Origin of the sequence: Thermonema sp. (assembly GCF_026003375.1) — a bacterium.
GTDB lineage: Bacteria > Bacteroidota > Bacteroidia > Cytophagales > Thermonemataceae > Thermonema > Thermonema rossianum.
Genome location: NZ_BPHD01000002.1, coordinates 962501 through 1008875, shown reverse-complemented (window position 1 = coordinate 1008875; position 46375 = coordinate 962501). Strand labels below are relative to the sequence as shown.

The 46375-nt window shown below is 48.1% G+C and carries 38 protein-coding genes and 1 tRNA gene (1 of these 39 only partly in view); 20 read left to right on the top strand and 19 right to left on the bottom strand.

Annotation, left to right across the window (positions count from 1 at the left end; all coding sequences use genetic code 11):
* Positions 1 to 233 precede the first annotated feature (233 nt).
* The 4 genes from nth to QVE43_RS09540 are packed head-to-tail and all read left to right on the top strand — an operon-like array spanning position 234 to position 5746.
* Positions 234 to 899, top strand: a complete 666-nt coding sequence (nth, locus tag QVE43_RS09555) for an endonuclease III (protein WP_288006487.1) — start codon at positions 234 to 236, stop codon at positions 897 to 899.
* 12 nt (positions 900 to 911) lie between these two features.
* Positions 912 to 4979 (top strand): DUF445 family protein, encoded by a 4068-nt coding sequence (locus QVE43_RS09550; RefSeq protein ID WP_288006485.1) that lies wholly within the window; start codon positions 912 to 914, stop codon positions 4977 to 4979.
* A gap of 40 nt (positions 4980 to 5019) precedes the next feature.
* Entirely contained in the window at positions 5020 to 5412 is a 393-nt protein-coding gene (locus QVE43_RS09545; protein ID WP_288006483.1) for a hypothetical protein, read from the top strand.
* Positions 5387 to 5746, top strand: coding sequence for a hypothetical protein (locus QVE43_RS09540; protein WP_071837492.1), 360 nt, complete (start codon positions 5387 to 5389; stop codon positions 5744 to 5746). Before QVE43_RS09545 ends, QVE43_RS09540 begins: the two co-directional genes overlap by 26 nt.
* Positions 5747 to 5759: 13 nt before the next feature.
* On the opposite strand, the gene QVE43_RS09535 is transcribed toward QVE43_RS09540, so the two are convergent.
* Complete coding sequence (locus QVE43_RS09535) at positions 5760 to 6509, bottom strand: alpha/beta hydrolase-fold protein (RefSeq protein ID WP_288006481.1); 750 nt, start codon at positions 6507 to 6509, stop codon at positions 5760 to 5762.
* 82 nt (positions 6510 to 6591) lie between these two features.
* On the bottom strand, positions 6592 to 7803 hold the full coding sequence (locus QVE43_RS09530; protein ID WP_288006479.1) for a DUF1343 domain-containing protein: 1212 nt from the start codon (positions 7801 to 7803) through the stop codon (positions 6592 to 6594).
* A 24-nt stretch (positions 7804 to 7827) separates the two neighbouring features.
* Between QVE43_RS09530 and QVE43_RS09525 the strand changes: the two genes are divergently transcribed.
* Positions 7828 to 9072, top strand: coding sequence for an ABC transporter permease (locus tag QVE43_RS09525; RefSeq protein ID WP_288006478.1), 1245 nt, complete (start codon positions 7828 to 7830; stop codon positions 9070 to 9072).
* A gap of 14 nt (positions 9073 to 9086) precedes the next feature.
* Here QVE43_RS09525 and QVE43_RS09520 read toward each other — a convergent pair whose 3' ends face one another.
* Genes QVE43_RS09520 through QVE43_RS09510 form a run of 3 tightly spaced genes read right to left on the bottom strand, consistent with a single transcriptional unit; the run spans position 9087 to position 10405 of the window.
* Positions 9087 to 9818, bottom strand: a complete 732-nt coding sequence (locus QVE43_RS09520) for an RluA family pseudouridine synthase (protein ID WP_288006477.1) — start codon at positions 9816 to 9818, stop codon at positions 9087 to 9089.
* A gap of 24 nt (positions 9819 to 9842) precedes the next feature.
* Positions 9843 to 10046: a hypothetical protein gene (locus QVE43_RS09515; RefSeq protein WP_157630134.1), complete on the bottom strand. Its 204-nt coding sequence runs from the start codon at positions 10044 to 10046 to the stop codon at positions 9843 to 9845.
* Between the two features lie 35 nt (positions 10047 to 10081).
* Positions 10082 to 10405: a tetratricopeptide repeat protein gene (locus QVE43_RS09510; protein WP_288006474.1), complete on the bottom strand. Its 324-nt coding sequence runs from the start codon at positions 10403 to 10405 to the stop codon at positions 10082 to 10084.
* Between the two features lie 85 nt (positions 10406 to 10490).
* Between QVE43_RS09510 and QVE43_RS09505 the strand changes: the two genes are divergently transcribed.
* The 3 genes from QVE43_RS09505 (at position 10491) to QVE43_RS09495 (ending at position 12990) form a co-directional block, all read left to right on the top strand.
* Positions 10491 to 11228, top strand: a complete 738-nt coding sequence (locus QVE43_RS09505) for an electron transfer flavoprotein subunit beta/FixA family protein (RefSeq protein WP_038032173.1) — start codon at positions 10491 to 10493, stop codon at positions 11226 to 11228.
* A gap of 38 nt (positions 11229 to 11266) precedes the next feature.
* Positions 11267 to 12244, top strand: coding sequence for an electron transfer flavoprotein subunit alpha/FixB family protein (locus QVE43_RS09500; RefSeq protein ID WP_288006471.1), 978 nt, complete (start codon positions 11267 to 11269; stop codon positions 12242 to 12244).
* A gap of 158 nt (positions 12245 to 12402) precedes the next feature.
* Entirely contained in the window at positions 12403 to 12990 is a 588-nt protein-coding gene (locus QVE43_RS09495; protein ID WP_038032169.1) for a bifunctional nuclease family protein, read from the top strand.
* On the opposite strand, the gene xerD is transcribed toward QVE43_RS09495, so the two are convergent.
* The 3 genes from xerD to QVE43_RS09480 all read right to left on the bottom strand — a co-directional run bounded on the left by xerD (position 12987) and on the right by QVE43_RS09480 (position 16179).
* Complete coding sequence (xerD, locus tag QVE43_RS09490) at positions 12987 to 13946, bottom strand: site-specific tyrosine recombinase XerD (protein ID WP_288006468.1); 960 nt, start codon at positions 13944 to 13946, stop codon at positions 12987 to 12989. The genes QVE43_RS09495 and xerD overlap by 4 nt on opposite strands.
* Entirely contained in the window at positions 13943 to 14134 is a 192-nt protein-coding gene (locus QVE43_RS09485; protein WP_288006466.1) for a hypothetical protein, read from the bottom strand. Before QVE43_RS09485 ends, xerD begins: the two co-directional genes overlap by 4 nt.
* 80 nt (positions 14135 to 14214) lie before the next feature.
* On the bottom strand, positions 14215 to 16179 hold the full coding sequence (locus tag QVE43_RS09480; protein WP_288006463.1) for an OmpA family protein: 1965 nt from the start codon (positions 16177 to 16179) through the stop codon (positions 14215 to 14217).
* A gap of 198 nt (positions 16180 to 16377) precedes the next feature.
* Between QVE43_RS09480 and lon the strand changes: the two genes are divergently transcribed.
* The 3 genes from lon to porQ all read left to right on the top strand — a co-directional run bounded on the left by lon (position 16378) and on the right by porQ (position 20403).
* Entirely contained in the window at positions 16378 to 18771 is a 2394-nt protein-coding gene (gene lon, locus QVE43_RS09475) for an endopeptidase La (protein ID WP_288006460.1), read from the top strand.
* A gap of 115 nt (positions 18772 to 18886) precedes the next feature.
* Positions 18887 to 19438 (top strand): YfiR family protein, encoded by a 552-nt coding sequence (locus QVE43_RS09470; protein ID WP_038032163.1) that lies wholly within the window; start codon positions 18887 to 18889, stop codon positions 19436 to 19438.
* Positions 19435 to 20403: a type IX secretion system protein PorQ gene (porQ, locus tag QVE43_RS09465; RefSeq protein ID WP_288006456.1), complete on the top strand. Its 969-nt coding sequence runs from the start codon at positions 19435 to 19437 to the stop codon at positions 20401 to 20403. Before QVE43_RS09470 ends, porQ begins: the two co-directional genes overlap by 4 nt.
* A 66-nt stretch (positions 20404 to 20469) precedes the next feature.
* Here porQ and ald read toward each other — a convergent pair whose 3' ends face one another.
* Both ald and QVE43_RS09455 read right to left on the bottom strand, forming a co-directional pair.
* Entirely contained in the window at positions 20470 to 21585 is a 1116-nt protein-coding gene (gene ald / locus QVE43_RS09460) for an alanine dehydrogenase (RefSeq protein ID WP_038032159.1), read from the bottom strand.
* Between the two features lie 165 nt (positions 21586 to 21750).
* The gene (locus QVE43_RS09455) at positions 21751 to 23646 is read right to left on the bottom strand and encodes a lipopolysaccharide assembly protein LapB (RefSeq protein ID WP_038032158.1); all 1896 of its coding nucleotides are present in this window, start codon (positions 23644 to 23646) and stop codon (positions 21751 to 21753) included.
* Between the two features lie 125 nt (positions 23647 to 23771).
* Between QVE43_RS09455 and QVE43_RS09450 the strand changes: the two genes are divergently transcribed.
* Entirely contained in the window at positions 23772 to 23993 is a 222-nt protein-coding gene (locus QVE43_RS09450) for a PspC domain-containing protein (RefSeq protein WP_288006452.1), read from the top strand.
* On the opposite strand, the gene QVE43_RS09445 is transcribed toward QVE43_RS09450, so the two are convergent.
* From QVE43_RS09445 to QVE43_RS09430, 4 genes are read right to left on the bottom strand one after another with little or no spacing between them, the layout of a single operon-like run.
* On the bottom strand, positions 23943 to 25019 hold the full coding sequence (locus QVE43_RS09445) for a glycosyltransferase family 2 protein (protein ID WP_288006449.1): 1077 nt from the start codon (positions 25017 to 25019) through the stop codon (positions 23943 to 23945). The genes QVE43_RS09450 and QVE43_RS09445 overlap by 51 nt on opposite strands.
* A 6-nt stretch (positions 25020 to 25025) precedes the next feature.
* Positions 25026 to 25355 carry a YbaB/EbfC family nucleoid-associated protein gene (locus QVE43_RS09440; protein WP_288006446.1) on the bottom strand — a complete coding sequence of 110 codons (330 nt, stop codon included), beginning with the start codon at positions 25353 to 25355 and terminating at the stop codon, positions 25026 to 25028.
* A gap of 59 nt (positions 25356 to 25414) precedes the next feature.
* Entirely contained in the window at positions 25415 to 27472 is a 2058-nt protein-coding gene (locus QVE43_RS09435) for a SpoIIE family protein phosphatase (RefSeq protein ID WP_288006443.1), read from the bottom strand.
* Positions 27473 to 27476: 4 nt separating this feature from the next.
* The gene (locus QVE43_RS09430; protein WP_288006440.1) at positions 27477 to 28397 is read right to left on the bottom strand and encodes a ribose-phosphate pyrophosphokinase; all 921 of its coding nucleotides are present in this window, start codon (positions 28395 to 28397) and stop codon (positions 27477 to 27479) included.
* Between the two features lie 431 nt (positions 28398 to 28828).
* Between QVE43_RS09430 and QVE43_RS09425 the strand changes: the two genes are divergently transcribed.
* On the top strand, positions 28829 to 29419 hold the full coding sequence (locus tag QVE43_RS09425; protein WP_288006437.1) for a GNAT family N-acetyltransferase: 591 nt from the start codon (positions 28829 to 28831) through the stop codon (positions 29417 to 29419).
* Here QVE43_RS09425 and QVE43_RS09420 read toward each other — a convergent pair.
* The gene (locus tag QVE43_RS09420) at positions 29416 to 31605 is read right to left on the bottom strand and encodes a glutamine synthetase III (protein ID WP_288006434.1); all 2190 of its coding nucleotides are present in this window, start codon (positions 31603 to 31605) and stop codon (positions 29416 to 29418) included. The two genes, QVE43_RS09425 and QVE43_RS09420, sit on opposite strands and share 4 nt — an antisense overlap.
* Positions 31606 to 31817: 212 nt before the next feature.
* Between QVE43_RS09420 and ruvC the strand changes: the two genes are divergently transcribed.
* From ruvC to pyk, 4 genes are all read left to right on the top strand, one after another.
* Positions 31818 to 32375 (top strand): crossover junction endodeoxyribonuclease RuvC, encoded by a 558-nt coding sequence (gene ruvC, locus QVE43_RS09415; protein ID WP_288006431.1) that lies wholly within the window; start codon positions 31818 to 31820, stop codon positions 32373 to 32375.
* A gap of 91 nt (positions 32376 to 32466) precedes the next feature.
* Positions 32467 to 34221 carry an aspartate--tRNA ligase gene (gene aspS / locus QVE43_RS09410; protein WP_288006428.1) on the top strand — a complete coding sequence of 585 codons (1755 nt, stop codon included), beginning with the start codon at positions 32467 to 32469 and terminating at the stop codon, positions 34219 to 34221.
* A 126-nt stretch (positions 34222 to 34347) separates the two neighbouring features.
* A tRNA-Thr gene (locus QVE43_RS09405) sits at positions 34348 to 34420 on the top strand.
* Positions 34421 to 34565: 145 nt separating this feature from the next.
* On the top strand, positions 34566 to 36011 hold the full coding sequence (gene pyk, locus QVE43_RS09400) for a pyruvate kinase (protein WP_288006425.1): 1446 nt from the start codon (positions 34566 to 34568) through the stop codon (positions 36009 to 36011).
* Between the two features lie 193 nt (positions 36012 to 36204).
* On the opposite strand, the gene QVE43_RS09395 is transcribed toward pyk, so the two are convergent.
* The 3 genes from QVE43_RS09395 to QVE43_RS09385 all read right to left on the bottom strand — a co-directional run bounded on the left by QVE43_RS09395 (position 36205) and on the right by QVE43_RS09385 (position 42572).
* Complete coding sequence (locus QVE43_RS09395) at positions 36205 to 37428, bottom strand: hypothetical protein (protein ID WP_288006422.1); 1224 nt, start codon at positions 37426 to 37428, stop codon at positions 36205 to 36207.
* 168 nt (positions 37429 to 37596) lie between these two features.
* Positions 37597 to 40212: an ATP-dependent chaperone ClpB gene (clpB, locus tag QVE43_RS09390; protein WP_288006419.1), complete on the bottom strand. Its 2616-nt coding sequence runs from the start codon at positions 40210 to 40212 to the stop codon at positions 37597 to 37599.
* 224 nt (positions 40213 to 40436) lie between these two features.
* Positions 40437 to 42572 (bottom strand): prolyl oligopeptidase family protein, encoded by a 2136-nt coding sequence (locus QVE43_RS09385; protein WP_288006417.1) that lies wholly within the window; start codon positions 42570 to 42572, stop codon positions 40437 to 40439.
* 92 nt (positions 42573 to 42664) lie between these two features.
* Here QVE43_RS09385 and QVE43_RS09380 point away from each other — a divergent pair, with 92 nt between their 5' ends.
* Positions 42665 to 43144: a hypothetical protein gene (locus tag QVE43_RS09380; protein ID WP_038032145.1), complete on the top strand. Its 480-nt coding sequence runs from the start codon at positions 42665 to 42667 to the stop codon at positions 43142 to 43144.
* A 70-nt stretch (positions 43145 to 43214) separates the two neighbouring features.
* Positions 43215 to 43943, top strand: a complete 729-nt coding sequence (locus tag QVE43_RS09375; protein WP_038032189.1) for an ABC transporter permease — start codon at positions 43215 to 43217, stop codon at positions 43941 to 43943.
* Here QVE43_RS09375 and QVE43_RS09370 read toward each other — a convergent pair.
* Positions 43916 to 45778 carry an ABC transporter ATP-binding protein gene (locus tag QVE43_RS09370; protein ID WP_288006414.1) on the bottom strand — a complete coding sequence of 621 codons (1863 nt, stop codon included), beginning with the start codon at positions 45776 to 45778 and terminating at the stop codon, positions 43916 to 43918. The two genes, QVE43_RS09375 and QVE43_RS09370, sit on opposite strands and share 28 nt — an antisense overlap.
* A gap of 175 nt (positions 45779 to 45953) precedes the next feature.
* On the opposite strand from QVE43_RS09370, the gene QVE43_RS09365 reads away from it, so the two are divergent.
* Positions 45954 to 46375 carry the start of a TerC family protein gene (locus QVE43_RS09365; protein WP_288006411.1) on the top strand. 427 nt of this gene lie beyond the right edge of the window, so only the first 422 of its 849 coding nucleotides appear in the window; the start codon lies at positions 45954 to 45956; its stop codon lies beyond the right edge, outside the window.

Genomic DNA, 46375 nt, shown 5'->3' with positions numbered 1-46375 from the left:
TCGGCATACAAAAACTTTTTGATGATGGGGAAAATATTTTCGGTACTTACTTGAATTTGTCCTTGCTCTTTTATTGCTGCCATAGTGCTGTCCTCCTTTTGGTTTTTGCCTTTGTTGCAAGCAAAGGGCATTCCATACAGAAAGCACTGACAATCTGTCATATCTGCCCCACAGCTTGATTATTTTGTATATTTTGGCTTATTGTTTTCAAATGAGCACAAAACATCGACCCCATGAAGCGTGAAGAGCGATATCAAAAGATATTGGAATACTTTCAGAAAACGCAGCCCGATGCACAAACCGAATTACGCTATGAAACCCCCTATCAGCTGTTGGTTGCCGTGATTTTGAGTGCCCAATGCACCGACGAGCGGGTCAATCAGGTAACCCCTGCCCTTTTTGAGCGTTACCCTACGCCTCAGGACTTGGCCAATGCCAAGGTGGAAGAGGTGTATGAGTTGATTAAAAGCATTTCCTACCCCAACAACAAAGCCAAACATTTGGTAGGCATGGCAAAGATGCTGGTAGAGCAATATGGTGGCGAAGTGCCCGACACGATGGAAGCGCTCGTAAAGCTGCCCGGTGTAGGACGCAAAACCGCCAATGTGATTTTGTCGGTCATTTACGACCAACCTGCCATGGCGGTTGATACCCACGTGTTCCGTGTTTCGAAGCGCCTCGGCTTGGTAGAAGAAAGTGCCAAAACCCCTTTGGAAGTAGAGCAAGAACTGGTCAAACACATACCTAAAGAGCTGGTAGCCCGTGCCCATCATTGGCTTATCTTGCATGGACGCTACGTGTGCTTGGCCCGGAAACCCAAGTGTGATGCCTGCGGCTTGCGCGCCTACTGCCTCTACTATGAGCAGCAAGTGGCGCCTTTTGAAAATAAATTGAAGTAAACATTTTTTGTCATGGCCGTTCATTGGTTCAGTCTTCTGTCTAAAAGCATTACAGGCGGTATTGTTGGTTACTACACTAACGACCTGGCCATAGATATGCTTTTCCGCAAACGCTTTGGTCTGGGGGGCATCGTGCTCAAAACACATCATGAGTTTGTGGAAAACATCAGCCGGCTGGTAGAAGAAGACATCATCACCCATCATGCAATAGGGGCTGCGTTCGACACACCGCAATTTCGCGCCGAACTGCAAAAGACGGTCGAGCAGCTTTTGACGGAAGAAATACCGGCATGGATTGCCCACACGCCACGCTTAAACGAAGTGCCTGACTTGGCTATTGCCGTTGAGCATATACTCTTCGACCTGGAACCTGCCATTGAGCTGGCTTTAAAGCGTATTTTTCCTGCGGTCAGCCGCCATTTAGAGTTACCTACGCTCATCAGCGAAAGACAAGTGAAGCATGTGGGGGGGCAACTGGCCGGTATCCTGCGCCGCATTTTAGCCAAACATGAAACCGATACCGAGTGGCTGCATTACGTGTTCACATCATCGCCCAACGGCATTTTGCATGCCCCTCTTGAACAGGTCATTCAAAAGGATATTGTTGCCGAATGGATAGCTATCCTGCGCCAGCCTTTGTTGTTTGTGCCGGCTGAGTTGCGCTATAATTTTTCTACCCCCTTGCGCGATAGCTTACAAAGTGCCGTACACACTCTGTTGCCCCCTAAAACCGTAGAGATACTGGTTTACCGCCTGGGCGAAGAGCGTCTTTCCGATTACATCAGCGAAGCAGAATTTGCCGGCATGTTTCATGTGTTTCGTGAGAAAGTACGCGGCCTGCTGCAAGAGCCCGCCGGCAAGCGCATCCTCGAAACCTTCCTGAAGCTTCTCTACGAACAGCTGCTCAAGGTAGATACCACACTCTTCGAGCTGCTGGATAAAAACATGGGAGCCCACTTCAAAGACTTTTTGCTGCAGCGCCTGCCCGGTGTGCTTGAAAAGCTCATTGCTTTTATTCAAAACGAAAAGCATTTGATTGATGAGCTGATCGACGAAACGTTTCGCCGGAATACACAAACGCTATTACAAGAGTGGCTCATCGACCTGTTCGTAGGCAGCGTAAGTGCCGAAACCAAAGTGGTCGATAAAATCATCCATTACCTCGAAACCTACGACGCCCAAACACTTGCTCAAGAAGGTGCCAACTACTTGCTGGATTATTTGCAAAAAAACAGCATAGGCAGCATAGTAGCCCATATTCCCAAACACCGTTTTGTGGAAGTGCTGTTGCCTTCCATACAAAAGGGAATCACAGACGAAATAGACAAACTCAAAGCAAAGCAGCTGTATGTTTACTTGAATGAGCCTTTGCGCAAATGGCTGCCACTGAAAAAACTTGCCCCCCAAATAAGCCGCCGGATGAGCGAAAGCCTGCCGCAGCAGATATACACTTTCTTAACCGATGAAAAATTCGAACCGGCATGGCAAAAGTTGATAGAACGCCTGTCTGTCAATCAACTATTAGGGAAGCCGCTCATTGAAATACTCGATGAGCATCAGCAAGGGCAACTCATACAAGACCTGGCACGCTGGTGGTACAAAAGTATTCACTCGCCACAGCTTGCTTTCGACATAGAACAAGCCTTGTATGCCGAAGTAAAAAAACGCAACCTTGAAACGCTCATTCCCACACAGCAATGGCTGCAATGGCTTCCTTCGCTTAGCCGCCAAGCCACTGCCCTCTTGCGCACGGAATATGAAAAAATAGCCGGACAGCCATTGTTGCCTTTTTATAATCGTATTCAGAAGAACGAGAAAGTTGTAGATACCCTTACGGAACGCACCAAGCAAGTGCTTGTCAACAATGCCGAGGTCTTGTTAAAAGGGCGCATAGAAGAGCTGGTGCGCAATAACCTTAGCAAGCTGCCCCCCGAGCGCATACGCGATATGGTGGAAGAGTTTATGGGCAAGGAAGTCAAGCCCATCACGCGTTTGGGGGCACTGCTGGGCGGCATCGCCGGTGCCGGCTTATATGCCTTGCCTGCCCTGCCCGGTTGGGGCGCCAACCTGGCGCTGTCGGGGGCTGCCTATGGCATCACCGGCTACGGTACCAACTGGCTTGCTTTGAAAATGATATTCCGCCCCTACCGTCCCTATTACATAGGTAAGCAGCGCTTGCCATTTACGCCCGGTGTCATTGCCAAGAACCAAGCCCGCTTTGCCGAAAATATGGGGCGTTTTGTAGGCGAACAGCTGCTCAACCAAGACAAGCTGGTAGAACGCTTCCGTGAAAACCGCACGCAATTGGAAGAAAAGGTTGTTCAATTGATTCAAAAAGATGACTACCGCCTGCTAACCCAATTGATAGAAGAGAACCGCCCACAGCTCAGCCAATGGCTCAGCGAAAGCAGCTTGCAGCTGATAGACCAACATTTTGGCGTATTGGTGCGCCCTTTGATTAAGGACACCACCGAGCGCCTGGGCAATACCACACTAAAAGAGTTTGATACAAGCGCCATACGCAGCAATATTTTAGAGTATTTACAAAGTGAACGCTTTACCGAACGCCTTGGCCGCTTGGCAATACGCCGCCTGGAACAGATAGGACACTGGAGCGAAGATGATTTCAAACGCCTGTACACTTACCTGTTTCCAATATTTGCACAGCAGTTCAACCATTTTATCAACAGCCGGCAGCTGCATGAGTTCCTGTTTAACTGCTGGCAGGCATGGCACCAAAAGCACCAATCGGCAAGCCTGCATGAAATCATTCAAAGCTTTCCTGATAAAGACTGGTTGCCCACTGTCAGCAAACAACTGATTCAAACATGGATGCAAACGCCCCGCCTGGCGAAGCGCGTAACAGACATACTACACGCCCGCCTGCAGAAAGAAATAAGCCCCGAACGCCCCATAGAAAGCCTGCTTGGCGGACGCCTGATGGTAGAAGTCGAACACTTGCTTGAGCATACACTGCAAGACTTTATGCAGAAAGCCATCCGCTGGATGCAAGAAAACAAAAGCCGCCTTGCCGAAGATATCTATGCCAAAGCCAAAGAAGAAAACGGCATGGCAGTGCTTTACAAGCGCACAATTAAAGATACCGTTTACGAGCTGGCCGATGATATTATCCCTGCTTACCTGGAGAGTCGCCTGCCGGTCTTCCGGCAGCTGTTACGCCAAGAAATACACCAAATAGGCAAGCTGCCCATCGGCGAATTGAATACGGGCATTGAACACAAGCGTTTATCGGAAACGGTGCATAGCTTTTTGCACAACCAAGAGTTTCTTTACATAGCCGGCGAAATAGGCAGCCTCTCCGTGGTGGAAGTGAGCAAGCGCATCCGCTTATCTGAACTTGTGCAAGAAACCTCAATTGAGCAAATCACCAAATGGCAAGCCATTTTTCAATGGCTTACGCCACCGCTCACCATTGACGACAAACAGCAGGCAACACTGATGCAAGACTTTCAATGGATAAGCCGCCTGCTCTACCGGCTCTACGGGCGTGAAAGCCTCTCTGTTTGGATGGAACGCCTGCGTATCGACAAAACGCTGCCGGCTCTTTTGGTGCCGCTGATTCGGCATCCACGCATTCAGAAGCAGCAGAAGCTTTGGGTAGATGAGTTTTTTGCCGTATCGAAAAATAAGCCTCTTAAAGACCTGCTTGATACTGAACAGCTGCGCATCGATGCCCAAAATACACTGCACAAGCTTTGGCATACGGAAGAGTTCAAACATACATTGCAAGAGAGTCTTACAAGCATTTACGATAGCCTGCTGGAAAAACTGATAAGCAACTTGCCACTGGAAACCAAAGCTTTTCTGGTGAAAAACCTGACACACTATGCCATGAACAGCCTGGAGGTGCACCTGCCGGCTTTGCTTCAAAGCATCAACCTGCGCGGCATTGTAGTAGAAGAAATCAAGTCCATGAATCCGAAAGAGATAGAAAAACTGTTCCAAAGCTTTGCCGGACGCTACTTCCGTGAACTTATCAACTACGGCTTTAGTTTTGGTATTGTCTTCGGCTTGCTGCTGGATGGCATCCTGCAAACCGGTCTTTCCCTTAGTCATTGAAAACTACTAACTTTGCAAACGATTCTAAAAAAGAACAAGCATGCACAACGATCCGGAATTACAAATACAAGGCAAATATTTAGGTACCATCACCAAAGACTTTGCAAAAATTAGCCACTTGCTCAAAGAAGCAGCCTATCAGATGAAAAAGCGGAGGATTTCCAATTATCCCATCTTCCCCATATGCAAAGAAGAGCTGAAGATAGGCAGGCTGCTGCTCGATAAAAGAGAAATTAACAGCGAGTGGAATTTTTATATTTCTTATGCCGAAATCTTCCGCCAACAGGGGCTTATTACGGATGAGCATTTTACCGACTTCGAGCAGGTGTATAAGCCCATAGACGAGTATTGCTGCCTTTTTGTGGTGGATAAAGAGTTTATGAACTTCGTCTTCTTGCCCTATCCTCATGACGAAGAAGAGCCACTGGCTTAAGCCGCCTTATATTGTCGTGTGCCCTTGGTTGCTTGCCAAGGGCTACTGCGCCATGGCTTTGTATCCGTTTGTTCTATTGAAACAAGCCCACTTGCGCCATGACCGGCGTCTTATGCTGCATGAACGCATCCACCTGCGTCAACAATTAGAGCTGCTTATTTTTCCTTTTTATATCGTTTACTTGCTGCATTACTTGCTGCTGCTGTGGCGCTTTCGTAACCATTGGCAAGCCTACCGCCATATTTGCTTTGAGCGCGAAGCCTACGCCCACGAGCACAACCCTGCTTACCTGACACAGCGCCCGTTGTGGGCATGGCGCAAATACTGGACATAAATTTTTGGGGGTATCAAAGCAGCGACTCCAGAAAATCCAAAATAGGCTTCACCTCGCTGTCCCAATAGGTATAATCATGGCCGGCAAGCGGAAAATGACACTCTACTGTAAGTTGAGGGTACACCTTACGCAACACTTCACATAAGTGTTGCGACTGTGCCGGTGGCACTACTTTGTCTTTCCGCCCATGCCCTATGTACACCGGGGTGCGCCATTCCAAAATACGGTGAATGACGTTATCTACCGTTTTCCAACGCTCTGCAAACTGTTGATAACTGCCATAATAGCCGCGCATCAGATTATCGGAAGGCATTTTGGTTTGGTCATAGTCGCCCGAAAGCAGGGCGGCACCTTTCCAAAAGCCGGGCATATCTAAACACAAAAGGGCAGCACCGCGAGCCCCGGTCGAAAGCCCCACCACAAAATTGTTTTGCCCCGGCTTCAGCAAGCCAAAACGTGCCCTTACTTCCTCGATGACCTGCTCCCGCAACCATGGACGCGTGGGGTACTGCCGCCAATCGGGACGTGTTTCGGGAAACAGCTGTTCGGCATATACGCTCTTGCCCATTTCGGGCATCACTAAAGCAAAGCCACGCTGCAGGGCTTGCGTGCACATGCTCGAGCGCTCGCACCAATCGGTGCGCGAAAAGTTCCAACCGGGCAGCAGTAAAATACAGCCTTTGGGCGGCTGCCCCGGCAGCCATACATCTACTTTATGCCCGGCAATTTCCAACGTGTGTTTTTGAATTGAATCCTTCGACATGCTTTCACTGCTTTTCATAAAATCGTCTTCTCTTGTGGCAGTCATGCCACAGAGTAAAATACAAACCAACGGCAAGCAAAGCTTAATCATAAATTACATATTTTGCCCGTAACTGCTTGTATTTTTCCAAGTCTTTCGCCCACTGTCTTCTGATTTCCGCGGCACTCTTACCGGCTTCTATTTGCTTGCGCACTTGGTCTGTGCCACAAAGCGTATCGAAGTAACGGTTGAAAAACTGCTGCTTGTCGGGAAAACGATTGTAAAAATCGATGATATACTCAATGGCAAGATAAGCGGGCGGTGCCTGCTTTCGCAAATCAAGCCCATAGCATGTTTTTCCTTCATAAAGCGGGTGTTTGGCGCCCATATTAGGGTGTGGCGTAAAGCGGAATGAGCCCATGCCGGGATGCGGATAACCTACCACCTGAAAGGGAAAATCCGTGCCACGTCCGACACTCATGGCCGTACCTTCGAAAAGGCAAAGGGTCGGATACCAACGAATGGCATGATAGTTTGGCAAGTTGGGCGAAGGGCGCACCGGCGGCTCATAGCGCATACTATGTTTGTAGTTTTCCATCTTTACTACCGTGAGCTTGCAGCTGTCAGCCGCCTGTATCCATCTTTCACCTGCAATCATCTGTGCCAACTCGCCCACCGTAAGCCCGTGCACAACAGGAATGGGATGCATGCCTACAAAAGAGCGAAATTGGGGGTCTAAAACAGGTCCGTCGATGTAGTCGCCATTTGGGTTGGGGCGGTCTAAAATGATAATTTCTTTTCCTTGCTCTGCGCAGGCCTCCATCACATAATGCATGGTGCTGATGTAAGTATAAAAGCGTGCACCTACATCCTGCATGTCGAACACCACCACATCAATATCTTGCAGGTGCCCGGGACGGGGCTTTTTGTTTTTCCCGTACAACGAAACAATGGGAATGAGTGTTTGCTTGTCGCGTTCATTTTGCACATGCTCGCCGGCGTCGGCTGTACCTCGAAAACCATGCTCGGGCGCAAATATTTTTTCCACCTGTATGCCCCTGCTCAAAAGGGTATCTACCAAGTGTATATGTCCCACCATGGAAGTGTGGTTCACCACAAGGGCTACTTTCTTGCCTTTAAGCAAAGACAAATAGACTTCCATGCGTTCAGCGCCCAAGCGTAATTGGCTTTGCACCGCTGTGTCCTTTGCCGTAAGACGCTGCCCATGCCCTTCATAACGGCAGGAAGTCAAGCAAAGGCTCAAAACCATCAGGTATTTGAGAGAGAAAGGAAAGATGTGTATTTTTGGCAACATCGACAGCTATAAATTTTTTTATTTGTGCTTCCTTCTATACGAACGATTCAATGGGCACGTTGGGTCGCTTCCCGTTTACAGCAGCGCGCGGCTGACCGTCATGCATTCAGCCGCACTGCCACACGTATTGCCACAGCCACATTGGCAACGGGCATTGCCATTGCTTTGCTTTCTTTTGCTGTGTTGCTGGGATTCAAATCGCAAATACAGCAAAAGCTATTTGCTTTTCACGGCCACGCCCGCATCATCAAATTTAGCAATAATCGTTCATTCGAGCCACCACCACTCGACACACGCCGCCCCTGTTTCGATACCATCAGGCAACTGCCCGGCATACACCATACGCAACGGTATATAGAGAAGGCAGCCGTTTTGCGTGCCAACGATGAAGTGTTGGGGGTGGTGCTCAAAGGCATCGGTCAAGATTTTGACAGCACCTATTTTGCCCCGAACTTGATTGCCGGAAGGCTGCCGGCACGGCATGGTTCCAAAGAAGCGCTTGAAGTGGTGGTCAGTGAATATATAGCCAATACGCTGCGTGTGCAAACCGGCGACACCTTGTTGGTAGCATTCATACAACAGCCCCCACGCTTCCGTAAAATGGTCATTGTAGGCATCTACGATACCGGCCTGAGCCTCTTTGATGAGCATTTTCTGCTTACAGACATACGATTGCTTCAAAAGCTCAATGGCTGGGATGCCCACACGGTCACCGGCGTGGAGGTGTTCCTTAAAGACTTTGACACCTTCCCCCGGCTCTTCCCTCTCATTGACGAACTATTGGATATGGACCTCTATCTGGAGACTGCCCAAAGCAAGCATTTCGACATGTTCGACTGGCTGATATTGCTCGACAACAACGTGTGGGTGTTGCTGGGCATCATCGTGGCAGTCATTGGCTTCAATCTCATCTCCGTGTTGTTTATTCTCATCGTAGAACGCACCTCCATGATTGGCTTACTCAAAGCCATGGGTGCCGGCAACCGGCAAATCAAAAGCATTTTCGTATGGCAAGGCTTACGCATTGCCCTGGCCGGCTTGGCATGGGGCAACCTGTTGGGTATAGGGCTGGCTACGGTACAGTATTTTTTCCGGCTGATGCCCCTTGACCGCAAACACTACTTCATGGATTACGTGCCCATTCAATGGAACTGGCTCTCCATCGTAGGGGTAAACATAGGGGCATTGGTTATTGTATTCTTGCTGCTATGGCTTGCCGCCGGCGTCATTGCCCGCATCCGCCCCATCAAAGCCATCCGCTTCGACTGAAGCAGGCCGGCGGGCTATGAGTTCCACCGTTCAAGATGCTTCACCAATACAGCGAAATCTTTGGGGTAAGGGGCTTCTATTTCCACCGGGCTGTCGTCCATATTCCGGAAGGCTATTTTATGGGCATGCAGAGCAAAGCGCTGAATGACAGGCAACTCTTCGCTGTCTTTCTTTAAATTATAACGGTGTTTCAGCTGGGATAAATACAACCATTGCCCGCCATAAGTTTCGTCACATACGATGGGGGCGCCAATGCTTGCCAAGTGAATACGTATCTGGTGCAAGCGCCCGGTAACGGGGAAGCACTGCACCAAGGTATAGTCACGGTAATTACGCAAGGTATTGAATACCGTAATGGCCGGCTTGCCTTGTGCCCAATCGATGCGCACAATTCCTTTTTGCGGCTTTGGAAATATGGGCAGATTGACTACGTGATTTTCAAACGAGTGCACCCCTTCGGCCACAGCGTGATATTCTTTTTTTACCTCGCGGTGCTCGAACTGTATGGCCAAATGGCGATAGGCTTCGGGGTGTTTGGCTATCACCAATGCTCCGGATGTTTCTTTATCTAAACGATGGCACAACTGCGCGCCTTCGTGATAATCGCGGGCTAAAGACAAAACACTCACTTTCCTGTCAACGCCAAAACGCTCGTCTAAGCTCGATAAAAACGGTGGTTTATTGATAACTATATAATGCTCGTCTTCGAAAAGAATCATCTCCTCTATACGGAAGAACTTTCCCATTGTCGTTTGATTTGTTTTTTTAAATTACTCTACTTCCTCGTAATCGACATACTCGCCGCCGTCGAATGACCGCTTTTTGGGCGGCACGTAGTCTATTCTTATGTCTTCTTTGCGCCTGCCGGCTGAAAAATCTTTGCTATGATAACCTATGAAAAACTGTACAGCCACCTTGCCTGTCCAATACAGCAGGTAGCCAATGCCAAAAAGAATGATGAGAAGTTTAAGCACAGCTTCCGGATTTAAGTTCCACAAAACTAAAAACTTTACTCTTCTTCTAACAAGAAAGTCCGGAAAGCCGTTTGCAATTCGGTCAAAAGTTTGGATTCACCTGCCTGCCGGCATACCTCTATGCCTTCTTCAAATATGGCACGTGCCTGTGCCAATTGCCCCAGGTCCCAATACAGATGCGCCAACGCATAATAGGTGGGTGCGTAATGCGGAAAACGCTGCCGCAGCTGCTCCAAATAAGCCAATGCTTCTTGGGGGGCTGCTTGCTGATATTCCATCGCCAAAGCATAATACAAGAAGGGGTCGTCCGGCGACTCTGCCAACATTTCTTTCAATTTTCTTATACGTTCGTCATGCATACTATTTTTATATTTAAGCTATATTCCGTAACTTCACGGCTACACAAGGAGTTATGCAGCACAAACAAACATAAAACACAAACCTATGAAAATATTAGTGTGTATTACGCATGTTCCGGACACCACCACCAAAATTAAATTCACTCCGGACAACAAGCAACTCGACAAAAACGGCGTGCAGTTTGTGATTGGTCCTTACGATGATTATGCACTTTCGCGTGCCATAGACCTCAAAAACGAACTGGGCGCTTCGGTGACCATCCTGAACGTAGGAACAGCCGAAACCGAGCCTACCATCCGCAAAGCATTGGCTTTGGGTGCCGATGATGCCATCCGCATCGATGCCGAACCTACCGATTCTTACTTTGTGGCTCAGCAGATTGCAGCCGTTGCCAAGCAAAACAACTATGACCTGATTTTGATGGGGCGCGAGTCTATCGACTTCAACGGCGGCGTAGTGCACGGCATCGTAGGTGAAATGCTGGGAATTCCCGCCTTGTCGCCGGTAATGAAACTCGACATCGAAGGCAATGTAGCCAAGATGGCCCGTGAAATTGAAGGTGGTAAAGAGTATCTCGAAGCCGAATTGCCGTTGGTATTGGGCTGCCAAGAGCCTATTGCCGAGTGGAAAATACCTAACATGCGCGGTATCATGTCGGCACGTACCAAACCGCTGCAAGTATTGCCTCCGTTTGCCGAAGATGTACTGACCGAAACCGACAGCTTCGAGTTGCCTCCGCCGCGCAAAGAGTGCAAGCTCATCGATCCCGACAATGTGGAAGAGCTTATCGACTTGCTGCAAAACGAAGCCAAAGTACTCTAATCTACATTCTTTTCTGAACCTCAAAAACGGAACGAAATATGTCAGTTTTAATATTTGTTGAAACCAATGAAGGTAAAGTAAAGCCTTCGTCTTTGGAAGCTGTAGCCTATGGTGCTAAAGTAGCCGAAATGGTTGGCGGAAGTGCCACCGCCTTGGTGCTGGGCGAGCTGCCCCAAGAAGAGCTCGAAGCTATTGGTGGCTATGGTGCTCAGAAAGTGATGCACGCTGCCGACAGCCGCCTCAACCAAGTGAACCTGTTGGCATATGCCGAAACTTTGGCACAAGCCGTAGAAACCAGCGGTGCACAGGTAATCGTGATGGCCAAGTCGTCGTTGGGCGACCCGGTAGCTGCCCGTGTAGCCGGCCGTTTCAAAGCCGCCTTTGCCGGCAATGTGGTAGAGTTGCCTGCCAAAGAAGGCGATTACTTGAAAGTGAAACGCAGTGTATATACCGGCAAAGCATTTGCCTACACCATCTTGAAAGGCGAAAAGCAAATCATTGCCATCAAGAAAAATATTCTTCCGGTAGAAAAAACCGATGCAAAGGCAAGCATCGAAGCTTTCAGCCCCAACCTGGATGACGCGCTCTTCAACCGTGTAAAAACAGTGAAGGTAGAAAAAGCCAGCGACGAGATATCATTGCCCGAAGCCGACATCGTGGTATCGGGTGGCCGCGGCCTGAAAGGACCCGAAAACTGGGGCATGATTGAAGAGCTGGCGAAAGTGCTGGGTGCTGCTACCGGCTGTTCCAAGCCTGTATCGGACATGGGCTGGCGCCCGCACCATGAGCACGTAGGCCAAACCGGTGTAAAAGTAAGTCCGAACCTTTACATAGCCATCGGTATATCGGGCGCTATTCAGCACTTGGCCGGTGTAAACTCCTCGAAGTGCATTGTAGTAATCAACAAAGACCCCGAAGCACCTTTCTTCAAAGCCGCCGACTACGGCATTGTGGGCGATGCCTTTGAAGTAGTGCCCAAGCTAACCGAAGCCCTCAAAAAACGCTTAGGTAAATAGGGATGCACTTCAATAGCCTATTTTCAAGAGGCAGTCTTGTAGAAGGCCGCCTCTTTTTGTATTTTTAGGCGTAAAATCATCCAACTCTTTTATATTTGCAAGCCGGAAAGGCTTGGCAAGGCTTTTTTTGATTGTAACCTTAAAAAACGAAAATAACCGTGCAAGTAGAGTTAGAAATATTAGGTTTGTCGAACAGCCAAGCGCAAACCGGTTCTTTTGCGCTTATTTTGGGCGAAGTGAACGGTAACCGGCGCCTCCCTATTATCATTGGCATGTTTGAAGCGCAAGCCATTGCCATAGAGATAGAAAAAATACGCCCCAACCGCCCCATGACACACGACCTCTTCCGCAGTTTGGCAGAAGCCTTCGACATATCGGTGCGCGAAGTCATCATTTCCGATCTTCGCGAAGGGGTGTTTTATGCCCAACTGGTTTGCGAGCGCGACGGACAAACAGAGGTAATCGATGCACGCCCTTCTGATGCCATTGCCATTGCCATCCGCTTCAATGCCCCCATTTATGCCGAAGAATCTGTTATGGACGAAGCCGGCATTGTCATCAATACCGAAGATGAAGAGCAAGGAATGGAAGAAGAAGTGGAGGCAGGCGAACGCCCCGAAAGCTTTGAAGAGCAGCTAAAGCATCTGCCTACCGACCAGCTTCAAAAAATGTTGGAAGAGGCGCTCGAAAAAGAAGACTACGAAAGAGCCGCCAAGATACGGGACGAGTTGAACCGCCGCAATTAGTCTGCCTTTTTTGTGCGCTCGCCTGTCTGTCGTTGGTTTCGGGGGTGAAAACGACGGACAGTATCGCGCAGATAGTCCATATCCAAATGAATATACACTTCGGTGGTGGTAATGGACTCGTGCCCCAGCATCTCCTGCACAGCACGCAAGTCGGCGCCCCCCTCTATCAGATGCGTGGCAAACGAGTGTCTGAAAGTGTGAGGGCTCACCTTTTTTTGAATACCGGCAATCTTTGCCAGCTCTTTGATAATAGTAAACACATAAACACGCGTTAGCTTGGTGCCTCGCCGGTTCAGGAACACATATTCTTCATGCCCCTTTTTCTCTTTTACATGCTTGCGCACGGTGTCTAAATACAACTTCAAGTATTTGCGGGCACTGTTGCCTATGGGCACAAAACGCTCTTTATCGCCTTTGCCTATCACTTTTAAAAAGCCTATCTCCCAATAGAGGTTCCCTGTTTTCAGCTCGATGAGCTCCGAGACACGCAGCCCACAGCTGTAGAGCACTTCCAACATGGCTCTATTGCGCAAGCCTTCGTCAGTAGAGAGGTCAATAGCCGACAAAATAGCATCTATTTCCTCCACACTGAGCGTATCGGGCAGGCGCCGCCCCAGCTTGGGCGCTTCAAGCAACACGGCGGGGTCTTCCGATATCAAATCTTCGAGCTGCAGAAAGCGGTAAAAAGCTTTGATGCCGGACAAGATGCGAGCCTGTGAGCGCTCGGCTACCTGTAGCTCCCGGTTCAAATAGTATAAAAAGCCGGACAGCTGCTCGGTATGTAAGCTGAAAGGACCTGCTGCCGGCTTCAGCACCTCCACGGCATACGCCTTCAGCTTGCGCACATCGCGCACGTAGGCCTGCACCGAATTGGCAGACAACGCCCGTTCGGCCGAAAGATAGTTTTTAAAGCGCTCTATGTATAAATCCCACTGTTTGGCAAGTGTTTCTGTCATAAGTCATCATTTCCGGCTTTGTTTTTAGCCTTATCATTGTCTTGCAACAGGTTGTATATCCAAAAAACTACAAACCCGATACCGGCAAGTACAATGGCTATTTTCAGAATCCCCATAATAAAGCGGAATGCCAACAGAATAATAGCTACCGCTGCAATCAGATAAATGATTTTTTCTATTTTTCCCATAACCGAAAGTGTTTTGGTTTGTATTGCTTAGTGCACTTCATGAAAGAATGATAGCAGCGCCACTGTTTAAAATTGAGCACTTAGTTAATAATTTCAAACTCAACCCTGCGGTTGCGCCGCTTATCTTCTTCGGTCACTTCGGGCACCAAGGGGCGCGTGCTGCCATAGCCTACGGCTTCGATCCGGTCGGGCGGGAAATTGCCTTTTTGAAGAATATAGTTACGAATGGCTTCGGCACGCCGCTTAGAAAGCTCCAGGTTGAATTGCTCGTTTCCGTCCGAGTCGGTATGACCGGAAATGCGCAGGCGCACGGTGGGGTTATCTGCCAGAAAGAGAACCACCTTGTCTAAATCTGGCTCCATTTCCGGCAAGATATCGGCTTTTCCCGGTTCGAACTCGATAGACGCAAACTGGAACTTACGGAATTTAAGGGAAGTAGCCTTCAAGGTAATGGTTGTGTCACCTTCCAGATAGAAGCGCTGTTGTATGCGGAAGAAATCCTCGCCGGTAATAATGACCAGGTAGTTGTTGTTTTTTATCAAGTCGAATTCATAAGAGCCATCGGGGCGCAAATATTTTGGGGCAATTTCAATGCCGTTGTCTAAGTCAATAACAGCTACAATGCCTTGAAAGGGGTTGCCCGTTTCAGAGTCCACCACATAGCCTTTGAACAAAGTGGTTGCTTCGGGCTGCGCTTCCATAGGCAGCGGAAAAGAGTAAAGGTCCAGATTTTCTATATCCTCCGGTTCGGAACGGGCATAGTACAAATACTCAGCTTTGGGGTCTATAGCGAAGTAGTACTCACTGCCGGCCCCATTCACCAAAGGACCAATATTGATAGGCTCTTGCCAGCGCCCCCCTACCCGGTAAGCTTTGTAAATATCGAAGCTGCCAAAGTTCACCAAATGACCATCCGAACTAAAGTAAAGGACGTCATACACCGGATGCATAAAAGGGCTGACTTCATTGCGCCGTGTGTTGATGGTTGGGCCTAAGTTTTGCGCCGGTGCCCATGTTCCATCCGGTAATTTATAGGTAAAGTAAATATCGGAAAGCCCAAAGCCACCGATACGGTCAGAGGCGAAGTAAAGGGTGTCTTCGTTATGAGACAAAGAGGGATGCGAATCCCAAGCCACACTGTTTACATTGGGTCCCAAGTTTTCCACACGCCAAGTGCTGTCGGCTTGCAAATAAGCCACATACAAATCGCAGTTGCCGTAGCCATCGGGGGCTTCGCAACGGGAAAAGTAAATGGTTTTACCGTCTTTGGAAATATGGGCAGACCCTTCGTTGTAAATCGTGTTCAAGCCTTTGAGCTCTTCTGCCATATCCCAGTAATCATCTACCTTGCGGCAGAAGAAAATATCTTCATTGGGCACTTCTTCGCCAGTGGCCGTCTTTCTTTTGTTTCGTTTGGAAGTAAAAATCAACAAATTGCCCGAGGGGCTGATGGCAGGGGCATAGTCGGGCGCCAATGAGTTGACCCAATCGCCCATATTGAGCAAAACGCCTTGCGGTGGACGCAAGGTATCGATAAGCTTGCGGTATTCTACCAATTCATAATAATACTCCAAAGGCACATAATAGTCCCGGTCGTTGATGGTGAGCGAGTCATAATATAATTCCATTTGACGCACATTGGGGCCCCTGTGGTGCTTCAATACGATGCGATACATACTTTTGGCAAGTTCTATGTCGTCGAACAGCTCCATCAGCTTGCCCAACTGCCACAACAAGTCGGTATCGCGATAGAAGTTTTCTACTCCAAAATTCATGACATAACGGTAAAGAAGCTTATAGGCTTCTTCAAAGTCACGCTTACGAAAGGCCCGGCGAATACTCTCCAACTCCTTTTCGTTGTAGTAGTAGGTACGCTTGTTCACATAAGGGAAAGCAAAAGTACTTCCCTTATATCGAGCCAGCACACTGTCGGACTTGATAACAAAAGACTCCTTGTTTACCTTGTCAATTTGTGCGTAACTCTGAACTATTGACAAGTAAAGTATGAAAAAAACGACTCCAAAGCGCAAAAAAACACTGCTCATAGTAATGTACCCGATTCAATGAGAAGTCACAGTCACTTAGTTTTTATTACCTTTGCAAACTGTAAATACAAGTAAACAAAAACACACATCCTATTTACCAAGTAAAGGAAATTAAAGCAATAAGCCAAACATTGCATGCCTTTACTATACGCAACAAGCACCCTTTTGGATACCTAATCACATAACTTTGTAACTTTTATGATAAGATATATGCAAGCAGACGAAGGATTCGAGATGCTTCCCCTGCTCAACGAGGAAGAAGAGGCCGGCCTTCGTAAGCGCCCTATACCCTCCCCTTTGCCTATCTTGGCCGTACGCAACACAGTGCTGTTTCCCGGTGTCATCATTCCGGTTACAGTGGGGCGTGAGAAGTCCATGCAACTCATTCAGCAACATGGCAAGCAAGGTTCTATCATTGGCATTGTAGCGCAAAAAGATGAACAAATAGAAGACCCCGGCAGCCAAGACCTTTTTCAGGTAGGCACAGCCGCCCAAATACTAAAACGCGTCAACCTCCCCAACGGGCAGGTAACCGTCGTATTGCAAGGCTTAGGGCGTTTTCAAATTCAACAGTACGTCCAAGAGGACCCCTATTTCATAGCGGAGGTTGAACCTCTTTTAGAAACAGATGCCAACACCCACAGCGACGAAGCGCTGGCACTTAAAGAAAACCTGATGGATGCCGCCCGTCGCATGATACAGTTGCACCCGGAGCTCTCGGAAGATGCTTACGCCACTCTGTCCAATATTGAAAGCTTTCATTTTCTGGTCAATTTTTTATCGGTGCAGCTGCAAATAAGCCTGCCCGAAAAGCAACGCCTGCTTGAAGAAAATGACATCATTCGCCGGGGCATGGCACTGCTCGAGCAGCTACTCAAAAATATACAGCTGCTGGAGCTGAAAAATGAAATTCAAAAGAAAGTACATAGCGACTTAGACAAGCAGCAGCGCGACTACTACTTGCGTCAGCAAATCAAGGTGCTGCAGCATGAGCTGGGCTATGAGCACGAAGGTGCCCTGGTGGAAGAGTTCAAAGAGAAGGCGGCTCAAATGGACTGGCCCGAAGAGGTAGCCAAACACTTCGACAAAGAGGTGAACAAGCTACTGCGTCTGGCACCGGGCATGCCTGAATATGGCATACAAGTCAACTACCTTGAACTGCTACTTGACCTGCCATGGGGGCGCTTTTCGCAAGACAAGCTGGACCTTCAACATGCAAAAAAGATATTAGACCAAGACCACTACGGGCTGGAAAAAGTAAAAGAGCGCATCTTGGAATTTTTGGCAGTGATGAAGCTCAAATCGTCGCTGCAAGGTCCTATTCTTTGCTTATATGGACCTCCGGGGGTAGGCAAAACCTCCTTGGGCAAATCCATTGCCAAGGCGCTGGGGCGCCAATACGTGCGCATGTCATTAGGTGGCTTACACGACGAAGCCGAAATACGGGGGCACCGAAAAACCTATATTGGTGCCATGCCGGGCAAAATCATTCAGTTACTACGGCGTGCCGGCTCATCCAATCCCGTGTTTGTGCTGGATGAAATCGACAAAATAGGCAGTGACTTCCGTGGTGACCCTGCATCGGCTTTGTTGGAAGTGCTGGACCCCGAGCAAAACAATGCCTTTGTGGATAACTTCCTGGAAGTGCCGTTTGACCTCTCGAAAGTGCTTTTCATTGCTACTGCCAACACCTTGGACACCCTGCATCCTGCCCTCCGCGACCGGATGGAAATCATAGAACTAACCGGATACACTATAGATGAGAAGTTGGAAATAGCCAAGCAGTACTTGGTGCCTAAACAACGGGAAGCCAACGGATTGAGCGGCAAGCAGGTGCGTGTGCAAGAGAATGCTTTGCTTACGCTGATTGAAGAATATACACGGGAGTCAGGTGTCCGGCAACTCGAGCGCCAGGTGGGCAGCCTCATGCGCAAAGTAGCCAAAGCCGTAGCCATGGAAGAGGCGTACCCCAAGATTATTAAAGCAAGCGATGTGTATAAATTGTTAGGAAAACCACCTTATCACAAAGAGCTAAGCGAAGAGAATTTGCCGCATGGGGTGGCTATAGGACTGGCTTGGACGCCCGTCGGCGGTGATATTCTTTACATCGAATCGCTGCTCACCCGCGGCAAAGGCAAGTTGACCTTGTCGGGACGCTTGGGCGAGGTGATGAAAGAATCGGCTACCACCGCTTTTACTCTTTTAAAATCACAAGCCGAAGCTTTAGGTATCGACAGCCGTCTTTTTGAAGAGTACGACTTACATATTCACGTACCTGAAGGCGCCATTCCCAAAGACGGTCCTTCGGCCGGCATCACCATACTTACTTCTTTGGCTTCGCTATACCTGCAAAAACCCGTACGCAACGGATTGGCCATGACCGGCGAAATCACCTTGCGCGGCAGAGTGCTTCCGGTAGGTGGCATCAAAGAAAAACTACTGGCAGCCCAACGTGCGGGCATTCAAGAGGTGATTTTATGTGAAGCCAACCAAAGAGATGTGGAAGAAATCAAATCGCCACTTATCAAAAAGCTCAAGATAAAATACGTGCGCACGGCGCAAGAAGTGCTCAAGCATGCTTTACAGCTTTAATTGAAAGCCGCCTTTTAAGGCGGCCTATTTGTTTGTCAAAAACTTTATATTTTTCAATATTTCATTATATTGAGACAATCAACTGAGCACCTTTACCGTCTAACCCAATGGAAGCATGAAAGCCTCTCGCGCCGGATTATTCATAGTGCAACTTATGCTCATATGGCTCTTGGCAAGCCCGCGTGTTTATTCGCAGGGGCAAGCCGGCACGCATTATCTCTATCATTCTGTGTTCATTTATAATTTTTGCAAATACATACAATGGCCCGAAGACAACCGCCTGCATATTATTGGCGTGCTTGGGGACTCGCCTATTTTGCAAGGGCTCTACCGCATGGCGCGTGCCAAGAGTTCGCCTTATATGCGTTTTATCATACGTAAGTATGAGGACATCGACGCCATAGAGTCCAACTGCCACATTTTATTTATTCCCAACTCTTTTCCTCTCAACAACTATCGAAAAACACAGCTGATTCAAAAAATCAGCAAGCTGCCGTTGCTTGTCATCACAGAGAACGAAGAGTACATTCAAGAGTTTAGCGGCATCAATTTCATTGTAAGAAATGGAAAACTCCTTTTTCAAATCAATCCGCAAAACATCGAAAAAACAGGCTTGAAAGTATCTTATCAGTTGTTACGCTTAGGAATTATTGTTCAGAATAAATGAAAACCTTTAGCCGGCTTATTTTGCTGCTTGCCTGTGTTTGGGCTGCTTGCCGTCATGCAACAGCCCAAACCTACAGCCAACAGTCATTTCAGGTGCTGAACCTTGCCTCCCACCCTCGCGGTGCCGCGCTGGGCGAAAGCCAAACCATTGCCGACAGCACAGACCTTTTTGCCTGGATGACTGCCCCTGCCATGCTGAATGGCAACAATACGCGCAGGGCGGCCTTTGGCTTTCAGAGTTTGCGCGAGGGCATGACCTACAGCAGTGCCACCATGGTGCTTGCTTTGCGTCAGCAGTATCCTTTGGGCATAGGCATCCGGTATTTGAATTATGGCAAGATGGACGCTACCGATGCCAGCGGGCAAAGCACCGGCACTTTCCGTGCGGCCGACTATGTCATAGAGATAGGAAGCGCCCACCGCATGGGAAACTATGGCATAGGGCTTACAGCCAAGTGGGTGAACAGCCAAATTGCCGAGTATGGGGCACATGGCTTCGCCATGGATTTGAATGCGGTTTTTATTCACCCCACCGCCGATTTTCATTTCAGCGTACTGTTGAAAAATATTGGTTTTGCCACTGCCGCCGTAGGTCAAAGCACTACGCCACTGCCCTTCGATGCGCGCATTAGCAGCATTTTCAAGCCGGCCCATATGCCGGTCCGGTTTTATCTGACGCTTTCACGCCTTCACGACTGGCAACAAACCAAAGGCATAGAAGGTGCTTCCGAGTGGCTCAGCCATACAGGCGTTGGGGCTGATATACTCCTGCACAAAGCTTTTCAGCTGCAGGTGGGCTTTGACGGACAGCGCAACCAATCGTTGCGTTACCGGGACTTCTCGCATCGCGCCGGCTGGTCGCTGGGTTTCCGCCTTTTGCTAAGGAGACTACAAGTTTCTTATGCACTTAGTGGTTATCAGGCAGGTTATCCGCGCCATTTTTGGGGGTTGCAAATTCATTGGTAGTTTTTTTAAAAGAGAAAGGGGCTGTTAGTAGCCCCTCTTCTGTTGATTTATTTCGAAGTCAGTTGCTTATGCAAGCACTTCCTCTACCGGCACATACGGCAGGTTGAAAGCTTCTGCCACTGCTTTATAAACTACTTTGCCATGTACTACATTCAAGCCGAGCTTAAGTTCATTGCTGCGCAGGCAAGCTTCGCGCCATCCTAAGTCAGCCAAACGCAAAGCATAGGGCAAGGTGGCATTGGTCAGTGCCAGGGTAGAAGTGTAAGGCACGGCACCGGGCATGTTGGCTACACAATAGTGCAATACGCCATCAATGACAAAAGTGGGGTTTTCGTGTGTAGTAGGTGTGCAGGTTTCAATGCATCCGCCTTGATCTACTGCCACATCTACCACCACCGTGCCGGGACGCATGGTCTTAAGCATATCACGGGTAATGAGCTTGGGTGCTTTTGCCCCGGGAATCAGCACGGCTCCAATAATCAAGTCAGCTGTTTTTACAGCTTCGCGGATATTGTATTCATTCGACATCATGGTGCGCACATTGGCAGGCATAATGTCAGCCAAATAACGCAGGCGCTGCAGGTTCACATCCATGATGGTCACGTTGGCACCCAAACCGGCCGCCATCTTAGCCGCTTGTGTACCTACTACCCCTCCACCAATAATCAATACATTGGCAGGCATTACCCCCGGCACGCCGCCCAATAAAATACCTCTGCCACCTACGGGCTTTTCAAGGTATTTGGCACCTTCTTGCACGGCCATACGCCCCGCTACTTCTGACATAGGAATAAGCAAAGGCAGGCTGCCATCTGCTTTTTCCACGGTCTCATAAGCAAGGCAAACGCCTTTTTGCTCAATCATTGCCTTGGTCAGCGCTTCGGAAGAAGCAAAGTGGAAGTAAGTAAAAACAAGTTGTCCCTCGCGAATCAGTTTATATTCCGGTTCGATGGGTTCTTTTACTTTCACAATCATTTCTGCCTTGGCATACACCTCTTCGATGGTGTCGAGCAGTATGGCTCCTGCTTTTTCATAGGCTTCATCGGCAAAGCCGCTGCCTTCACCGGCACTTTTTTGCACATACACGGTGTGTCCACGCTTTACGAATTCTGTAACTCCTGCCGGAGTTACGGCTACGCGGTTTTCGTTATTCTTGATTTCCTTAGGTACACCAACTATCATGATATTGACTGTTTTAAAAACCGTGGGCAAATATAGGTATTTGAATAAAAGAAAGAAACGATTGAACAGAATAAATACACCGCTTTATCATAGGCTTTCCGATAAAGGCACAAAAAAACAGCGCTACGGTTGGTAGCGCTGTTTGGTTTATCGTTGCCTTATGGCTTAGCGAATAGCATCTTGGAACTCGGTAGAGTTGAAGTAGTTCATGAATTCCAAGTCTTTGGCAGCACGTGCACGCAGATCGCTATCCAGCTCGATGGCTTTTTTCAGGGCTTTCAGCATCTCGGTCGCGTTGCCTTTGCGGGCAGCGGTGATAGCTTTGCCATAGTAGCTCAAGCCATCGTTCGGAGCAGCTTTGATAGCCGCATCGAAGCTTACCATTGCTTTGTCGTAATCTCTGTGCAGCAGCTGAGCCAATGCTTTGTTGAAGAGTACTTTATGGCCATTGCCGGCGGCAGCAAATGCCTGCTCAGCTTCTACGTATTTATTGTCGTCGTAAGACTTGGCTTGCTTCATCAGCATGATACCTTTGGCGCCATTCAACTTGCGCATGGTGGCAGGGTTGTCGCTGCCTACTTCAATAGCGCGGTTGATGGCTTGTTCAGCTTTGGCTTTGTCGCCTTTCATGGCATATGCCAAGCCAAGGTTGTAGTTTACTTCGGCAGTTTCGTTTTTGTTCTTAGCTATTTCCAAGTGGGTGATGGCATCAGAAACCAGTTTTTCACGTTTAGCACTGTCAGTTTCTTTCAATGCCATTTCCAGCTTAATAGCAGCCAAGTTGTTATGAGCTACATAGCTGTCGTTTTTCTTGATGGCAGCTTCATAGATGGCTACTTTCTCTTCCATATCAGGCGTCATGGAAGCAGCGTAGAGCAATTCAGCTTCGGTCAGCTCATCGGTAGATTTTTCACCTTTGGCAATTTGGCGAGCCAAAGAGGCAATCTCAGCATCGGTTTTTTGCTTGGGACCTTGCAATACGTCGGTACGGGCATAACGCAACTTGGGATATACCTCGTCCATCAGTACATCATAGTAAGGCTTGTTGTGCAGGGCTTTTTCGCGCTCTACAAAGCTGCCTTCACCTTGCATGATGCTCTTGATTTCTTGCTTTTGCTCAGCAGTCAAAGTAGTGTTGGCATCTACGAGGCTGAAGAACTCAGGCAAGGTTTCATCCAAAGTTTGGGTAGTAATTTCGAAAGTTACTTTGTCAAGTTCTTCTTTGGCGTAGTTGTACTTCTTCATTTGGTCGAGATAGTACTTCTTCATCACCGCAGCACGCTGATCAGCCAAGTTGCGGTTGATGGTTTCGCGGCCTTCCGGCGAGTGCGAACCTTTGATGTTTACGGTTGATTTGCCGTCTTTTTCTACGAGCATTTTTGAAGCTACGAAGGCATCGATAGCAGCGCCTTTGTCGCGCACTTCTGCGCTTTGCAGTTTTGCACTGCCCTGCTCGAAGTTGAAGTCAACATATACTTGCTTCACTTCTTGCTTGCCGTAGCCATGGTCAAGCACAGCGAAGGTGCCTTCGCCTTCGTTGCCCAAGCCATAAGGCTCATCCAAGAGGTCTTTCACCAAAGTAGAGGTGGTAATCACGCCTTTGGCTACGGGCATCTGAGCCGTTGATTTTTCTTTGTTGTTTTTGGTGCTGCGGGCAAAGCCTTTTACTACGAGGTCGCCACGCTCGAACTGTTCTTCATAGTCGAAGCTCATGGCTTTTTCGATGCGGGGCTCTTCCTCGTTGCTTTGCGGCAGGTAGTCGTTCGATACAAAGGTGATAGAGCCTACATCTTTTTTGAAGGTCTCTTGTCCTTCTGCTGCTCCCTCATTGACAAAGAACACTTTCAATTCGTATTCAGTGTCTTTTTTCAACATTTTTACGGGGAGCTTGGCAGACATTTTAAAGCTTACTACACCGCCGTGCAGTTCCAGTGGATTGGGGTCGACCTTTAAGTCTTGTTCTTTTGCCATCTTGGTCATTTGGCTTAAGCTGTTACAACCAGCTAAACCTACTGACCCGGCAATGGCAAGGGCAATAAGAGCGTTGCTATACTGTTTCATAACTCGTTTGTTTGTTTAAGTTGTTCAAATTTTGCGAAAAATAAACAATTTTACTAAATTCAATCAAGAATTTTGCAAAAAAGGCGCTCAGCCTTTTGCATTTGTCAAGTTAAACGAAACGGGGCATGGAAAGGTTACGGGAGTTTATTGAGTGGCGCTTTTTTGGCGTGTGCACGCTGCTTGCCGAGCGGCTTGGTGTGTCTATTTTTAGTGTACGCCTTTTCTTCATTTATTCTACCTTCTTAACCTTCGGCTCACCAGTGTTCGTTTACCTTGCCATTGCTTTTATTACCCGTTTACGTCGTTTTTTGCGTTGGCGCCGTGCTTTGCTTTTCCGGGAAGGGTAACTGCCAACACAAGTCAGAAAACCGCCTTTTTTTACGGGCGAAATAGTTCCACACGATACTTCCCGGATAGGTAACTTTCTGCCATGCAGATGAAGACACCACACGCAAACGTTTTTTATGGGCATGGAAGCTTCCATGCGCTTTTATGACTGCCCACAGATGGCGGAGGTCACAGCTTTGCACAGATAATGCAAGCGCCGCCGGTGCATCGGCCAGCAAGCGAAGAAAAATCTGCCATTGTTTTTGGCGGGGCGGCAAATGTTTGTAAAGCAGAAATAAGCTGTTTCGAAAATTAAGATAGGTTTTTTGCGGATTCTGCTTGTGCAGGGTGCCACCGCCCACATGATACACCACCGAAGCAGGCACACAGTAAACACTGCGCCCATTTGCCCACAAACGCAGGCAAAGGTCTATTTCTTCCATATGTGCAAAAAACAAGGGGTCGAAGCCTCCCATTTGTTCCCAGTCGGCAGCACGCACGCAAAGGCAGGCACCGGTTGCCCACGCTACCGGAGCGGGGCTATCGTACTGCCCCCTGTCTATTTCACAGGTATTGAACAGGCGCCCCCGGCAGAACGGATAGCCATAACGGTCGATAAAGCCCCCTGCCGCCCCGGCATATTCAAATTTGGAAGTAAAGGGGTTCTCTGCTTCGGGGTCGTAACGCAGTACCTTGGGCTGGCAGGCTGCTATGCGTGGACAGGCATCCATCAGGTCTATCATGGGCGCCAACCATCCCTCAGCCGGGCAGGCGTCGGAATTCAACAGAATGAAATAATCGTATTGCTTGGGCAAAGCCCCGATGCCCCGGTTATAGCCTTCACAAAAGCCGTAGTTTTTCCCCAGTGCCACACAAGCTACTTCAGGCATGTGTTGCCGTAACCACGCAAGGCTGCCGTCGGTGGAGCCATTGTCCACCACCCAGCAGTCGGCTTGGGGCGAGCGCGCGCATACCAACGGCAAAAACGTCTTCAGCCAGTGCAGCCCGTTATAGTTCAAAACAACAATGGCGACCTTTTTTTGCATGAGCCCTTAACGATTCATCAAAAAATCCAAACCGGGGATGTTGGGCATGCTGTCTTTCATTGTCTTTTGAAGATATTCTTGGGCTGCTTCTTCGGCTTTTTGCATAGCTACATTGATGGCTGCCACCATCAAATCTTGAAGCACTTCTTTTTGTTCAACGGTAACCAAGGAAGGATCTATCTCTACTTTCAATACTTGCTTCACACCATTGACACGCGCTTTTACCAATCCTGCCCCGGCTTCGCCTTCGGCTTCTATTTCTTGCAAGTGCGCTTGTGCTTCTTTCATTTTGGCTTGCATCTCTTTGAGTTTGCCCATTATATTGAACAGGTCCATAGTCGTATTTGATTTTTTAGGTTAAATGTCAGCTTCAAGAAGGGGTAAAGGTACGAAAATCACTGCTTAAACTTAATAACCAACAAGGTGTAATCGTCGCGCAAAGGACGGTTTTGTAAGAAATGATTCACTGCGCGGTTGATTTCCATCATCATTTGTTCCGCGCTTTCCGCTGCATGCAGGCGTATCAAGTCCATAAGCCGCTCTACCCCAAACTCTTCGCCTTTTTCATTACGCGCTTCGGTGATACCATCGCTGTATAGCACCAAAATATCGTGGGGCTGATAGGTCAATGTTGATGTCTTGTTCAGCTGTAAAAAACGCTCGCTATTCACAATGCCCATACCAATGCTGGGTTGTTTGATCAGTTCGACCCGGCGCTTGGCGGCACTGTAATAGATGGGGAAGCAATGCCCCCCCCGTAGTATCTCTACCGTATGCCGGCGGGTGTCGATATGAAGCAACGAAAGCGCAACAAAAGTACCCTTGGGCACACAAGTATTCACTGCCTGATTGATATATTTTGCCAGTACCTCAAGAGGCAGCTCGAGCGGGGCAAGCCCCTGAAAAATGCCCTTTACCTCTGCCATATGAAAAGCAGCACTGGTGCCTTTTCCTGAAACATCGCCTACGGCTAAATACAGGCGGCTTTCATCGACGAGATGGAAGTCATAGTAATCGCCTCCTACTTCATGGGCAGCCGTGGAGATGGCTTGTATCGATAATTTATCGGTAACCGGGAAGCGTGCAGGCAACAAGCTTTGCTGTACGTTTTTGGCAATTTCCAGCTCCCTCTTATACCGTTCTGTATTGATGATTTCTTGTATAAGACGTTTGTTTTCAATAGCCACGCCTACCTGTTTGACAAAAGTATCGATCATTTCGATTTGCTCTTGCTGAAAAGGCTCATCGGCATAGCGTAACAGCAGCAAATCGCCCAACTTGTGGCTGTGGCTTACTATGGAAATGCTGTGATGCGTCTTAAAGGGAATAGCTGTCAAAGTTTCTTTCGGCACATTGCTGCCGGGCAGGGCTTCCAGCAAAGCGTGATAAAGCTTTTGGTTCTGAATATGTGCTTTTACTTTACGTGCTTCGGTAAGTGAAATGTTTTTTGTAAACAAATGGGTGGACATTCCATCCGGCGCCACTGCCTCCAAAACCACCGCATCGGCTTGGGCTGTACGATAGGCTTGCTGCAGCAAGTTTTCAAAAAGCGCTTCTTCGGTATCACTAATTTGCAAGGACTGGGTAAGCTCTTGAAAAGCAAGGATGTCTTTTAGTTTGCTTTCAAAAATGCGGCTAATAGGAATATTGAACAACAATACCAAGCTTGCGAGTATGCTATACAGCACCACAAAGCCGGCAGCAGCCAGCAGATATACGTTATAAACGACGTTGAACTCAAGCAAGTTGCGCTGATGGTAATTGTAAAAGTAAAGACCAAAGTAGCCATATGCAAATACGGCAAGCGCTATCATGACAATGGCTTTTCCCTTCTCATTCACATCCAAGTAGGCAACCCAACGCAGGTTTATCGAGAGCATGAAGGCAAGTATCCCCAATACCAACAAAGATATCCACACCGGCGGGGCACTTACGGGAAGGCGAAAGTAATTAAAGATAAGTGTAGCCAGCAGTAAATAACTAAATACTGTCCAGTAACGATGTACGCGCCGGGGCGCTTTTTTGAAGAGTAAGTTACGATAAGTAAACAGCATGATATGGCTCGCCAAGGCAAAAAGAACTATGTGCATCAAATAGCTGATGTACACATAGCGCGCTGCCCAAGACAGTAAAGAAGTATGCCACAAGGTAAGCAGCAGTTGCACAGCTGCCCCAAACAACATGATTAGCAACAAATAATGCGCTTGGCGCTTCAGATGAAAAAGCGCTGACGCTTCCCGGTATTTTTCAGACTTATAGTCTGCCCAGAAATAACAGCCTATTAAAAAGATATTGATAAATGCCCCCTGCAGATAAACATCGACATGCACCAGCCAGCCTTCCCCTACACTCAGCAAGATATAGGCGGTCGTATTGGCTGTAAACAGCAGCAACCAGCCCAATATGTTGGCATATAAGTAAGACCTTAAAGCTTCTTTTCCGGGCTGCCACATAGCACTATATACTTAAATGACGGGCAATCAGTGCGGCTACGCTTCTAATCTCTACCAATGGATGACCGGTATATTTCAGTGCATTGGGGTGCGTATTGGTCGCTATGATTTTTTCAAAAAGACCTGACTGCTGAATCCGTTCCACGCACTGCCCCACAAAGATACCATGCGTAGTAATAGCTATAATGCGACGGGCACCGGCCTCTTTGTAGGCTTGCGCTGCTTTTATAAGCGAGCCACCTGTGCGAATCATATCGTCATAAATGATGACGGTCTTTCCTTCTACATCGGCATTCACGCCTGTAATGGCTGTTTGTTCGCCGCTCAGTCGTTTTTTAAACACAAAAGCCGCTTCCACGCCCATGTCATTGGCAAGCGATTCTACCCACTTGGCACGGCCGGCATCGGTGCAAGCCAGCACAAAATGCGCCCCACCATACTGCCGTGCGGCTTCTATAATCACGGGTTTGGCATAAACATGCAATGCTGTTACATTGCCTTCAAAATAATGCGGTATGCCTTCGGTGTGCAAATCAATCAAATAATACTTCACCAAAGTACCTGTATTGGGGATTGCCGACAGCAGGCGGGCACGGGTTTTGGCAGTAACGACCTCACCTTGTCGCACCGCACGCTCCATGGTTGAGTAACCAAAGAAAGGAATAACAATCCGCAAAGACTTGGCACCATATTTGGCAATGGCATACGCCAAGTCATAGAGCTCGAGTGTATCCACATCGGAAATGGTTCCGCCAATCAGCATAACGTCGCGTCCCTCCACGCCGGAGAGCAAACACTGATAGCGCTCGCCGTCGGGGAACACACGCCGCTCTACCGCCCCTTTTTCTACTGAAGGCATCAAATCGGCTACTTCGTCGTAAAGATAGCGGTAATTCTCGGTGCAGAAAAGTAAAGGTGCAGGCATAAAGGCAGGCATTCGATTTAAGAAAGCAATATATAAAAAAATATAGTTGCAGAAGCGGTAGAGCATAAAACAAAAGAAAGCGGTACAAGACCGCACTTGCCCGCTTTCGTCATATGTTCACTCAAACAACTTTATTATATCTTTGCTTAATACCATGTCTTTTTGAGCGAATACTAATTCTTTCTTTCTTCTTTACAAAACAAAAAGAGAGTTAGTATTCGCTCTTTTTAATTTTTAACTTTAAACAACTTCTACAAATGATGCAACTATAATCCTGAAACTTACTATATTTGTACACACATTCAACATTCATAGCTGGTTGAAGGATTGGGAGACTTGCAGCATCTTTATGCTGTAAGTCTTTGTTTTTTATTTGCCGGTAAGTGATTATCTTTCATCAAGTCGTTTATTTATTGACAGCTGCAACTTACATGAACGGTACGCCGCCGATAGTATTTCGCCCACTGATGCCCGATGATGCGGAACGCCTCTTAAAGCTATATGAGGGGCTGTCGGCTGAGTCACGCTTTTATCGTTTTCAAACCTATACGGAGCATCTGGATGAAAGCACGCTACGGGCATATGCCCAACAATTTGCACAAGTCAATTACCAACATGACTTCGCTTTGGCTGCTTGCCTGAGGCAGCAGGCGGAAGAAGAGATTATAGGCGTTGCCCGCTACATGCGCCCTTCAGAAAAAGTCAAGAGTGCCGAATTTGCCATTGTTGTGCGTGACGACTGGCAGGGCAAGGGACTGGGGCACGCGCTCATGCTGCGCCTTTGCATACATGCACATGCGCAAGGCATTTGCCGCCTATATGGCACTTTCATAGGACACAATGAAGGGATTGTGCGCCTTTTGGTGCGCTTGGTACCTTCAGATTTTTTGAAAATAAAAATAGAAGATGGTGAAGGGCACGTGTGCATTCACCTGAAAGACGAATGGCTGCTGCCGAAAAAAATAAGGGAAGACGAGCTGCTGCCGCCTTCCCTCAGGAACCATGAACAAGATAGCGATTAGCGCACAAACAACAGCTCGCGGTATTTGGCAAGTGGCCAAAGTTCGTCGTCCACCATGAGCTCAAGTTTGTCGCCACGATAGCGGATTTCATCAAATAAAGGCTTCACCTCGTCAGTATAAAACTCGGCGCGCCGGCGTATGTCTTCAATCTTATTGGCTTCCTTGCGGGTATCTATCATCTCTTTCACCTTCTTCTGCAGCATGTTTACATGCTCGGCAATTTTGCGAATGGTGATTTTAATAGATTCGAGATTTTCTTCTTCAATGCCGGCACGCTGCATGCGCTCGAAGGCTTCAAGCAGGCGGTTCTGATAGTTGATAGCCGCCGGAATGATATGGTTGAGAGCCAATTCACCCATCATGCGCGATTCAATCTGGATGCGCTTCACATAAGCTTCCAGCATGATTTCGTAGCGCGCCTCTACTTCCCGCTTGGTAAACACACCTTGACTTTCAAAAAGCGCCACCGATTCGGGCTTCACAAAGGCTTCCAAGGAGCGTACACACGATTTGATGTTGGTCAATCCGCGTTTTTCGGCTTCTTTCGCCCACTCTTCAGAATAGTTGTTTCCTTCAAACAAGATGCGCTTCGATGCCTTGATGTAGTCGCGCAACACGCGTACGATGGCTACTTCTTTCTTTTCGCCCTTCTTTATGAGTGCATCCACGTCCTTCTTGAACTGCTGCAGCTGGGCAGCCACTGCGGTGTTCAACACAATCATGTTCGAAGCACAATTGGCAGAAGAGCCCACGGCGCGGAATTCGAACTTGTTTCCGGTATAAGCGAAAGGCGAGGTACGGTTGCGGTCGGTGTTGTCACGCAAAACAGGCGGTATCTTACTGATGCCCACCTTCATGTAAAGGTTATCGCCTTTGTTTATTTTCACCGTGGCTTTTTCTTCCAGCTCTTCTATCACTTTAGTCAGCTCTTCACCAATAAAGACGGAGATAATAGCCGGAGGCGCTTCGTTGGCACCTAAGCGATACTCATTGCCTGCCGACATGATGCTGGCACGCAGCAAGTCCGCATGGTCATGTACTGCCTTAATAACATTGACGAAGAAAGCCAAAAAACGCAAATTTTCTTTTGCCTTGGTACTGGGCGCCAACAAGTTCACACCGGTATTGGTCATCATAGACCAGTTGTTGTGTTTGCCGCTTCCGTTCACCCCTGCAAAAGGCTTTTCATGAAAGAGCACCTTCAAATCATGGCGGTCAGCCACTTTTTCCATGATGTCCATGAGCAGGAGGTTGTGGTCAACTGCCACGCTGGCTTCTTCGAAAGTGGCAGCACATTCAAACTGCGCCGGCGCCACCTCGTTGTGGCGGGTACGGATAGGAATGCCCAGTTTGAGGGCTTCGGTTTCAAAGTCTATCATGAAAGCACGCACACGTGCCGGAATAGAGCCGAAATAGTGATCTTCGAGCTGTTGCCCGCGCGCGGGGGTGTGCCCGAAGAGGGTGCGCCCACAGGCTACCAAGTCGGGGCGGGCATAATACAAAGCCTTGTCTATGACAAAATACTCTTGCTCGGGTCCCAAGGTAGCCACCACGCGGCTTACGTCACGGTCAAAATATTGACAAACAGCAGTAGCTGCCTTGTCGAGGGCATGCAAAGACTTTAACAGAGGGGTTTTATAGTCGAGTGATTCGCCGGTATAAGAAATAAAGATGGTGGGAATACAAAGGGTTTTGCTGCCGTTGATTTCCATAATGAAAGCCGGCGAGCTGGGGTCCCATGCCGTGTAGCCACGGGCTTCGAAAGTGGAGCGAATACCACCACTGGGCAGCGAAGAGGCGTCGGGCTCTTGCTGTGCCAATTCGGAGCCTTTAAACTTCTCGATGGCTCGCCCTTCGCTGTCTATGTCAAAAAAGGCATCATGTTTTTCTGCGGTCAGGCCGGTTAAGGGCTGGAACCAATGGGTAAAATGGGTAGCCCCTTTGCTGATAGCCCAGCTTTTCATGCCGGCGGCTACGGCGTCGGCCAGCTCCAGGTCGATGGTTTCGCCATGCTCTATGGCATACATGAGTTTTTTGTAGGTCTCGTGGCTGAGATACCGGCGCATGGCTTCTTTATTGAAGACCTGCGTAGCAAAATAGCGAGTTACATTTTCCTCCGGCTCTTGCACTTGTACGGCCGGGCGGTTTTGTGCGTCGAGGAGGGCGCGAAAACGAAGCGTTGGCATGTTTTTTTAATTTTAGGTTTAATTCGATACCACAAATCTAAAAAACAAACACTTTCTATCAAAAATATGGTTAAAAATTTAACCTTAATTCAACAAAAGAACACAGTTTTTTCAAAAAAAAGGTTCAAAAAAGGACCTGTAAAGCAAAAAAGAGCTATTGATATGTATCGACACAAAACATGTATCTTTGAAAGACAGTAAACAACAGACCTTTGGCAAAGGAGCGAATTATTTTAGGCATTGACCCGGGCACCCAAGTAATGGGCTATGGATTGATACGGGTAGAGGGCAATCGTTTGGAAGCCATACACTATGGCGTCATTGAGTTGCACAAGCTTAGCAGTCAGGCGCTCAAGTTGAAGCGTATTTACGAGCGTGTCAGCCAATTAATAGAACACTATGCACCGGATGAATTAGCATTGGAAGCCCCCTTTTACGGAAAGAACGTGCAGTCTATGTTGAAGCTGGGGCGGGCGCAAGGCGTAGCTATGGCGGCAGCTCTGGTGCGCGAAATACCTATTATGGAGTATGCACCGCGTAAAATAAAGCAATCGATCACAGGCAATGGCAATGCTTCGAAAGAGCAGGTAGCCGGTATGCTGGAAAGGCTGCTCAATATACGTTTCGAAGACGACACCCTCTTGGATGCCACCGATGCCTTGGGGGTGGCTGTTTGTCATTACCTGCAAAGTGGCTTGCAAATCAGCAAGGCGAAAAGTTGGGATGCCTTTGTGAAAGAAAACCCGGATCGCATAAAAAAAAGTCGCTGAGTGCTTTGTCTTCTTCAATGCTAACTATACTTTTGCCTTTTAACAAGCAAACAGACAGTAATCTTATAGCCTTCATAAAAAGCATTTACTTATGTTAAGAACGCATACTTGTGGAGAACTTCGAATACAGCATGTAGGACAAAAAGTGACCTTATCCGGCTGGGTACGTGCCATTCGCGACAAAGGGCACCTGCTTTGGATAGACCTGCGCGACCGCTACGGCATCACTCAATTGCTGATTGAGGAAGGCAAAGCACCCGAAGCGTTGCTCAAAGTTGCACGCACCCTGGGGCGCGAGTTTGTAGTGCAAGCAAGCGGAACGGTGATTGAACGCGCTTCAAAAAACGACAAAATTCCCACCGGCGACATAGAAGTGGCTGTTGATAGCCTGAAGGTGCTTAATGCTTCGGATGTGCCCCCTTTCTTGATAGAAGATGAAACTGATGGTGGTGAGGACCTGCGCATGAAGTATCGTTATCTGGACTTGCGCCGCGACATCATGCGCCGCCGCTTGGAATTGCGCCACCGCGCGGCACGTGCCACACGCGAGTATCTGGATGCCCAACAGTTCATTGAGGTAGAAACCCCCGTGCTTATCAAGTCAACCCCCGAAGGGGCACGCGATTTTGTGGTGCCTTCACGCCTGCACCCCGGGCAGTTCTATGCTTTACCACAGTCACCGCAAACCTTCAAGCAAATATTGATGGTGGCCGGCTTTGACCGTTACTATCAGATTGTGAAGTGTTTCCGCGACGAAGACCTGCGCGCCGACCGCCAGCCCGAATTCACGCAAATAGACTGTGAGATGTCTTTCGTGGAGCAAGAAGATATCTTGCAAATGTTTGAGGGCTTGGTCAAGCATATATTCAAAAGCGTGAAAGGCATAGAACTGGACGACTTCCCGCAGATGAGCTACGACGAAGCCATGCGCCTGTATGGCAGCGACAAACCCGATATCCGTTTCGGCATGACTTTCGTCGAATTGAACCACCTGACCAAAGGCAAAGGCTTTCAGGTATTCGACAACAGCGAGCTGGTGGTGGGCATTTGTGCTCCGGGATGTGCCAATTATACCCGCAAACAGCTGGATGAGCTCACCGACTTTGTACGACGCCCACAAATAGGTGCCAAAGGATTGGTTTATGTGAAATACCAAGAGGATGGCTCGTTTAAGTCGTCGGTAGATAAATTCTTTTCACAAGACGACCTCAAGCAATGGGCAGAGGCTATGGGCGCTCAAGCCGGTGACCTGCTGCTCATACTTGCCGGCGAAGCGGATAAAACGCGCAAGCAACTTTGCGAGCTGCGCTTGGAGATGGGCAACCGCCTGGGGCTGCGTCCCGAAAATGTTTACCGTCCTTTATGGGTGATTGATTTCCCACTGCTGGAATGGGACGAAGAAACCCAACGATATTATGCCATGCACCACCCCTTTACTTCGCCCAAGCCCGAAGATATTCCTTTGCTTGACAGTGAACCGGGCAAGGTACGCGCCAATGCCTACGACATGGTCATTAATGGCGTGGAGGTAGGCGGCGGCTCTATCCGTATCCACGACCAAGCGCTTCAGAAAAAGATGTTCCAAATTTTAGGCTTCAGCGAAGAGGAAGCAGAAGCACAGTTTGGCTTTTTAATGAATGCCTTCCGCTATGGTGCACCGCCTCATGGGGGCATTGCATTTGGCTTTGATCGCTTGTGTGCTTTGATGGGTGGCAGTGAGTCTATTCGCGACTTTATTGCTTTCCCCAAAAACACTTCCGGCCGTGATGTAATGATAGAATCCCCCTCGCCCATTGCACCCGAGCAGTTGGAAGAACTGGGGCTTTGCCTGAAAAACCCTCGATAACCGGGGGCGGCTGATAAAAGAAGCAGCCTGTAAAGCGGCTGCTTCTTTACGTTTCATTTTTTTTGAAGAAAACACTTGCATATTATTTGCCGGTATTTTATATTTGCAACGTCAAAACAATGACAAGCCTCCCTAGCTCAATTGGTAGAGCAACTGACTTGTAATCAGTAGGTTGCAGGTTCGAGTCCTGTGGGGGGCTCTCAAACGAAAGCCGCACTGCATGGTGCGGCTTTTTGTTTTTATCTGTTCTTTCGTTTCTTTTTACACAAAATTCATCTTTTGCCACTTTTTTATGCCGGTCAATTTCATTAAACTGCTTTTGTTTTTCAAACCAAGCTTGTCTTATGCTAAACACCTTCAATAAAACCAAAATAGTAGCAACCGTGGGACCGGCTTCTCGCAGCCCGGAAATGCTTTTGGCGCTGGCGCGCGAAGGGGTCGATGTTTTCCGCCTCAATTTTTCGCACGGTTCACATGAAGAGCATCTCGAGGTCGTACGTCACATTCGTGCCATCAATGAACAATATGGGTTCAACCTGGCCATATTGCAGGACCTGCAAGGTCCTAAAATACGCATCGGCGAAATAGAAAACGGCGAAGTAGAACTCAAAAAAGGGCAGCGTTTCGTCATCACCATAGAAGAAACCACAGGCAATGCCGAACGGGTAAGCACGACCTACCAAAGCCTTCCGGAGGATGTCAAAGAAGGCGAAATCATCTTGCTCGACGACGGTAACATTCAGCTCAAGGTGCTGGAACGCACCGAAAAGGAAGTTATCACTGAAGTGCTCTATGGTGGTGTGCTTAAATCAAGAAAAGGCATCAACCTGCCTTTCAGCCATCTGTCCACGCCCTGCCTTACAGAGAAAGACACCGAAGATTTGTATTTTGGACTGGAAGCAGGTGTGGACTGGATTGCCCTTTCGTTTGTGCGCACGGCTACCGATGTGCATCTTTTACGCCACCTTATCCGGCAAAAAGGCAAAAATACGCGCATCATTGCCAAGATAGAGAAGCCGGAAGCCGTAAAAAACATAGACAGCATCATAGAAGCCGCCGACGGCATCATGGTGGCACGTGGCGACCTGGGCGTGGAAACCTATGCCGAAGAGGTGCCCGTCGTTCAAAAAATGATTGTGGATAAATGCAAACGGGCAGCCAAGCCGGTGATCATCGCTACCCAAATGATGGAAAGCATGATACAGAATCCCCGCCCTACTCGTGCCGAAACCAACGATGTAGCCAATGCCGTCATTGACGGCGCCGACGCCATCATGCTCAGCGCCGAAACGGCAGTAGGCAAATATCCGCTGGAGGTAATCAAAAGCATGGTGCGCACCATTCACTTCACCGAAACACACATTAAAAGCATCTATCATCAAAACTTGGAAGTAGCCAACCAACAGTCACCGGATTTTATTCACCACAGCTTGGTGGCGGCAGCCTGTACTTTGGCTAAGCATACGAATGCCAAAGCCATTGTGGGCATGACTCATTCGGGCTTTACGGCATTTCGCACCGCAAGTCACCGGCCCGAAGCAGATATTTTTATTTTTACCAGTAACCGGCAGCTGCTCACTGCCCTTAATTTGGTATGGGGCGTGCGGGCTTTTTACTACGACAAATACGAAAGCACCGACACTACCTTCCAAGACATAGAAGACATTCTACGGGAGCGGGGCTTCATTCGCGAAGGGGATGTTATCATTAAAATGGCAAGTATGCCTATCAAGGCGCGGAAAAAAACCAATACACTCAAAATCAATATTGTGGAAAAACCCAAACCTTAATTTCAAAAAGACGAGCCGTGTCCCTTCAAAGGTACGCCTTTGGGGGAACACGGCAAGAATGACCTGTCTTGCTTCAAGATATGCATGCCACTATCAAACCGGAAGGCAAAAAAACGCATCCGGCAGTTTCCGCATAAATGTAAAAAAGCTGCCCGTTCACAACGAGCAGCCGGTACAATACTAATCAACCGGGTTACTCAATCATTACAAAGCCCTTATATCCTTCACAATCGATATAGATCCTCCCTTTTTCATCTAATGTAATTGCATCAAAAGAACGGGCATTTACAGGAAGCGTCACCGTCCACTGTTTCCATTGTCTGCTTGCTTTATCGAAAGCCCGGATATAAGCCGTTCCTTCTTTTACATAGAAAAACATCCAATAGTTTCGCAGCATAAGCGGGTTCAATGAAATACGATAACCACCGGAAATCCAATTAGCGGGCAAAATGCCATCCGGTACCGCGAGGGTTTCAACAAGTTCTCCGGTTTTTATATCGCTCAGTTCCAAATAATACTTGCCTTCTTGTTCTTTGTAAAGAAGTGCATATGCGTATCTGTCATCATTGGAAAAGGAAACGTATTGTTTATCTTGTGATAATGTTTTTTCCCACAATACTTTCTCCTGCTTCATATCCAATGCAAACATTTTAAATGATAGATTGCTCACGCCTACTACTATCAAAGCCAAGTCTTTGTAAGCAGAACTAAAATATTCCCCAATCCAGAGTTCTATTTTGTCCGACAGCACGACCCTTTTCTTTAAAGTGCCGTCCGACGAGTAAAAAAGGATTTCATTATCATATGCTTTCAGTACTGCAAAGCTGTTATAGTTCGACACGAAGTAGTTTGTAAAAGCATTTATTTCCGGCACCCTCATGCCTTGTCCGTTGTCCAGGTCGATGATATAGCAATCGCCATTGGAATTTCCAATTGCATATTTTCCTACAACGCCACGTAAACTAAATAATCCGGGGGTGCTGCGCTCCCAAACAATGCTCTTGTCGTCAATCTTCATCATAATCAGGCGGGCATCTCCTGTTCCAACTCTTTCATGAATCAGGGCCATGTCTTTGTAAATCAGGATGGGAGCCCCGGGAGCTTCAATATAATAATAACCGGTGTACAGTACGTCACCTGTATTTACATCTACGAGGGAAGACATCCCCCAGGCGTCCCTATAAAGAGTAATGCCATTGTAATAGCTTATCAAATCCGCCCCATGCCCTACATTATAGAACTTTGCGGATGAGTAGTTGCTTCTGCCGGAGATGTAATCGAAGCGATTCTTTGAGGCATTACTTGAAACAATTCCACGATCGACTACCGATGGCGCCACGTCTTTGTCTTTTTTACAAGCAGTAAGCAGCCATATACCGGTAAGTAGCACAAGTGTCCAAGCGGTGTAGCGTGTCATAGTTGTTTTCTTTTTAAGTTTAACTTGCCAAGGCAATGGTACGAATATACGGTCTGCTGCTTATGGACGGGCTTTTTTGCAAGCTTGCAACAAGGTTGTTTATTCAAAAAAAAAGAGGCGACTTCCAAAGGAAGCCGCCTCTTGCGGTGGAAGAGTTCAGGGCTATGATTACGCTTCTATTTTGTCCACTACTTCGAACTTCACTCGTTCTTCGTTGCTGTCGAAGGATACGTGCACCACGTCGCCTTCTTTTACTTTGCCCGCGATGATTTCTTTCGACAACTCGTTGAGTATGAGTTGCTGAATGGCTCGTTTCAGCGGACGGGCACCAAATTGCGGGTCGAAGCCTACGTCTGCCAAGAGGTCGTAGATGCTGTCGTCCACTACCAATTCGATATTTTCGGCTTCGAGGCGTTTGTTTACTTGTTTGAGTTGTATTTCTACTATTTCGCGGATGTCTTCTTTCGACAGCGGGCGGAACATAATGATTTCATCCACACGGTTCAAGAACTCGGGACGCAAGTTGCGTTTCAGCAAGTCAAGCACTTGTTCTTTGGTTTGTGCCACCACCTCGTCTTCGTTCTCGGGGGTGATGTTTTCAAAGTTGGCTTGAATGAGCTCGGCCCCCATGTTCGAAGTCATGATGATGATGGTGTTTTTGAAGTTGACCGTGCGCCCTTTGTTGTCGGTCAGGCGCCCGTCGTCAAGCACTTGCAACAAGATATTGAACACGTCGGGGTGCGCTTTTTCTATTTCGTCCAAGAGCACCACCGAATAAGGACGCCGGCGCACTGCTTCGGTCAATTGTCCGCCTTCGTCATAGCCTACGTATCCGGGAGGCGCACCGATGAGACGGCTCACCGAATGGCGCTCTTGATACTCGGACATGTCGATGCGCACCATGGCGTTTTCGTCGTTGAAGAGGTAGTCGGCAAGGGCTTTTGCCAGCTCGGTTTTACCCACACCGGTAGGACCTAAGAAGATAAACGAACCAATCGGACGGTTGGGGTCCTGCAAGCCGGCACGGCTGCGCCGAATGGCATCCGATACAGCACGGATGGCTTCGTCTTGCCCTACCACACGCTTGTGCAGCTCGTCTTCAAGGTGCAAGAGCTTTTCCCGTTCGCTTTGCAGCATCTTCGATACAGGGATGCCGGTCCAGCGCGATACGATTTCGGCGATGTCCTCGGCAGTAATTTCTTCTTTCAACATGGGTTTTTCGCCCTGTATTTCATGCAGCTGCTTGCGCAGTTCTTCCAAACGCTTCTCGGCTTCGAGGATACGCCCATAGCGTATTTCAGCCACACGCCCGTAGTCGCCTTCGCGCTCGGCTTGCTCTGCCTCGATGCGCAGGTTTTCGATATCTGCCTTGATGCTCTGTATTTGCTGCACAAGCTCTTTTTCTTGCTTCCACTTGGCTTTCAGTGCGTCGCGCTGTTCCGAAAGCTCGGCGATTTGCTTAGAAAGGGCCGCTTCTTTCTCCTTGTCGTTTTCACGACGGATGGCTTCGCGTTCAATTTCCAATTGCATGATGCGGCGTTCCAGTTCGTCGAGCTCTTCGGGCATAGAGTCTATTTCGATGCGCAAACGTGCCGCTGCCTCGTCAATCAGGTCTATGGCTTTGTCGGGCAGTTGGCGGTCGGTAATATAACGCACCGAAAGCTCTACGGCTGCAATGATGGCATCGTCTTGAATGCGCACGCCATGGTGTACTTCATAGCGTTCTTTCAAACCACGCAAGATGGAAATGGCATCTTCGATGCTGGGCTCATCGACCATGACCGGTTGGAAACGGCGCTCCAGTGCTTTGTCTTTTTCTATGTATTTCTGATATTCTTTGAGCGTGGTAGCCCCGATACAACGCAGCTCGCCACGTGCCAAAGCCGGTTTCAAGAGGTTGGCAGCATCCATGGCGCTATCGCCGCCTGCACCGGCACCAATCAAAGTATGGATTTCGTCGATGAACAAAATGATTTGGCCATTCGAATCAGTTACTTCTTTAATCACCGACTTCAAACGCTCTTCAAACTCGCCTTTATATTTGGCACCGGCTACCAGCAAGCCCATGTCAAGGGCTACCAGTTGTTTGTCTTTCAGGTTTTCGGGCACGTCGCCGGCCACAATACGCTGTGCCAAGCCTTCTACAATGGCAGTTTTACCCACACCGGGCTCACCCAACAAGATAGGGTTGTTTTTGGTGCGCCGCGATAGTATTTGCATCACACGGCGAATTTCTTCGTCGCGCCCGATGACGGGGTCCAGCTTACCTTCTTTTGCCAGCTTGGTCAGGTTCTTCGAATAGCGCTCCAGTGAGCGGTACTTGGCTTCAGCATTTTGGTCGGTTACACGTCCGCCACCGCGCAGCTCTTTGATGGCTTGTATGAGTTGCTTTTCGGCAACGCCCATATCTTTCAGCAGCTGCGCTACGCGGTCTTTACCACTCAAAAGCCCCAATAAAATATGTTCAACGGCAACAAATTCATCGTTGAAGTTTTTGAGATAGTCTTCGGCGCGCTTGAGTGCTTGTGCCGCATCGTTGGACAAATGCGGGCTACCACCACTCACCTTGCCATAAGAGCTGATAATTTCTTCTAATTTGCTTTTCAGGTAGTTCAGGTTTACGTTCAGCTTCTTGAACAGAAAACCCGTTACATTTTCATCGCTTTCCAGGACGGCCTTGAGCAGGTGTCCGGTTTCCACTACAGAGGTCTGATTGGCTTGTGCAATAGACACTGCCTGTTGGATGACCTCCTGCGATTTGATGGTATACTTGTCAAAGTTCATATCTTATCCTCCTTTTTAATTGTTGTTTTTTGCCTTTTTTATATACAAAGGGCAAGCCAAAAGGCAACACAAGGACATAGTGGCAGATTTTGTCAGAAAAATATTGCAAAGCAAAGACAAAGTGTCTGATTTTGAGACAATCGTAGGCAGTTTCTTCTTTCCGGAAAATAAAAAAAGCACGGGCGAGCGTGCCCGTGCGATATGTTTTGTGCAGTTAGGTTTTTTTATTGCTTTGGTGGGAAGGTCATGCCCAAGTTATGGAAGGTAAACGCCCATATGTCTGCCCATTCGTCTATCAGCTTGCTGACCGGCTTGCCGGCGCCGTGTCCGGCTTTGGTATCGATACGAATCAACACCGGGCGCTCGCCTTTTTGATGCGCTTGTAAGGCAGCAATAAACTTAAATGAATGAATAGGCACCACCCGGTCGTCATATTCGGCAGTGTAAACCAAAGTAGCCGGATAGTCGGCATCTTTTACATTGTGCACCGGTGAGTATTTGAGCAAATATTGAAACTGGGTGGAATCCTCACTGCTTCCGTACTCATTGACCCAAGCCCAACCGATGGTAAACTTATGGAAGCGCAGCATATCCAATACGCCCACGCCCGGCAAAGCCACCTGAAACAGCTCAGGGCGCTGTGTCATGCAAGCCCCAATGAGCAAGCCACCGTTGGAACGCCCCGAAATGGCTATTTTTTTAGGGTTGGTATATTTTTCTTGAATCAGATATTCGGCAGCGGCAATAAAATCATCGAATACATTTTGCTTGTTTTCAAGCATGCCGGCTTTGTGCCATTCTTCGCCATATTCTCCTCCACCGCGCAAGTTGGCTACAGCATAAATGCCCCCGGCTTCCAAGAAAGGAACTATGCGCGGGTCGAAGCCCGGCAAGATACTGATATTAAATCCGCCATATCCATAAAGATAGACGGGGTTGTTGCCATCTTTTTTCAGACCCTTTTTGTGAGTTAAGAACATATGCACGGGCGTGCCGTCTTTGCTTTTATAAAAAACCTCACGCGTTTCGTAAGCCTCACTGTTGAAGGTGCTTTTAGGACGGAAAAACACTTCGGTTTGTTGTTTTTCTATGTCGTAACGATACACCGTAGGCGGGAACAGATAAGAGTTGAAAACAAAGAAAGTCTCTTTATCGCTCACTTTACCGGTAAAGCCCCCCACAGTGCCCAAGGTAGGCAACTGTATTTCGTTTTCAAGCTTACCGTTGACATCGTACACCCGCACCCGGTGGCTTGCATCCTTCATGAAAACGGCAATCAAGCGGTTGCCCACATGCGCCACACTGCTTAAGACTTCGTCTTCCGGCTCGGCAATGATGGTTTGCCACTGTTCCGGTGCAGGCTGCCGGGGGTCAACCAATACCAAGCGGTATTTTGGCGCACCGGCATTGGTCAGCAGCAAAATCTTGTTGCCCAAGGTACCTATTATGCTGTTTTCATATTCGGTAGTATTGATAAGCGGTTTAAAAGCAGCCTGCGGCTGTGCCAAGGGACGCCACCAGATGGCATTGCCGCCGGTGCCTTCAGGCATATGAATGAATAAATACTGCTCATCATCAGTGGTTTGAGTGTAGAAATTTTGCAAAGGACGCTTGGGGTCTTCATGCACCAGCAGGTCTTCATCTTGCGAAGTACCTACTTTATGATAATACACCTTGTGGTATTCGTTTTTCGCCTCGTATTCTTTTCCTTTGGGCGGTGCATCATAGCGGCTATAGAAGAAACCATCGCGATACCAGGAAATACCCGAGAATTTCACCCAACGCAAATGCTCATCGAGTGTCTTTTTGGTTTGTAAATCAATAATTTTTATTTCTTGCCAATCGGAACCACCTGCAGAGGTAGAGTAAGCAAAATAACGCCCGTCGTGCGAGATACTCCAATTACCTACTGCCACTGTTCCGTCTTCGGAAAGGGTATTGGGGTCAAGCACCACTTCTTCCGCACCGTTGATTCCTTTGCGCCGGTAAATCACACTTTGGTTCTGAAGCCCATCATTCTTGGTGTAATAGTAATAATCCCCCTCGCGCGTGGGTGCACTCATGCGCTCGAAGTTCCACACTTCTTCGAGGCGCTTTCTAATAGCCTCACGAAATGGAATTTTATCCAGGTAAGAAAAGGTAAGTTTGTTTTGCGCGGCTATCCACTCTTGCACCGCCGCCGAGTCGGTATTTTCCAACCAGCGGTAAGGGTCGGCTACTTCCGTGCCGAAATAGTTATCGACCTGCTGAACCGTTGGGGTTTCGGGGTAAACAATTTTGTCCATTTTGTTTTGGGTAGTTTCTTGTGTTTGACAAGCCCCCAAAAATAAGCATCCGAGCCAATAGAGATATTTTTTCATAGGCTTTGATATTTTTTTGTTTTTAACGTAGTAACGATAAAAAAGTCAGGGAAGTATAATTATCTTTGTTCTGAAAACAATCATTTCTGTTCATGTGGCTTTGGGTTATCATCATCGGATTTTCTGCACTGGTGCTATTGGGCGTTTATTTGGAAAAACGAGCAGGTAAACGCGTCAAAGCCATCATGCGGCGTATGGAAAACAAAATAGAAAGCAGCCTCAGAGGGCTGTTTGGCAAATATTTAATAGACGGCACCATCGATACAACCGAGGAGGAGCAGATTGTGAAGCAAATTTATGACAGCCTTCGTGGCGATTTCGAGGTGCTCATTGCCCATATAGAATCCGAAACCGGCGGGGTGGACCTCACGGGCATGAAATGCCGCTATTTGGAAGCACTCTACCATAAGCTGCCTCTTTATTACAAAAAATACACAAGCGGCAAGACCGAAATGAACACCGAAGACCGGCAGAATCTCGAAAGACTACTGCTTGAATGCATCACCTACACGGTCAGAGAGCACCGCATGAAACTGGACCAAGGCGATACCGGTTTCTTACAGCTGCCTTAAGGCTATTTGTCTTTGTGCTATTTTTTGTTTTTTTTTCGACTGACAATATTCAACAAACCTCAAAGCTATGCTGGCACTGGTCGGTCGTTACTTTATTTTTTTGGGTAAAATGCTGTTTTTGCGTGAGCGCCCTCGTATTTACCTGCAAGCCATCTTGGACGAATGCATCTATATCGGCATTAGCTCCGTATTCATTGTAGTGATTGTTTCTACTTTCATAGGTGCGGTAACGGCCATCCAAACCGCTTACAACTTGGTCAGCCCACTGATTCCTAAGTATATCATAGGGTTGTTGGTGCGCGATACCACCTTGCTGGAACTTGCCCCCACCATCATCAGCATCATTTTAGCCGGCAAAGTAGGTTCCAACATAGCCGGTAACCTGGGCACCATGCGCATTACCGAGCAAATCGATGCTTTGGAGGTGATGGGCATCAACTCGGTGTCTTATTTGGTGTTTCCGAAAGTCATTGCTGCCCTGCTTACCTTTCCCCTCCTGGTGATTATGGCGGGTTTCTTGTCTATGTTGGGCGGCTATGTTGCCGGCGTACTTACAGGCGTGGTTACCGAATATGAGTATGTAAAAGGGCTGCGGGAGCAATTCGTTCCTTACAACATCACTTTTGCACTTATTAAAACAGTAGTGTTTTCTTTCCTTATTACCACCATATCTTCTTTTAAGGGCTACTATACACAAGGCGGGGCGCTCGAAGTAGGCCTATCGAGCACCCAGGCAGTTACAAGCAGTTGCATTGCCATTTTAGCTGCCGACTACGCCTTGGCTGAATTGCTATTATAGTTGTCTTCTAACTGCAAACGTACAAGGTTGTAATAAATGCCCTCTTCATGGGCAAGCAGCTCTTCGTGTGTACCGGCTTCGGCAATACGCCCATTTTTCAGTACCAATATTTTATCCATGCTGCGCACGGTTGCCAAGCGATGGGCAATCACAATGGTTGTGCGTCCTTGCATGAGTGTTTCCAATGCTTGCTGCACTGCCTGCTCCGACTCGGCGTCCAAAGAGCTGGTCGCTTCATCTAAAATCAGGATAGAAGGGTTCTTCAAAATAGCACGGGCAATAGCAATACGTTGGCGCTGCCCGCCGGATAGCTTCACGCCTCTTTCGCCTACCACGGTATCGAGTCCGTCGGGAAATTGAGCGATGAAATCCCAAGCATTGGCTTGTCGAGCCGCCTCGATGATTTCTTTTTCGGTGGCATCAGGCTTGCCGTAGGCTATATTTTCACGGATGGTGCCCCCAAACAAAATCACTTCCTGCGGCACAATGGCTATATGACTACGCCAAGCCCGTGTGTCGAGCGTCTGCAGGTCTTGCCCATCTGCCAGGATACGCCCGCTCAAAGGGGCGTAAAACTTCAAAAGCAACTGAATAATGGTTGACTTCCCTGCCCCGCTATGCCCTACCAAGGCTATCTTTTCACCGGCACGTATATCGAAGCTAATGCCCCGGAGCACCTCCACCTCCGGACGGGTAGGATAGGCAAAGCGTACGTCTTCAAAACGAATATTGCCCTTCACTTGCAAGGCGGGTAAATCTTTCTCAAGCGCAGGCACTTCGCCTTGCTCTTCGAGTATTTCCAAGATGCGCTCCGAAGCCCCAATGCTTTTTTGCAGCTGAGCGTACAAGTCACTCATGCCACCAAGCGAGCCGCCAATGAAAACCGTGTACAGAATGAAAGAAAACAGTTCACCCACTTGCAACTCGCCCGCTTCTACAAGCGTTGCTCCATACCAAAGCACCAACACAATGCCCCCAAACAGAGCAAAGATGATAAAAGAGATAAAAACACCACGGTAACGGGCAGCATACAGTCCGCTCTGTACGACTTCGTTCAGGCGACGACGGTAGCGCCCCAACTCAAACAGCTCATTGACAAAGGCTTTTACTACCTGTATGGCCTGGAGCGTTTCTTCCAATACCACATTGGCTTGTGCCAGTGCGTCTTGCCTGCGACGCGACAGCTTCCGGATAAAACGCCCAAACAAAATAGCAGCGCCTATCATCACCGGAAAGGTGGCAAGCATGACCAATGCAAGACGTGTAGAGGTGAAAAAGATAACCGTCACACCAATGAGTAGCGTCATTACCTGCCGGAAGAGCTCTGCCAGATTAAAGGAAAAAAGACTTTCGAGCTGTGTGATGTCGGCACTCAAACGGCTGGTAAGGTCACCGGCACGGTTTTTTTCAAAAAAAGACAAGGGCAAGCCCAGCATCTTTTCATACAAAGTGGCACGTATGTCGGCAATAGAGCGCTCCGTGACGATAGCAAAAAGCCAAATGCGGAAATAAGAAGCCACCGACTGAATCAGCAGGATAACTAAAAAAGCAATAGCCACCCGATCCACTGAGTTGAACCACTGCGCCCAACTGTCTCCCTCTATGATTTGCTTGGCTTTTCCAAACAAAGAAGTGTTGGCAGCATCGGTGATCTTGCCCGCAAGCATGGGAAATGCCAGGGCAGTAAGCGTAGAAAGCACCAGGAAAAACATGCCTATGATGAAGTAACTTTTATAAGGAGCCGCAAAACGGGCAATACGCCACAGTTTTTTTAAACCCTCTTTGCTTAGTCGTTTTTTCTTTAAGTCTTTTTCTTCGTCTTTCTTCGTTTCCATTGTCCATTCACTTTGTCATTGACCATGCAATTTACAACAATTTGCCCGATGGTGGTGTTCAGTTACACGTGATGCAAGCCTTACTCTGGCATTGCTTTTGAATAGTAGAGACATGAACTTGCGAGTTGTCTTTTTCTTTGTATTTTTATTGTGCATTCTAAAAGAAAAAACTGACATGGAGATTTTGAATCACCTGCTCACTACTGAGTCGCTTATCAGCTTAGTAACCCTCACATTCATGGAAATTGTGCTGGGCATTGACAATATTGTTTTCATTTCTATCATTGCCAGCAAATTACCGGACCACCAACAAAAAAAAGGCACTAACTGGGGCTTAGTTATTGCCCTTATTCCGCGCGTGATTTTGCTGTTTGCCCTCTCTTGGATGATAGGCTTGAATCAAAGCCTGCTGCAAATAGGCAGTTACGAACTAAGCGGACGCGATTTAATCTTGCTGGCCGGTGGCCTCTTCTTGATTTACAAAGCCACTACCGAAATCCATCAAAAACTGGAAGGCGACGAAGAGGTAGTTCGTAAGGGGGAAGAAAGTGGAGATGCTGCCTTTTTTAAGGTCATCGCACAAGTGGCGCTCATCAA

Bases quoted from the DNA above. Each gene is read 5' to 3' on its own strand.
- QVE43_RS09530 (WP_288006479.1), bottom strand. From the start codon at position 7,803: ATGTTGCCAAAAATACACATCTTTCCTTTCTCTCTCAAATACCTGATG.
- QVE43_RS09520 (WP_288006477.1), bottom strand. From the start codon at position 9,818: ATGGGAAAGTTCTTCCGTATAGAGGAGATGATTCTTTTCGAAGACGAG.
- nth (WP_288006487.1), top strand. From the start codon at position 234: ATGAAGCGTGAAGAGCGATATCAAAAGATATTGGAATACTTTCAGAAA.
- QVE43_RS09455 (WP_038032158.1), bottom strand. From the start codon at position 23,646: ATGAAACAGTATAGCAACGCTCTTATTGCCCTTGCCATTGCCGGGTCA.
- QVE43_RS09370 (WP_288006414.1), bottom strand. From the start codon at position 45,778: ATGGAAACGAAGAAAGACGAAGAAAAAGACTTAAAGAAAAAACGACTA.
- QVE43_RS09395 (WP_288006422.1), bottom strand. From the start codon at position 37,428: ATGACACGCTACACCGCTTGGACACTTGTGCTACTTACCGGTATATGG.
- QVE43_RS09470 (WP_038032163.1), top strand. From the start codon at position 18,887: ATGAAAGCCTCTCGCGCCGGATTATTCATAGTGCAACTTATGCTCATA.
- QVE43_RS09505 (WP_038032173.1), top strand. From the start codon at position 10,491: ATGAAAATATTAGTGTGTATTACGCATGTTCCGGACACCACCACCAAA.
- QVE43_RS09510 (WP_288006474.1), bottom strand. From the start codon at position 10,405: ATGCATGACGAACGTATAAGAAAATTGAAAGAAATGTTGGCAGAGTCG.
- QVE43_RS09485 (WP_288006466.1), bottom strand. From the start codon at position 14,134: ATGGGAAAAATAGAAAAAATCATTTATCTGATTGCAGCGGTAGCTATT.
- QVE43_RS09440 (WP_288006446.1), bottom strand. From the start codon at position 25,355: ATGGACCTGTTCAATATAATGGGCAAACTCAAAGAGATGCAAGCCAAA.
- QVE43_RS09445 (WP_288006449.1), bottom strand. From the start codon at position 25,019: ATGCAAAAAAAGGTCGCCATTGTTGTTTTGAACTATAACGGGCTGCAC.
- pyk (WP_288006425.1), top strand. From the start codon at position 34,566: ATGCTAAACACCTTCAATAAAACCAAAATAGTAGCAACCGTGGGACCG.
- QVE43_RS09535 (WP_288006481.1), bottom strand. From the start codon at position 6,509: ATGTCGAAGGATTCAATTCAAAAACACACGTTGGAAATTGCCGGGCAT.
- QVE43_RS09420 (WP_288006434.1), bottom strand. From the start codon at position 31,605: ATGCCAACGCTTCGTTTTCGCGCCCTCCTCGACGCACAAAACCGCCCG.
- QVE43_RS09540 (WP_071837492.1), top strand. From the start codon at position 5,387: ATGACGAAGAAGAGCCACTGGCTTAAGCCGCCTTATATTGTCGTGTGC.
- QVE43_RS09435 (WP_288006443.1), bottom strand. From the start codon at position 27,472: ATGTGGCAGCCCGGAAAAGAAGCTTTAAGGTCTTACTTATATGCCAAC.
- porQ (WP_288006456.1), top strand. From the start codon at position 19,435: ATGAAAACCTTTAGCCGGCTTATTTTGCTGCTTGCCTGTGTTTGGGCT.
- aspS (WP_288006428.1), top strand. From the start codon at position 32,467: ATGTTAAGAACGCATACTTGTGGAGAACTTCGAATACAGCATGTAGGA.
- QVE43_RS09550 (WP_288006485.1), top strand. From the start codon at position 912: ATGGCCGTTCATTGGTTCAGTCTTCTGTCTAAAAGCATTACAGGCGGT.
- QVE43_RS09425 (WP_288006437.1), top strand. From the start codon at position 28,829: ATGAACGGTACGCCGCCGATAGTATTTCGCCCACTGATGCCCGATGAT.
- lon (WP_288006460.1), top strand. From the start codon at position 16,378: ATGATAAGATATATGCAAGCAGACGAAGGATTCGAGATGCTTCCCCTG.
- QVE43_RS09545 (WP_288006483.1), top strand. From the start codon at position 5,020: ATGCACAACGATCCGGAATTACAAATACAAGGCAAATATTTAGGTACC.
- QVE43_RS09480 (WP_288006463.1), bottom strand. From the start codon at position 16,179: ATGAGCAGTGTTTTTTTGCGCTTTGGAGTCGTTTTTTTCATACTTTAC.
- clpB (WP_288006419.1), bottom strand. From the start codon at position 40,212: ATGAACTTTGACAAGTATACCATCAAATCGCAGGAGGTCATCCAACAG.
- QVE43_RS09385 (WP_288006417.1), bottom strand. From the start codon at position 42,572: ATGAAAAAATATCTCTATTGGCTCGGATGCTTATTTTTGGGGGCTTGT.
- QVE43_RS09500 (WP_288006471.1), top strand. From the start codon at position 11,267: ATGTCAGTTTTAATATTTGTTGAAACCAATGAAGGTAAAGTAAAGCCT.
- QVE43_RS09380 (WP_038032145.1), top strand. From the start codon at position 42,665: ATGTGGCTTTGGGTTATCATCATCGGATTTTCTGCACTGGTGCTATTG.
- xerD (WP_288006468.1), bottom strand. From the start codon at position 13,946: ATGACAGAAACACTTGCCAAACAGTGGGATTTATACATAGAGCGCTTT.
- QVE43_RS09450 (WP_288006452.1), top strand. From the start codon at position 23,772: ATGGAAAGGTTACGGGAGTTTATTGAGTGGCGCTTTTTTGGCGTGTGC.
- QVE43_RS09430 (WP_288006440.1), bottom strand. From the start codon at position 28,397: ATGCCTGCACCTTTACTTTTCTGCACCGAGAATTACCGCTATCTTTAC.
- ald (WP_038032159.1), bottom strand. From the start codon at position 21,585: ATGATAGTTGGTGTACCTAAGGAAATCAAGAATAACGAAAACCGCGTA.